At 70.0% G+C, this 56,256-nt stretch carries 48 protein-coding genes and 1 tRNA gene (1 of these 49 only partly in view); 18 read left to right on the top strand and 31 right to left on the bottom strand.

From position 1 onward, the window contains the following. Positions 1-500: the final stretch of a [LysW]-lysine hydrolase gene (locus HNQ05_RS07400; protein ID WP_183677721.1), read on the top strand. It extends 598 nt beyond the left edge of the window; only the last 500 of its 1,098 coding nucleotides appear in the window; its start codon lies off the left edge, out of view; it ends in the stop codon at positions 498-500. Here HNQ05_RS07400 and HNQ05_RS07395 read toward each other — a convergent pair. The 3 genes from HNQ05_RS07395 to HNQ05_RS07385 form a co-directional block, all read right to left on the bottom strand. Further along, positions 497-1,075 (bottom strand): hypothetical protein, encoded by a 579-nt coding sequence (locus HNQ05_RS07395; RefSeq protein ID WP_147144801.1) that lies wholly within the window; start codon positions 1,073-1,075, stop codon positions 497-499. The two genes, HNQ05_RS07400 and HNQ05_RS07395, sit on opposite strands and share 4 nt — an antisense overlap. Positions 1,076-1,095: 20 nt before the next feature. Then, on the bottom strand, positions 1,096-1,611 hold the full coding sequence (locus HNQ05_RS07390) for a hypothetical protein (RefSeq protein ID WP_147144800.1): 516 nt from the start codon (positions 1,609-1,611) through the stop codon (positions 1,096-1,098). 97 nt (positions 1,612-1,708) lie between these two features. After that, complete coding sequence (locus tag HNQ05_RS07385; protein WP_147144799.1) at positions 1,709-2,164, bottom strand: tRNA (cytidine(34)-2'-O)-methyltransferase; 456 nt, start codon at positions 2,162-2,164, stop codon at positions 1,709-1,711. A 49-nt stretch (positions 2,165-2,213) separates the two neighbouring features. Here HNQ05_RS07385 and HNQ05_RS07380 point away from each other — a divergent pair, with 49 nt between their 5' ends. From HNQ05_RS07380 to HNQ05_RS07365, 4 genes are read left to right on the top strand one after another with little or no spacing between them, the layout of a single operon-like run. After that, on the top strand, positions 2,214-3,914 hold the full coding sequence (locus tag HNQ05_RS07380) for an ABC-ATPase domain-containing protein (RefSeq protein ID WP_147144798.1): 1,701 nt from the start codon (positions 2,214-2,216) through the stop codon (positions 3,912-3,914). Positions 3,915-3,950: 36 nt separating this feature from the next. Further along, a complete protein-coding gene (locus tag HNQ05_RS12345) occupies positions 3,951-5,570 on the top strand; it encodes a GGDEF domain-containing protein (RefSeq protein ID WP_147144797.1) in 1,620 nt (539 codons plus the stop codon). Between the two features lie 51 nt (positions 5,571-5,621). After that, a complete protein-coding gene (gene glpK / locus HNQ05_RS07370) occupies positions 5,622-7,112 on the top strand; it encodes a glycerol kinase GlpK (protein ID WP_147144796.1) in 1,491 nt (496 codons plus the stop codon). Continuing rightward, the gene (locus tag HNQ05_RS07365; protein WP_147144795.1) at positions 7,109-8,719 is read left to right on the top strand and encodes an FAD-dependent oxidoreductase; all 1,611 of its coding nucleotides are present in this window, start codon (positions 7,109-7,111) and stop codon (positions 8,717-8,719) included. Before glpK ends, HNQ05_RS07365 begins: the two co-directional genes overlap by 4 nt. A 45-nt stretch (positions 8,720-8,764) precedes the next feature. On the opposite strand, the gene HNQ05_RS07360 is transcribed toward HNQ05_RS07365, so the two are convergent. Beyond that, positions 8,765-8,840 (bottom strand) — tRNA-Ala (locus tag HNQ05_RS07360). Between the two features lie 94 nt (positions 8,841-8,934). On the opposite strand from HNQ05_RS07360, the gene HNQ05_RS07355 reads away from it, so the two are divergent. The 5 genes from HNQ05_RS07355 to metK all read left to right on the top strand — a co-directional run bounded on the left by HNQ05_RS07355 (position 8,935) and on the right by metK (position 12,770). After that, positions 8,935-9,450, top strand: coding sequence for a DNA repair protein Rad52 (locus tag HNQ05_RS07355; RefSeq protein WP_147144794.1), 516 nt, complete (start codon positions 8,935-8,937; stop codon positions 9,448-9,450). Next, on the top strand, positions 9,450-10,220 hold the full coding sequence (locus HNQ05_RS07350) for a metallophosphoesterase (protein WP_147144793.1): 771 nt from the start codon (positions 9,450-9,452) through the stop codon (positions 10,218-10,220). Before HNQ05_RS07355 ends, HNQ05_RS07350 begins: the two co-directional genes overlap by 1 nt. A gap of 10 nt (positions 10,221-10,230) precedes the next feature. Continuing rightward, a complete protein-coding gene (locus HNQ05_RS07345) occupies positions 10,231-10,725 on the top strand; it encodes a CarD family transcriptional regulator (RefSeq protein WP_183677719.1) in 495 nt (164 codons plus the stop codon). After that, positions 10,703-11,524, top strand: coding sequence for a 16S rRNA (adenine(1518)-N(6)/adenine(1519)-N(6))-dimethyltransferase RsmA (gene rsmA / locus HNQ05_RS07340; protein ID WP_147144791.1), 822 nt, complete (start codon positions 10,703-10,705; stop codon positions 11,522-11,524). Before HNQ05_RS07345 ends, rsmA begins: the two co-directional genes overlap by 23 nt. Positions 11,525-11,591: 67 nt before the next feature. Continuing rightward, positions 11,592-12,770 carry a methionine adenosyltransferase gene (gene metK, locus HNQ05_RS07335; RefSeq protein WP_147144790.1) on the top strand — a complete coding sequence of 393 codons (1,179 nt, stop codon included), beginning with the start codon at positions 11,592-11,594 and terminating at the stop codon, positions 12,768-12,770. Here the strand turns inward: metK and HNQ05_RS07330 are convergent. The 5 genes from HNQ05_RS07330 to HNQ05_RS07310 all read right to left on the bottom strand — a co-directional run bounded on the left by HNQ05_RS07330 (position 12,767) and on the right by HNQ05_RS07310 (position 18,044). After that, entirely contained in the window at positions 12,767-13,885 is a 1,119-nt protein-coding gene (locus tag HNQ05_RS07330; RefSeq protein WP_147144789.1) for a GGDEF domain-containing protein, read from the bottom strand. The two genes, metK and HNQ05_RS07330, sit on opposite strands and share 4 nt — an antisense overlap. A 99-nt stretch (positions 13,886-13,984) precedes the next feature. Beyond that, positions 13,985-15,172 carry a glycine C-acetyltransferase gene (locus tag HNQ05_RS07325; RefSeq protein WP_147144788.1) on the bottom strand — a complete coding sequence of 396 codons (1,188 nt, stop codon included), beginning with the start codon at positions 15,170-15,172 and terminating at the stop codon, positions 13,985-13,987. 62 nt (positions 15,173-15,234) lie between these two features. Then, a complete protein-coding gene (locus HNQ05_RS07320; protein ID WP_147144787.1) occupies positions 15,235-16,608 on the bottom strand; it encodes an NAD(P)(+) transhydrogenase (Re/Si-specific) subunit beta in 1,374 nt (457 codons plus the stop codon). A gap of 3 nt (positions 16,609-16,611) precedes the next feature. Then, the gene (locus HNQ05_RS07315; RefSeq protein ID WP_013458436.1) at positions 16,612-16,905 is read right to left on the bottom strand and encodes an NAD(P) transhydrogenase subunit alpha part 2; all 294 of its coding nucleotides are present in this window, start codon (positions 16,903-16,905) and stop codon (positions 16,612-16,614) included. After that, positions 16,902-18,044, bottom strand: coding sequence for a Re/Si-specific NAD(P)(+) transhydrogenase subunit alpha (locus HNQ05_RS07310; protein ID WP_147144786.1), 1,143 nt, complete (start codon positions 18,042-18,044; stop codon positions 16,902-16,904). Before HNQ05_RS07310 ends, HNQ05_RS07315 begins: the two co-directional genes overlap by 4 nt. 97 nt (positions 18,045-18,141) lie before the next feature. Here HNQ05_RS07310 and HNQ05_RS07305 point away from each other — a divergent pair, with 97 nt between their 5' ends. After that, positions 18,142-19,101 carry a nitroreductase family protein gene (locus tag HNQ05_RS07305; RefSeq protein WP_147144785.1) on the top strand — a complete coding sequence of 320 codons (960 nt, stop codon included), beginning with the start codon at positions 18,142-18,144 and terminating at the stop codon, positions 19,099-19,101. Between the two features lie 7 nt (positions 19,102-19,108). On the opposite strand, the gene HNQ05_RS07300 is transcribed toward HNQ05_RS07305, so the two are convergent. The 5 genes from HNQ05_RS07300 to HNQ05_RS07280 all read right to left on the bottom strand — a co-directional run bounded on the left by HNQ05_RS07300 (position 19,109) and on the right by HNQ05_RS07280 (position 27,269). Further along, positions 19,109-21,460: a WD40 repeat domain-containing protein gene (locus HNQ05_RS07300; RefSeq protein ID WP_147144784.1), complete on the bottom strand. Its 2,352-nt coding sequence runs from the start codon at positions 21,458-21,460 to the stop codon at positions 19,109-19,111. Then, positions 21,441-23,738 (bottom strand): KAP family P-loop NTPase fold protein, encoded by a 2,298-nt coding sequence (locus tag HNQ05_RS07295; protein WP_183677717.1) that lies wholly within the window; start codon positions 23,736-23,738, stop codon positions 21,441-21,443. Before HNQ05_RS07295 ends, HNQ05_RS07300 begins: the two co-directional genes overlap by 20 nt. 144 nt (positions 23,739-23,882) lie before the next feature. After that, positions 23,883-24,869, bottom strand: a complete 987-nt coding sequence (locus HNQ05_RS07290; RefSeq protein WP_183677715.1) for a hypothetical protein — start codon at positions 24,867-24,869, stop codon at positions 23,883-23,885. Between the two features lie 148 nt (positions 24,870-25,017). After that, positions 25,018-26,235, bottom strand: coding sequence for a CaiB/BaiF CoA transferase family protein (locus HNQ05_RS07285; RefSeq protein WP_147144783.1), 1,218 nt, complete (start codon positions 26,233-26,235; stop codon positions 25,018-25,020). 11 nt (positions 26,236-26,246) lie between these two features. Further along, a complete protein-coding gene (locus tag HNQ05_RS07280) occupies positions 26,247-27,269 on the bottom strand; it encodes an aminopeptidase (protein WP_147144782.1) in 1,023 nt (340 codons plus the stop codon). Between the two features lie 238 nt (positions 27,270-27,507). On the opposite strand from HNQ05_RS07280, the gene HNQ05_RS07275 reads away from it, so the two are divergent. From HNQ05_RS07275 to HNQ05_RS07265, 3 genes are all read left to right on the top strand, one after another. Then, on the top strand, positions 27,508-28,494 hold the full coding sequence (locus tag HNQ05_RS07275) for a TAXI family TRAP transporter solute-binding subunit (RefSeq protein WP_147144781.1): 987 nt from the start codon (positions 27,508-27,510) through the stop codon (positions 28,492-28,494). Between the two features lie 100 nt (positions 28,495-28,594). Beyond that, on the top strand, positions 28,595-31,045 hold the full coding sequence (locus tag HNQ05_RS07270) for a TRAP transporter permease (protein ID WP_147144780.1): 2,451 nt from the start codon (positions 28,595-28,597) through the stop codon (positions 31,043-31,045). Positions 31,046-31,107: 62 nt separating this feature from the next. Next, complete coding sequence (locus tag HNQ05_RS07265; RefSeq protein ID WP_147144779.1) at positions 31,108-31,716, top strand: VOC family protein; 609 nt, start codon at positions 31,108-31,110, stop codon at positions 31,714-31,716. Here HNQ05_RS07265 and mltG read toward each other — a convergent pair. The 3 genes from mltG to alaS all read right to left on the bottom strand — a co-directional run bounded on the left by mltG (position 31,697) and on the right by alaS (position 36,011). Then, positions 31,697-32,722, bottom strand: a complete 1,026-nt coding sequence (mltG, locus tag HNQ05_RS07260; protein ID WP_147144778.1) for an endolytic transglycosylase MltG — start codon at positions 32,720-32,722, stop codon at positions 31,697-31,699. The genes HNQ05_RS07265 and mltG overlap by 20 nt on opposite strands. Then, complete coding sequence (ruvX, locus tag HNQ05_RS07255) at positions 32,719-33,126, bottom strand: Holliday junction resolvase RuvX (RefSeq protein ID WP_183677713.1); 408 nt, start codon at positions 33,124-33,126, stop codon at positions 32,719-32,721. Before ruvX ends, mltG begins: the two co-directional genes overlap by 4 nt. Before the next feature lie 197 nt (positions 33,127-33,323). Continuing rightward, the gene (gene alaS / locus HNQ05_RS07250) at positions 33,324-36,011 is read right to left on the bottom strand and encodes an alanine--tRNA ligase (RefSeq protein ID WP_147144777.1); all 2,688 of its coding nucleotides are present in this window, start codon (positions 36,009-36,011) and stop codon (positions 33,324-33,326) included. Positions 36,012-36,070: 59 nt separating this feature from the next. Between alaS and HNQ05_RS07245 the strand changes: the two genes are divergently transcribed. Both HNQ05_RS07245 and HNQ05_RS07240 read left to right on the top strand, forming a co-directional pair. Beyond that, entirely contained in the window at positions 36,071-37,210 is a 1,140-nt protein-coding gene (locus HNQ05_RS07245; protein WP_147144776.1) for an ABC transporter permease, read from the top strand. Beyond that, positions 37,210-37,890 (top strand): ABC transporter ATP-binding protein, encoded by a 681-nt coding sequence (locus HNQ05_RS07240; RefSeq protein WP_147144775.1) that lies wholly within the window; start codon positions 37,210-37,212, stop codon positions 37,888-37,890. The genes HNQ05_RS07245 and HNQ05_RS07240 overlap by 1 nt, the downstream gene beginning before the upstream one ends. A gap of 407 nt (positions 37,891-38,297) precedes the next feature. Here HNQ05_RS07240 and HNQ05_RS07235 read toward each other — a convergent pair whose 3' ends face one another. Further along, positions 38,298-40,475 (bottom strand): sensor domain-containing diguanylate cyclase, encoded by a 2,178-nt coding sequence (locus HNQ05_RS07235; RefSeq protein WP_147144774.1) that lies wholly within the window; start codon positions 40,473-40,475, stop codon positions 38,298-38,300. A 34-nt stretch (positions 40,476-40,509) separates the two neighbouring features. After that, on the bottom strand, positions 40,510-42,363 hold the full coding sequence (locus HNQ05_RS07230; RefSeq protein WP_147144773.1) for a polyphosphate kinase: 1,854 nt from the start codon (positions 42,361-42,363) through the stop codon (positions 40,510-40,512). A 26-nt stretch (positions 42,364-42,389) separates the two neighbouring features. Here HNQ05_RS07230 and HNQ05_RS07225 point away from each other — a divergent pair, with 26 nt between their 5' ends. Then, entirely contained in the window at positions 42,390-43,889 is a 1,500-nt protein-coding gene (locus HNQ05_RS07225; protein ID WP_147144772.1) for a Ppx/GppA phosphatase family protein, read from the top strand. Here HNQ05_RS07225 and HNQ05_RS07220 read toward each other — a convergent pair. The 9 genes from HNQ05_RS07220 to HNQ05_RS07180 form a co-directional block, all read right to left on the bottom strand. Next, entirely contained in the window at positions 43,884-44,357 is a 474-nt protein-coding gene (locus tag HNQ05_RS07220) for a SixA phosphatase family protein (RefSeq protein WP_147144771.1), read from the bottom strand. The two genes, HNQ05_RS07225 and HNQ05_RS07220, sit on opposite strands and share 6 nt — an antisense overlap. Then, on the bottom strand, positions 44,357-45,103 hold the full coding sequence (gene pstB, locus HNQ05_RS07215) for a phosphate ABC transporter ATP-binding protein PstB (RefSeq protein ID WP_147144967.1): 747 nt from the start codon (positions 45,101-45,103) through the stop codon (positions 44,357-44,359). Before pstB ends, HNQ05_RS07220 begins: the two co-directional genes overlap by 1 nt. A 26-nt stretch (positions 45,104-45,129) precedes the next feature. Continuing rightward, positions 45,130-45,957: a phosphate ABC transporter permease PstA gene (pstA, locus tag HNQ05_RS07210; protein ID WP_147144770.1), complete on the bottom strand. Its 828-nt coding sequence runs from the start codon at positions 45,955-45,957 to the stop codon at positions 45,130-45,132. Next, positions 45,954-46,898: a phosphate ABC transporter permease subunit PstC gene (pstC, locus tag HNQ05_RS07205; protein WP_147144769.1), complete on the bottom strand. Its 945-nt coding sequence runs from the start codon at positions 46,896-46,898 to the stop codon at positions 45,954-45,956. The genes pstA and pstC overlap by 4 nt, the downstream gene beginning before the upstream one ends. 61 nt (positions 46,899-46,959) lie before the next feature. Further along, positions 46,960-48,015, bottom strand: a complete 1,056-nt coding sequence (pstS, locus tag HNQ05_RS07200; protein ID WP_147144768.1) for a phosphate ABC transporter substrate-binding protein PstS — start codon at positions 48,013-48,015, stop codon at positions 46,960-46,962. Between the two features lie 48 nt (positions 48,016-48,063). Beyond that, a complete protein-coding gene (gene phoU / locus HNQ05_RS07195; protein ID WP_147144767.1) occupies positions 48,064-48,720 on the bottom strand; it encodes a phosphate signaling complex protein PhoU in 657 nt (218 codons plus the stop codon). After that, positions 48,713-49,618 (bottom strand): sensor histidine kinase, encoded by a 906-nt coding sequence (locus HNQ05_RS07190; protein WP_147144766.1) that lies wholly within the window; start codon positions 49,616-49,618, stop codon positions 48,713-48,715. Before HNQ05_RS07190 ends, phoU begins: the two co-directional genes overlap by 8 nt. Next, on the bottom strand, positions 49,615-50,274 hold the full coding sequence (locus tag HNQ05_RS07185) for a response regulator transcription factor (RefSeq protein ID WP_147144765.1): 660 nt from the start codon (positions 50,272-50,274) through the stop codon (positions 49,615-49,617). The genes HNQ05_RS07190 and HNQ05_RS07185 overlap by 4 nt, the downstream gene beginning before the upstream one ends. Positions 50,275-50,308: 34 nt before the next feature. Further along, entirely contained in the window at positions 50,309-51,028 is a 720-nt protein-coding gene (locus tag HNQ05_RS07180) for a phosphate/phosphite/phosphonate ABC transporter substrate-binding protein (protein ID WP_147144764.1), read from the bottom strand. 69 nt (positions 51,029-51,097) lie between these two features. Here HNQ05_RS07180 and HNQ05_RS07175 point away from each other — a divergent pair, with 69 nt between their 5' ends. Further along, on the top strand, positions 51,098-52,441 hold the full coding sequence (locus HNQ05_RS07175) for an MBL fold metallo-hydrolase (RefSeq protein ID WP_147144763.1): 1,344 nt from the start codon (positions 51,098-51,100) through the stop codon (positions 52,439-52,441). A gap of 12 nt (positions 52,442-52,453) precedes the next feature. On the opposite strand, the gene HNQ05_RS07170 is transcribed toward HNQ05_RS07175, so the two are convergent. The 3 genes from HNQ05_RS07170 to HNQ05_RS07160 form a co-directional block, all read right to left on the bottom strand. Continuing rightward, positions 52,454-54,064 (bottom strand): sensor histidine kinase, encoded by a 1,611-nt coding sequence (locus tag HNQ05_RS07170; protein ID WP_147144762.1) that lies wholly within the window; start codon positions 54,062-54,064, stop codon positions 52,454-52,456. Continuing rightward, positions 54,057-54,779, bottom strand: coding sequence for an RNA methyltransferase (locus tag HNQ05_RS07165; RefSeq protein ID WP_147144761.1), 723 nt, complete (start codon positions 54,777-54,779; stop codon positions 54,057-54,059). The genes HNQ05_RS07170 and HNQ05_RS07165 overlap by 8 nt, the downstream gene beginning before the upstream one ends. A gap of 34 nt (positions 54,780-54,813) precedes the next feature. Continuing rightward, a partial coding sequence (locus tag HNQ05_RS07160) for a leucyl aminopeptidase (RefSeq protein ID WP_260147708.1) occupies positions 54,814-56,256 on the bottom strand: 1,443 nt, incomplete at its 5' end.

Genomic DNA, 56,256 nt, shown 5'->3' with positions numbered 1-56,256 from the left:
TCCGCGCCTGGACCCAGGGGTTCAACACCGGCATGCGCGCCTTCGACCAGGTGCAGTACTCGCTGCGCGACTTCAAGGTGCACCCGGTGGACACCCGCCAGCGCGCCGAGCTCTTCTTCGATTTGAGGCTGCCGCCGCGGCTGCCGCCGGAGGAGGCGATCCGCCACCTGCTGGCCTACGCCCCGCCGACGCTCGAGCTCGACTTTTCCGGCCGCGAGGTACCCTACCAGGGCCCCAAGGACACGCCGCTCACCCGGGCCCTGCGCGTGGGCATCCGCAAGGCCGGCGGAAGGCCCGTCTTCAAGCTGAAGACCGGCACCTGCGACATGAACGTGCTCGCCCCCCACTGGCCGGTGCCGATGGTGGCCTACGGCCCCGGCGACAGCACCCTCGACCACACCCCGGTGGAGCACGTGCGGCTCGAGGAGTTCGAAAAGGGCGTCGTCGCGCTGCGGGCGGCGCTGGAACACCTGGCCCGCGTCGCACGCCCCGACGCTTAGTCCGCGAGCGGCGTCACGTAGACGACGAGCTCGTGCCCCTCGCCCCAGCGGCCGGCCAGCAGCTCGTAGCTGCGGCCGGCTTCGAGCTCTTGGAAGAGCTTCAGGCGGGGGCTGAGCGTCGCCGGCCGGGTCACGCCCGCGAAGGGCAGCTCGAGCGCGACGTCCACGAGCGTACGCGGAGCCCGGACCTCGACGATCTCCGTGGTGGTGACCGTGCGTCGGCCCGTCCGCCTTTTCGTGGTGGCGAGCGTGGTCGTGGCGGCCTCATCGAGTTCCGTCACGCGGCGAGCCACGACCATACCCTCGCGTCGTTCCGCCTGCGGCAGGATCCTGAAGACGAAGTCCAGTTCCCCGCTCGCCCGTTTGGCGAAGCGGGCCACCACCCGGCCGTCGACCCGCACCTCGAAGCGCAGGCGCTCGCCTTCGGCGGCGAAGGTGTAGCGCAGCAGCCGCTCGGCGCTGACCGCGTCCTTCTGCGCGAAGGGCGTGTGCCGCCAGCGTCCCTCGACCGAGACCTGCGCCAGCCCCAGCGAGGCCAGCGCCACCAGAAGCCATCCGATAACCCGTTTCGACATGACCTCCACCTCCAACCCGGCTACTCCAGCCGGAGCGTCACCAGCAGGTCGCTCATGCGCTCGAGCGCGTCGGCGTAACGAAACCAGGCGAGCAGGTAGGTCTTCCCGGGCTCGAGCTCGTCGGGCAACGCCCCCTGGATGATCGGGCTGAGCGGCTGCAAGGGCACAATCTCCAGACAACCTAGCCGCTGCGCGCGGTCGTCCTTGCCCCACAGGGTTACGCTCCAGTAGAGCGTGCAGCCGCCCGAGGCCGGAGCGCGGTAGCCGGTGGCGACTACCACGGGGCTGGCGGAAAACGTTTTGTCGTCGTGGTTGATCCGCTCGCCACCCGACCACCACTCCAGCTTCAGCGTGTATGCGCGGTCGAGGTTCAGGGTGTAGGCGACGCGGTCCCAGGGCACCTCGGAAAGGTGGGGGTACGCCTTCTTGACCTCGTCGTCCACGATCAGGCCGGGGTCGAACGCGGGTTTTACGCTCACCTGAGCCACCGCACCCAGCAGCAGTACGAACGCAATCCAATAACCAACCTTCCTCACGACCCACCTCCCTGCGGGGCCAACCGGGCCATAGCCCACGACGATCTGCGCGACGGAGTTTGGTATGATTTTAACCGATAACTTCCTTAATTTCAATTCATGAAACGCTCGCGCGCCGCTGGCGCAACGCCTCGTACACCGCCACCCCCACGCTCACGGCCAGGTTGAGCGAGCGCACCGGGCCGGTCATGGGGATGCGCAGTGCGGGGAAGCGCTCGAGCACGTCCTCCGGCAGCCCCCGGGTCTCGGGGCCGAAGAGCAGGTAGTCGCCGGGGCGGAAGCGGGCCTCGTAAAGGCTCCGCTCCGCGCGGGTGGAAAAGGCCCAGACGCGCGCGTCCGCCGGCAGCGCCGCCAGAAAGGCCGCCCAGGAATCGTGGAGGAGGTAGCGCACGTGCGGCCAGTAGTCCAGGCCGGCGCGCTTCAGCCGCGGATCCCCCCAGCGGAACCCGAAGGGGCGCACCAGGTGCAGCTCGCTTTCGGTGGCCGCGGCGGTGCGGGCGACGTTGCCCACGTTCTGGGGGATCTCGGGCTCGTAGAGGACGATGCGCACCACGGGTCCATTTTCCCATGCGGACGCGCCCGGGGCCCGCTAGACTGGGGAGGTGAATGAGCTGGACGACCTGGCACGACTCCTAAAAAGCCTCGACGGGCACGGCTACCGGGCCTACAAACGCATCGAGGGCGCCTGGTCGGGCCCGGGGTTCACCCTGATGGTGGATCGCGTCCAGCCCGACCCCTTCGCCACGCCCACGCGCCTGCGGGTGCGCCTACCGCACGCGGTGCACGGCATCCCCGCGGAGCTGTGGTCGAACCGTCCGCGTCGCACGGGCCTGCTCGACTACCTGCTGCGGGTCTTCAAGCGCGCGGTCCAGGGGTGTCCGGGCGTGGGGAGCGGCCGCTCCTGCCAGTTCTTCGTGGACGCGGGGGGCGCGGAGGTGCTGGAACGCGCCGCCGCCTGCATGGGCCCCGACTACCTGGAGCTGCGCTTCCGCGTGGGCCTGCCCGCCCGGGGGCGCACGGTGCTGGGCGCGGCGGCGGCGCGGCTGCTCACCGAGGTACTGCCCGAGGGATTGCGGGCGCTCCACGCCGCGCGCCTGGACCTCGCGCAGGCCCGCGCCTGGGCCGAGCTGACCGAGGACCACGCCTACCTGCAGGCCCAGCTGGAACGGCTCGGCCTCGTGACCTTCGTGCGCGACGGCAGCGTACTGCCCCGGGAGAGCGGCGTCTCCAGCCGCCCGCTCGCGGGGGCCGTCGCCTTCGAAAGCCCGCCCGAGCTGCGGGTGACGCTCGAAACCCTGCACCACGGAGCCGTGACCGGCATGGGCCTGCCCGAAGGGGTCACCGTCGTCACCGGCGGCGGCTTCCACGGCAAGACGACGCTGCTGGAAGCGATCGAGCTCGGGGTCTACCCCCACGTCCCCGGCGACGGCCGCGAATGGGTCGTCACCCGCGCCGCGACGGTCAAGCTGCGCAGCGAGGACGGCCGGTCGGTGACCGGGGTGCACCTGACGCCCTTCATCCACGGCCTGCCGCTGGGGGCCTCCACCGACTTCTTCAGCACCGCCGACGCCTCGGGCTCCACCAGCCTGGCGGCGGCAATCCAGGAGGCGCTCGAGGTGGGCGCCCGGGTGCTGCTCCTCGACGAGGACACCTCGGCCACCAACCTGCTGGTGCGCGACGCCCGCATGCAGCGCCTCGTCCGCCGCGAGACGATCACCCCGCTCATCGACCGGGTGCGCGAACTTCACGAACGCCTGGGGGTTTCGACGCTGCTCGTCACCGGCGGCGGCGGCGACTACCTGGACGTCGCAGGCCAAGTGCTGCTGCTGGAGAACTACCGCGTGCGCGACGCCACGGAGGAGGCCCGCGCGCTGGTGCGGGAACTCCCCACCGGGCGGGCGGTGGGCGAGGCCGCCCATCCGCTGCGGGTGCGGCCGCGGCTGCCCGAGGCGGCGTCGTTCGACCCGCGCAAGGGCGGGCGGGTGAAGATCAAGGCCCAGGACGTGGACACGCTGATCTTCGGCAAGGAGCGGGTGGACCTGCGAGGGCTCGAGCAGCTCGTCGATCCCAGCCAGACCCGCGCGATCGGCCACCTGATGGCGCGGCTCCGGGAGCTCGCCGGCGACCGCACCCTGGCCCAGCTGCTCGCCCAGCTCGAGCGCGAGCTGGACGAGCACGGCCTCCACCACCTGGATCCGGCCCCCGAGCTCGCGCGCCCGCGGCGCTACGAGCTGGCCGGGGCGATCAACCGGCTGCGCAGCCTGCGCGTCCGCCCCTGGCGTTCCGAAAAAAGTTCACCTTAGCGGAAACGGACCCGCCGTTCCCTCTATATTGAGGATGTGGCCGCCCTACCCGCGCTGGTGCTGATCGGCGCCGTCGCCGTACTTTGGCTCGTGGTTCGGGCCTTTCGCACGCCCAAGATCGGGCCGCTGGCCGGCACCGCCCTCGCCCTGTGGGGCACCGCCTGGGGGCTCTACTTCGCCACCCTGCTGGGGCTGCTGAGCCGTTTCCCCCACCAGAACGTGCTGCTCTGGCTGCTCCTCTTCGCGGGCTACCTCCCCTTCGTGCTGCTGCTGCGGCGGCTGGCGCGGGGCACCCGCCTTCCGCTGTCGCTCTACGCCTTCGCCCTCTTCCCCATCGGCTTCACCTTCGCGGCGATCCAGCACGTCCACCCCGCCACCCACCTCTACGTGTTGCTGCTCTTGCAGCTCCTGCTCCTCTACTACGGCCTGCCCGCCTGGTACGCGGTGCCGCGTGGGAGGGCGCCCGAGGCGCGGTTGCTCTGGCTGCCCACCCTCGTCTTCGTGCAGATCGGGATCACCAGCTGGGCCACCCTGCCCCCGCTCACCAGCTCCGAGGGGATGCAGTGGGGGTTCCTGATCTGGACCGCGAGCCTCTGGCTGATCGTCGAAGGGCTGCGGCTCGAGGCCGGCGCACGCCGCATCGAGCCCCTCCACCTGATCGTCGCGGTGACCGTCTTCATGGCAATGTGGGCGCTCGTGGTCCTGAACTGGATGGGCGCGGAGGCTCCCCAGCTCACAGCCCGCTACATCGTGGCGCTCAGCAGCCTGGCCGCCTGGGGCGGCATCCTTTCGGTGATCCTGCCCCTGCACCTCGCCAAGACCCGCTCCGAGTCCCAGCTCACCCAGTGGAGCAGCATCCTCGGCGACCTCGCCCTCTTCCCGGTGACCCGGCAACCCCCCACCCCCGAGAGCCTGGCCCACGAACTCCTCGACCTCTTCACACGCGCCTGCGAAAACGTCGTGGGGCTGCGGCTGAGCGTCTTCGACGACCTGATCGTGGGCGAGCGGACCCGTTACGGCCGCACCCTGGAGGACCGGGGCATCCAGCTCGGGCGCGTCTACCTGGGCGGTTCGCGCCGCTGCGGGCCCTTCTTCAAGCTGCTCGTGCCGATGGTGGGCCAGCGCTTGGGCGAGGTGATGCGCTCGCTCGACTGGCAGATCCAGGCGCACACCGATCCGCTCACGGGCCTGTACAACCGCCGCGGCTTCGAGGTGAAGCTGCCCTACGCCCTCGAGCGGGCGCGGCGAGGGCAGCGGGCGATCACCCTGGCCATGCTCGACCTCGACCGCTTCAAGCAGGTCAACGACCGCTACGGCCACGCCGCCGGCGACGTGCTGTTGCAGGCCGTCGCGGAGTTGCTCGAGCGCAACCTGCGCGAGGACGACCTGGCCGTCCGCTGGGGGGGCGAGGAGTTCCTGGTGCTGCTCTCCGACAGCGACCTCAAGCAGGCGGTGCAGATCTTCGAGCGCGTCCGCGCGCGCATCGCCGAGCTGCGGCTGACCGACATCCACGAACAGGTCACCGCCTCCGTGGGCCTCGCGGGAGGGCGGATCCCCAACGACAGCGCCGAGGTCTTCCGCTGGATCCTGGAGGCCGACGACGCCCTGATCCGCGCCAAGAAGGAAGGGCGCGACCGCATCGTGACCGCGACCTAGCCGGGGCGCGCGCCCCGGCCTGCGTTGTACGGTAGGGGTAGGAGGCCACCCGTGGCGTATCTGCTAGCCCTCGATCAGGGGACCACCAGTTCGCGGGCCATCGTCTTCGACCTCAGCGGTCGCATCGTCGCCCTGGCCCAGGAGCCGTTCGAGCAGCACTTTCCCCACCCCGGCTGGGTGGAGCACGATCCGATGGAGATCTGGCACACCCAGCTGGCCACGGCCCGGGCGGCGCTGGAACAGGCGGGCCTGACCGCGGGGGACCTGGCCGCCGTCGGCATCACCAACCAGCGCGAGACCGTGGTGCTCTGGGAGCGCAGCAGCGGCCGCCCCGTCAGCCGCGCCATCGTCTGGCAGGACCGCCGCACCGCCGAGTTGACGGACCGGATGAAACGCGAGGGGCTGGAGGCGCAGCTGCGAGCCAAGACCGGCCTCGTCCTCGACCCCTACTTTTCCGCGAGCAAGCTCGCCTGGCTGCTCGAGGATCCGGGGCTGCGCCGCCGCGCCGAGGCCGGCGAGCTGGCCTTCGGTACCATCGACAGCTGGCTCATCTGGAACCTTACCGGCGGCCGGGTCCACGCCACCGACGTGTCCAACGCGTCGCGGACCCTGCTCTTCGACATTCACACAGGGCAATGGGACGACGCGCTGCTCGGCCTCTTCCGGGTGCCGCGCGCCGTTCTGCCCGAGGTGCACCCCTCGGTGGGCGACTTCGGCAGCACCGACCCCGGGTGGCTGGGCGGGTCGGTACCGATCCGCGGCGTGCTCGGCGACCAGCAGGCGGCCCTCTTCGGTCAGGCCTGCTTTTCGGCGGGGATGGCCAAGAACACCTACGGCACCGGCGCCTTCCTGGTAATGAACACCGGGACCGAGCCGCGCCGGGGCGAAGGCGTCCTCACCACCGTGGCCTGGCGCGTCCGGGACGAGCCCCTGCACTACGCGCTCGAGGGCTCGATCTTCGTCGCTGGCGCGGCGGTGCAGTGGCTGCGCGACGGGCTGGGGCTGATCAAAGAGAGCCACGAGATCGAAGCGCTGGCGGCCAGCGTGGCCAGCAGCGAGGGCGTCTACTTCGTGCCCGCGCTCACCGGGCTGGGCAGCCCCTACTGGGACCCCCACGCCCGCGGCCTGCTGGTGGGGCTGACCCGCGGCAGCGGCCGCGCCCACATCGCCCGGGCCACCCTCGAGGCCATCGCCTTGCAGGTCTACGACGCGGTGCACGCGATGGAGACCGCCGGGGTGCACCTGCAAACGCTGCGCGCCGACGGCGGGGCCGCGGCCAACGACCTGCTCTTGCAGATCCAGGCCGACCTGCTGGGGCGGGCGGTCGAGCGCCCGCGCGTGACCGAGACGACGGCGCTGGGCGCCGCCATGGCCGCCGCCGTGGGGGCGGACCTGGCGGACCTGCCCACGCTGGCGCGCGCCTGGCAGTCCGACCGGCGCTTCGAACCCGCGGGCGACCCCGAAGAGCGCGCCCGCTTGATCGCGGGCTGGCACGAAGCCGTAGCACGCGCCCGAGGCTGGGCGGAAGGAGCTGGAGCATGAACCGGGAAAAGCAGCTCGACGCACTCAAGAACCGGACCTTCGACCTGCTCGTCATCGGCGGCGGGGCCACCGGGGCGGGCATCGCGCTGGACGCCGCCACCCGGGGGCTGAGCGTGGCGCTGGTGGAGCGCGGCGACTTCTCCGAGGGCACCTCGAGCCGAAGCACCAAGCTCGTCCACGGAGGGGTGCGCTACCTCGAGGCCGCGGTCAAGCACCTCGACCGGGTCCAGTACAACCTGGTGCGCGACGCCCTGCGCGAACGCGGCATCATCCTGCGCCTGGCGCCCCACCTGGCCCACCCCATCCCCCTGCTCACGCCGCTCTACCGGGCCTGGGAGGTGCCCTACTACTTCTCGGGCCTCAAGGCCTACGACCTGCTCGCCGGTCACGAGCGCCTCAAGCCCAGCCGCTTCGTCCCCCGCAGCCGGGCGCTCGAGGAGTTCCCCCAGCTCAAGGAGGAGGGGCTGGTCGGCGGGGTGGAGTACTACGACGGCCAGTTCGACGATGCCCGCATGAATGTGGCGGTCATCCTGACCGCGCTGCGCGAGGGGGCGACGGTCGTCAACTACGTCGAGGTGACGGGGCTCGTCAAGCAGGGGAACCGGGTCGCCGGCGCCGAGGTGCACGACCGCCTGGCGAACGAGGACTTCACGGTGCGCGCCCGCACGGTGGTCAACGCCACCGGCCCCTTCACCGACCTGATCCGTCGTATGGACGACCCCGACGCCCCGCCGATGGTGGTCACCAGCTCCGGGGTGCACATCGTGCTGCCGGGGCGGTTCAGCCCCCCGGGCACAGGCCTGCTCATCCCCAAGACCGAGGACGGACGGGTGCTCTTCGTGCTCCCCTGGATGGGGCACACCCTGGCCGGAACCACCGACGAACCCGCCGAGCTCAGCTTCCACCCGCGGCCGCAGGAGGAAGAGATCGACTACATCCTGCGGCACCTGAAGCGCTACTTTGCGCTCGAGCCCGGCCGGGACGACATCCTCGCCGCCTGGAGCGGGCTGCGGCCGCTGGTGCGGGACCCCAAGGCGCACGACACCGCCGAGCTCGCCCGCGACCACGTCATCAGCGAGTCGGACAGCGGCCTGGTCACGATCGCCGGCGGCAAGTGGACGACCTACCGCAAGATGGCCGAGGACCTGGTGGACTACGTGGTGCGCACCCGCGAGCTGCGCCCGGCGCGCGGCTGCATCACCGACCGGGTCTTCATCGAGGGCGCCGCCGGCTTCGACGCGGACGGCTGGCGCGCCCTCGGCGAGCGCTTCGACCTCGACGAGGAGGTGGCCCGGCACCTGAACCAGAGCTACGGCGACCGCGCCCCCGAGGTGGCCCGCCTCGCCGCCGAGGGCTTCGGCGAACGGCTGGCGGCCGAGCACCCCTTCGTCGAGGCCGAGGTCGTCTGGGCCGTGCGGCGGGAGATGGCCGTCACCCCCATCGACGTCCTCGCGCGCCGCACCCGGCTGGCCTTCCTGGACCAGAAGGCGGCGCTGGCGGCGCTGAAGCGCACCGCCGACCTGATGGCCGCCGAGCTGGGCTGGAGCGTGGAGGAGCAGCAGGCGTACGTGGACGAGGCCCGCACCCGGCTGCTCGAGGCCCTCTGAAGAGCGCGCCAACGGAAAAAGGCCGGGCGGCTGGCCCGGCCTTGCTGGTGGAGCCGAGGGGATTCGAACCCCTGACCTCCTGAGTGCGATTCAGGCGCGCTCCCAACTGCGCCACGGCCCCACGCACGAACCATCTTAGCCGCCGGAAGCCGGGCTGTCTAGGGTTTTGGCCGTGCAGCGGCGCGAAAAGCCACGAACGGGGTACAATGACGCCAATGGACGACGCCACCTGGGACGCGATGGCCGCGCTTTTGGAGGCCGGACCCCTGGGGACCGAGCCTTCGGCCGCCGCCTGGCTTTACGAACAGCTCGACGCCCTCTGGGGTCCCGGCGGCTGGAGCTGCCGCTTCCAGGTGGCCTCGGTCCAGCCGCCGGCCGTGGGCTGCAGCCTGGAGCTGGGGGGCGCCGTCAAGAGCGGCGTGGGCAGCGGCGCCACCCTGGAGGCCGCGGCGGAGGCCGCGCTCTGGATGGCCGCCGTCCAGGCGGGCGTGGGGCGGCCGCCGTCCGCGCCTCCCGGGGCCCGCCGCGAGGCGCCGCCCAGGCCCGAAACCGCCAAGCCCAGCGCCCAGGAGCTGATCGACCGCCTGATCGCACGGCTGCGCGAGGCGGGCAAGGGCCGCGAGGCGGCGGCGCTGGTGGTCAAGTACGGCGGCTACGGAAGCGACCCCGAAACGACCAAGAAGCTCTACGGCGAGCTGCGCGCGCTGCTGCTGGAAAAGGAGCCCTCCTGATGCCGCGGATCGTCGCCATCGGCGACGTGCACGCCGAGTACGGCAAGCTCTGGCAGGCGCTGCGGCACGCGGGCGCGGCCGACGCCCACTACCTGCCCACCCCGGCGCTGCGCGCCGGCCACCTGCGGGTGGTGCTGCTCGGCGACCTGGTGCACCCCAAGACCCGCGAGGCCTACACCCGGCTCACCGGGCTCGAGCCCTACGACCCCCGCAACCCCGACCACCTGGCGCGCGCCGCCCGCGAACAGGTGCGGGCGCTGCGCCGCGTCAAGCACTTCGTCGACCAGGCGGGGGGCTTTGTGGTGGTGCTGCGCGGCAACCACGACCAGGCGGCGCTCGACCACAAGTTCCTGCTGGGGAACGCCTCGGGGATCGAGCACGCCGAGTTCGACCCCGAGCGCGGCGGCACCCCGCTGCCCGAAGGCCTCGCCGAGTGGCTGGGCGGACTGCCCAAGGAGTTCGTGATCGACGGCATCCACTTCGCCCACGTGGGCCCCGCTCCCTGGCTCCAGGAGTACGACGACATGTTCTACCAGTCGAAGGAACCCAAGCAGTGGTGGTTCACCCACCCCGACTACCTCGCCCGCGCCGGCTACCGCTTCGGGGTCTACGGCCACACCGTGATGAAGAAGGGGATCCGCGTCTTCGAACGCCACGGCTTCGCGCTCATCGACGCCCTCGACCTGGGCCAGTACCTCGAGCTGATCCCGCTTCCCGACGGGGTCGAGTGGCAGGTGGTGCGGTTTGCCCAATCTCCGGACCCGGGTTAAGATGGCGGCCATGGGGTTTAACGTCGGGGACCCGGTCGTCTACCCCGCCCAGGGCGGCGGGTACATCCGCGAAATCGCCGAACGCGAGGTCATGGGCGAGCGCAACACCTACTACGTCATCGAGCTCCTGCGTAAGCCGGGGACGATCATGGTCCCGGTGGAGAAGGCCGAGCGCCTCGGCCTGCGGCCCCCGCTCGCCGGCGCCGACCGCGACGCGCTGGTGCGCGCCCTGGGCGAGGCCCGCGACCTCGCCAGCGGCTGGCCCGCGCGCCAGCGGGAGATCGGCCGCGCCCTCAGCGAAAGCGACCCCCTCGAGCTCGCCCGCATGCTCGCCTCGCTGCACCGCCGCCACCAGCTGCGCCCGCTCTCGGGCACCGAGCACCAGCAGTACCGCGAGCTGGTGGGCATCCTCAGCGAAGAGCTGGCGCTCGCCGAAAGCGGCGACCTCCAGACCGCCGAGGCCTACCTGATCGAACAGTTGAATGCCCTCGCTGACGAAGCCTAGCACCGTCCGCGCCCTTCTCGAGCGCTACGGCCTCGCCGCCGACCGGCGGCTGGGGCAGAACTTCCTCGTGGACGCGGGGTTGCTCGACGTTATCGTGCGCACCGCGGACGTGCGACCGCAGCAGCCGGTGTGGGAGGTGGGCCCCGGGCTGGGCACCCTCACCCGCGCCCTCGCCGCGGCGGGCGCCCGGGTGCACGCGGTCGAGAAGGATACCCGGCTGGAACCGGTGCTGCGCGAGACCCTGGCGGGGCTGCCGGTGGAGCTCGCCTTCGCCGACGCCCTCGCCTACGACTGGTCGCAGGTGCCGCCGGGCAGCCTCTTCGTCAGTAACCTGCCCTACAACGTGGCCACCCCGCTGCTCAGCGAGCTGCTGCGCCAGGGCCGCTTCCACCGGCTCGTCGTCCTGCTGCAGCGCGAGGTGGCCGAGCGCCTCGCCGCCGCGCCCGGCACCCCCGCCTACGGCCTGCTCAGCCTGCGCGCCGCCCACCACGCGCGGGTGCGCAAGGTCCGCGACTTCCCGCCCGAGGCCTTCTACCCGCGCCCCAAGGTCACCTCGACCCTGGTCGAGCTGGAGCACACCGGCGCGCCCGACGACCCCGGCCTCTTCCGCCTGATCGAGGCGGCCTTCGCGCAGCGGCGCAAGACGCTGCGCAAGAACCTGGAGCAGGCGGGCTGGCCGCGCGCGCGGGTGCTCGCCGCCCTGGAGGCGGCGGGGCTCGAGCCGATGGTGCGCGCCGAACGCCTGGGCATCGAGGATTTCCGCAGGTTGCACGCCGAGCTGGGTGCCCCGGCTTCGTGATGGCGCCCCGCCCGCGGTATATTCATAGCTGAGCGGCCGAGGCCGCACGAGCACCCGGGAGGCGACGTTGCTACGACTGGTGACATCCGAATCGGTAACCGAGGGGCACCCCGACAAGCTGGCCGACCGCATCTCCGACGCGATCCTCGACGCCATCCTGGCCAAGGACACCGCGGCGCGGGTCGCCGCCGAGACGCTGGTCAAGACCGGCATGGTCCTGGTCGCGGGCGAGATCACCACCAAGGCCTACGTGCACCTGCCCGACCTGGTGCGGCGCACCGTCAAGGAGGTGGGCTACACCCGCGCCAAGTTCGGCTTCGACGGGGACACCTGCGCGGTGCTCTCGGCGATCGACGAGCAGTCCCCCGACATCGCCGGCGGGGTCAACACCGCCTACGAGGTGCGGGTGCTCGGCTCCACCGACCCCTACGACCAGGTGGGCGCGGGCGACCAGGGGCTGATGTTCGGCTACGCCACCCGCGAAACCGAGGAGCTGATGCCGCTGCCCATCACGCTGGCGCACCGGCTCACCCGCCGCCTCGCCGAGGTGCGCAAGTCGGGCGAGCTGCCCTACCTGCGCCCCGACGGCAAGGCCCAGGTGACCGTGGCCTACGACGGCGACCGGCCCCTCTACGTGGAGACCGTGGTCCTCTCGGCCCAGCATGCCCCCGACATCGACCCCGACGAGCTGCGCGACGACCTGATCGAGAAGGTGGTGCGCCAGGCGATCCCTGCGGGGCTGCTGCGCGAGGACACCCACTTCTTCATCAACCCCTCGGGCCGCTTCGTCCTCGGCGGCCCCCACGGCGACGCGGGGCTGACGGGGCGCAAGATCATCGTCGACACCTACGGCGGCGCCGTGCCCCACGGCGGCGGCGCCTTCAGCGGCAAGGACCCCACCAAGGTGGACCGCTCCGGGGCCTACTACGCCCGTTACATGGCCAAGAACATCGTGGCCGCCGGCCTGGCCGAGCGCGCCCTGGTGGAGGTGGCCTACGCCATCGGCAAGGCGCGGCCGGTGGGGCTGCGGGTGGAGACCTTCGGCACCGGGACGCTGACCGACAGCCAGATCACCGAGGTGGCGAGCCGGGTCTTCGACCCGCGCCCGCTCGCGATCATCGAGGAGCTCGAGCTGCTGCGCCCCATCTACACCGAGACCTCGGCCTACGGCCACTTCGGACGCGAGGGCTTTCCCTGGGAAGAGACGCGCCGGGTCGCCGATCTGCTGCAGGCGGCCGGGGCCTAGGCCTGGGCGGTCTGCAGCAGCTGGGAGAACGCCACGACGCGGTTGCCGCCGTTCTGTTTGGCGAGGTACATGGCCTGGTCGGCGCGCTGGATCAGGGTGTCGAGGGCGTCGCCCGGGCGGCAGCCGGCGACGCCGAGGCTGGCCAGCACCGGCCCCACGCGTTCGTGGGGTGAGCGCTCGAGCCCCCGCCGCACCTCTTCGGCCACGGCCAGGGCCGCGCCTTCGTCCAGGTCGGGAAGCACGATCAGGAACTCCTCCCCGCCCCAGCGGATCACCCGGGCGCCGCGCGGCAGGTAGCGCTGGATCAGCAGCGCGCAGCGCTTGAGCACGCGGTCGCCCACGTCGTGCCCGTGGCGGTCGTTCACCTTCTTGAAGCCGTCCAGGTCGAGCATGATCACGCTGAAGGTGCCGCCGTGCTCGCGCACCTGGCGGAAGAGGTGCACCAGCACGGCCTCGCCGTAGCGGCGGTTGGGCAGCTGGGTCAGGTGGTCGAGGTAGGCCAGCATGCGGTTCTCGGCGTAGCTCTCCTCGATCCGCGAGAAGGCGTAGAGGAGCATCGCGTAGACGATGCCGGAGATGTAGAACTGCAGCAGCGCGTTGAAGGCCCCGGCGTCCTTGTTGCGCCATAGCTCCCCGAAGGGGGTGAAAACGAGCCCCAGCACCAGCGTCGCCACCCAGATGCCGGCGGCGATGCGGAAGGCCATGGCCCGCCGGTGCAGCAGGTAGGCCACCAGGTAGAGCATGGGGAACCAGAACATCGTTTCGGAGAAGGTGTGCAGCTCGGGGAGCGTGTAGCGCACCTGGAAGACCAGCATCGAAAGCCCGTAGAGCACCAGCATCAGGTAGGCGGCGTTCTCGACCAGGTGCAGCTTGTCGGGGCGGTAGACGAGGGCCACCGTCATGCCCAGGAAGAGGACGAACATCAGGGGCAGAAAGGTGAGGTCGACGGGGTTCGTCGCCTCGATGGCGACCTGCAGGTAGAGCGCCGTCAGGCTGGCCACCGCGCCCAGCAGCAGCACCCCGATGACCAGCACCCGCCGCACCCGCCCGAAGGGCGTGGCGCTGACCCGCTCCAGCAAGGTAATGTGTCCGGACCCCGTCGTGTGTTCCTTCATACCCCCCGTACCCCGGCCTGGCGGCAACCCCAACCTCGTCTAGAAAGTACAGACCATTCTACACCCGGCCGCCGCCCGGGCCGGTCCGCGGCCCAGCCGCTAACCGATCACGCCGAGCTCGCGCCCCACCGCGGCGTAGGCCTCGAGCGCCCGGTCGAGCTGCGGGCGGGTGTGGGCGGCGGTGACGATGTTGCGGATGCGCGCCTTGCCCCGCGGCACCGTGGGGAAACCGATGCCCACGGCGAAGACGCCGCGCTCCAGCAGCTTGCGGCTCGCCTCGAAGGCCGCGGGCGCCTCGCCGAAGAGGACCGGGGTGATGGGGGTCTGGCTGCCCATGGTGTCGTAGCCCAGGCGGGCCAGCTCTTCCTTGAAGTAGCGGGTGTTGGCCCAGAGCCGGTCGATGCGCTCGGGCTCCCGCTGGATCAGCTCGAGCGCCCCCACCAGCGCCCCCACCACCGCCGGCGGGTGCGAGGTGGAGAAAAGGTAGGGCCGCGCCCGGTTGATCAGCAGCTCGCGCAGCTCGCGGGCCCCGGCGGCGTAGCCGCCCACCACCGCCCAGGCCTTGGAGAGGGTGGCCACCTGGATGACGTTCGGGTTTTCGTGAAAACCGAAGTGGTGCACGGTGCCGCGGCCCAGCTCGCCCAGCACCCCCGAGCCGTGGGCGTCGTCCACGTAGACGAGCGCCCCGTACCTTTCCGCCATCGGCACGATGCGGTCGAGCGGCGCCACGTCGCCGTCCATGGAGAAGACCCCGTCGGTCACGATCAGTTTGAGCCCGTCGGTGTCATGGGCCTGGAGCAGCTCCTCCAGGTGCTCGACGTCGGCGTGGCGGAAGACGTGGCGCGTCGCCTTGGTGAGGCGCAGCCCGTCGATGATCGAGGCGTGGTTGAGCTCGTCGGAGAAGACGAGGTCGCCCGGCTGCAACAAGGCCCCCAGCACCCCCTGGTTGGCGGTGAAGCCCGACTGCAGCACGAGCGCGCTCTCGGTGCCCTTGAAGGCCGCCAGCAGGCGCTCGAACTCCTCGTGGTAGGTGAAGGTGCCGGCGATCGTGCGCACCGCGCCGCTGCCCGCGCCCCAGAGCTCCAGGAAGGCGCGCGCCCGCGCCTTCAGGTGGGGATGGTTGGCGAAGCCCAGGTAGTTGTTCGAGGCCAGGTTGACGACCTCGCGGCCGTTCACCCGGGTCACCGGCTCCTGCGGGGCCTCGAGCACCGGCGGGGTGATGTACAACCCCTCCTGCTTCAGCTGGTCCAGCACCGATCGGATGCGTTCGCGCAGACTCAGGCTCATGCCCCCATTCTGCCACCAAAAGGCCCGCCCCGAAGGGCGGGCCGATCGGCCTTGCCGGGCGCCTAGAGGTTCTTGAGCGCCTGGACCATCTTGTTGAGGGTCTCGGAGGCGTCGCCGTAGACCATGTTGGTGTTGTCGGCGTAGAAGAGCTCGTTCTCGATGCCGGCGAAGCCCTTGCCGCGACCGCGCTTGAGCACGAAGACCTGCTTGGCCTTGTCCACGTCGAGGATGGGCATGCCGTAGAGGGGGCTGCCCTCGCGGCGGGCGGCGGGGTTGACCACGTCGTTGGCGCCGATCACCAGGGCCACGTCGGCGGTCTCGAACTCGGGGTTGATCTCGTCGAGGTCGTAGAGCTTCTCGTAGGGGATGCCGGCCTCGGCGAGCAGCACGTTCATGTGGCCGGGCATGCGGCCCGCCACCGGGTGGATGGCGAACTTGACCTCGACCCCGCGCTTCTCGAGCTCCTCCATGAGCTCCTTGACCTTCTGCTGCGCCTGGGCCACGGCCATGCCGTACCCGGGCACGATGATCACCTTGTTGGCGAAGGCCATCAGGCTGGCGGCGTCCTCGGGCTCCATCGGCTTGAGGCTGCCCTTGATCTCGCCGCCCTCCTGCTCCACCGCGCCGAAGGCGCCGAAGAGGACGCTGTAGAGCGAGCGGTTCATCGCCTTGGCCATCAGGATGGTGAGCAGGGTACCGGCCGCGCCCACCACCGTGCCGGCGATGATCATCGCCGGGTTGCCGATGGCGAAGCCCTCGAAGCCGACGGCCAGACCGGTGAAGGCGTTGTAGAGCGAGATCACCACCGGCATGTCGCCGCCGCCGATGGGGATGGTCATCAGCACGCCGAAGAGCAGCGCCAGCACGAAGAACCACAGCACCACCCCGGTGCCCTGGGCGCCGAAGAGGTAGGCGAGGGCGAAGAGGACCGAGACGGCCAGCACCGCCATGTTGATCGGCTGCTGGAAGGGGAAGGTGACGGCGCGCGAGTTGACCAGACCCTGCAGCTTGGCGAAGGCCACCATCGAGCCGCTGAACGAGACCGCGCCGATGAGCCCGCCGAGAAGGGCGAGCACCAGCAGGCCGGTCGTCATCTCACCCTGGCTGGCGCTGTGGCGCAGCAGCTCCACCGCGGCGATCGCGCCCGCGGCGCCGCCGCCCATGCCGTTGTAGATGGCCACCATCTGCGGCATGTCGGTCATGGCCACCTTCTTGGCGATGACCCAGGCGGCGCCGCCGCCGACGAGGATGCCCAGGATGATGAGGAAGAAGTTGCTCAGACCGGGCCAGGCGAAGGTGGCGATGGTGGCCGCCAGCATGGCGTACCCCGCCCAGACGATGCCGCGCTTGGCGGTGGCGGGGTGGCTCATCTGCTTGAGGCCGAGGATGAAGAGGAAGGCCGTGACGAAGTAAACGAGCTGAATGAAGGTCTCCATGGCCTAGCCCTCCTTGGGTTTCCGCTCGAACATCTCGAGCATCCGTTCGGTGACCGCGTAGCCGCCGGCGGCGTTGGCCGCGGCCAGCAGCACGCCGATGAAGCCGATGACCAGCTCCGGGGTGGTCTCGGCGTGGCCGAGGACCACCATCGCCCCCACGAGCACGATGCCGTGGATGAAGTTCGACCCCGACATCAGGGGGGTGTGGAGCACCACGGGGACGCGGCTGATCACCTCGTAGCCGGTGAACGCCGCGAGCATGAAGATGTAGAGCGCCGCCCAGGTTCCGCTGATCATGCCGCGCCTCCTTCCACGAGTTCGCGCGTGGGCGCGTGCTTGATCTCGCCGTCGTGGACGAGCACGCTGCCCGCCAGGATCTCGTCGTCCCAGTCGAGTTCGAGCCCGCCCTCTTCAGTGAGGATGAGCTCGAGGAAGTTGTGCAGGTTCTTGGCGTACATCTCCGAGGCGTGCACCGCCAGCGCGCTCGGCAGATTCAGGGGGCCCACCACCCGCACGTCGCCCACCTGCACCGTCTCGCCCGGCTTCGTGACCTCGCAGTTGCCGCCCGACTCGGCGGCCAGGTCGACGATGACCGAGCCCGGCTTCATGCGCTCGACCATCTCCTTGGTCACCAGGATGGGCGCGCGCCGTCCGGGAATGTTCGCGGTGGTGATGACGATGTCGGCGGCGACGATGGCCTCCTCGACCATCGCCCGCTCCTTGGCCTTCTCCTCTTCGGTGAGCTCGCGCGCGTAGCCGCCCTCGGCCTCGGCGTCGATCTCCAGCTCCAGGAACTTGGCCCCGAGGCTGCGCACCTGCTCGCCGGCGGCGCGGCGCACGTCGTAGGCGCTGACGACCGCGCCCAGGCGCTTGGCCGTGGCGATGGCCTGCAACCCCGCCACCCCCGCGCCCAGCACCAGCACCTGCGCGGGGCGGATCGTCCCGGCGGCGGTGGTGAGCATGGGCAGGAAACGGTCGATGGTGTCGGCGGCGATCAGGGCCGCCTTGTAACCGGCCACCGTGGCCTGGCTGCTGAGCGCGTCCATGGCCTGGGCGCGGGTGATGCGCGGCACCAGCTCCATGGCGAAGACGGTCAGCTTCTTGTCGCGCATCTTCGCCACCCGTTCGGGGTAGCGGTGCGGGTACATGAAGCCGATCAGCACCGCGCCCTCGGGCAGGGCGTCGATCTCGTCCTCGGTCGGCGGCTGCACCTTGAGCACGATCTGCGCTCCGCCGAGGAGCTCGGTTCTCTTTTCTACGAGCTGGGCGCCCGCCTTTTCGTAGGCGTCGTCGAGGTAGTGCGCCCCCACGCCCGCGCCGCTCTCGACGGCGACGGCGTGCCCCTGCCTGACGAGCTTGCCGGCGACCTCGGGCACGAGGGCGACCCGGCGCTCGCCCGGGGCTTCCTCCTTGGGTACTGCGATTTTGATGGCCATGTCTTTCCCCTCCAAGCGGCGTTAACCTAGTGGATTATACCGACCGGCCAAAAACCGCGGAATGGGGCGTGTGTACCCGGTCGGTTAGGCTAAGGGCATGGACCTGCTCACGCCGATGCTCGAGCGCCGCTCGATCCGCCGCTTCAAGCCCGAGCCGCTGCGCGAGGGCGACCTGGAGCGCATCCTGGCGGCGGCGCGGCGCGCCCCCACCGACGCCAGCGCCCAGCTTTACTCGATCCTGCGCGTGACCGATCCAAAGCTGCGGCGCGAACTCGCCCACCTGGCCGGCGACCAGGCGCACGTCGCCGAGGCGGCCGAGTTCTTCGTTCCGCTGGCCGACGTGCACCGCCTGGAGCGGCTGCTGGCCCACCGCGGCCAGGCGATGGCCCGCTGGCCGCGCACCGGCCTGCACTTCGCCCTGGTGGACGCCACCCTGGCCGGCGCGCACCTGGCCGTAGCCGCCGAGGCGCTGGGCTACGGCATCTGCTGGATCGGCGGGCTCCTCAACCGCCCGGCCGAGGTGGCGCGGCTGCTGGGGCTGCCCCGCGGGGTGGTTCCGGTGAGCGGCCTGGTCGTGGGGGTCCCCGACGAAAAGCCGCCGCTGCGGCCGCGGCTGCCCGAGGCGCTGGTGCTGCACGAGAACCGCTACCGCGCCTACAGCCCCACGGACCTCGACGCCGCCTACGAGGCCATGGCCCCCGCGAGCCGGCGGGGTGACTGGCTCTTCGTGCTCGAACGCTACTTCGCCCGCGGCGGCACCATGGAGCAGCGCGACCCCGCCTATGGCTTCTTGGCCGCGCGCCAGGGCTTCGCGGCCGACTGGCCGCCCGAGGCGGCCGAGGCGCTCTTCGTGCGCGGCCACGACGCCGGCGACCTAGGCGAGGCCATCGAGCAGCTGCTGGCCGGCGGCTGGCGCGGGGTGCTCTTTGGCCGCGGCCCCTTCGGCGAGAGCACCGTCTGGCTGGAGAAAGAAACCGCCGCCGAACGCGGCGAGGGCAAGACCCCGGGCGAGGCGCTGGGCCGCGCCGTGGAGGCGGCGCTGCCCTTTAGGGAATGAGCCGACGTTAGCCCTGCTTTTTCGCGCTGTCCGACCAGCCGAGGAAACGACGCCAATCAAATCCCTTAGGCCAAGCGAGACGCATGCGTTCACCTGCATTGTCCAGCCATTCGATCAACTCGGGAAAGCGGTAAGCCGGGAGCACGTAACCGCAGCACGAGAGCTGGCTTAGCTCATGCAATACCGGATCAGCTGGCAAAAGGCGGCCCTCCACTTCACGCCTCCGCCACGATCTTCCCGGCGGCGCGCAAAAAGTTAGACCGCTTTTATCGGCACATACCCCGACCTCCGCATACCACCTTTTTAAGTTTAGAAAAACTCGCTGTAGCTCGCCAGCCTCCGGATCCCAGATACGGATTGTGCCGTCGTCCGACCCGCTCGCGAGTAGACCGGAGGGGAGGGAGGCGAGGGCGAATACGGGACCCCTGTGACCTTCGAGGGCAGCCTCGAGCTCTCCCGTCTCGGCATCCCAAATGCGGATGGTGCCGTCGTCCGAGCCGCTCGCGAGTAGACCGGAGGGGAGGAGGGTGAGGGCGAGGACGGAACCGGTGTGGCCCTCGAGGATGCGGACGGTCCCTCCCGTCTCGGTATCCCAAATGCGGATGGTGCCGTCGTCCGAGCCGCTCGCGAGTAGACCGGAGGGGAGGAGGGTGAGGGCGAATACGGGACCCTTGTGACCTTCGAAAACACCAAGAATGTACTCTAATAATCGTGTTTTTATATTCCATATATAAATTGTTTTGTCACTCATACCACTAGCTATCTGACTGTTGGAAAGTATAGCGATATTGTGAATTCTCCCCTTGTGACCTTCGAGGGCAGCCTCGAGCTCTCCCGTCTCGGCATCCCAAATGCGGATGGTGCCGTCGTCCGAGCCGCTCGCGAGTAGACCGGAGGGGAGGGAGGCGAGGGCGAATACGGGACCCTTGTGACCTTCGAGGGCAGCCTCGAGCTCTCCCGTCTCGGCATCCCAAATGCGGATGGTGCCGTCGTCCGAGCCGCTCGCGAGTAAACCGGAGGGGAGGAGGGTGAGGGCGAATACGGAGACTAGGCTCTTATGGCCACCAATTTGGCGTACGGCTTCACCTGCCTTGCTATCCCAAATTCGAACGGTGTTGTCGTCCGAGACGCTTACCAGCAAGCCAGAGGAAAGAAAATCAATGGCACGGATGGGCCCGGCGTGACCCTTAAGGGTGAGGGCGACTCCACCAGTATCTGGGTTCCAAATGCGGATGGTGCCGTCGTCCGAGCCGCTCGCGAGTAAACCGGAGGGGAGGAGGGTGAGGGCGAATACGGGACCCCTGTGACCTTCGAGGGCAGCCTCGAGCTCTCCCGTCTCGGCATCCCAAATGCGGATGGTGCCGTCGTCCGAGCCGCTCGCGAGTAGACCGGAGGGGAGGGAGGCGAGGGCGGTGATTGCACCAACCGGATACTTATAGCTACGAATAGGTTTGTCTTTTTTTAAGTCCCAGATTCGGATGTAGCCCCCGCTCGAACCGCTCACTAACAAACCCGAGGGAAGTTTAGCAAGTGCAAGAATCGTACCCGTATAGTCTTTATAGGTACGTATTATTTCCCCTGTTATTACATTAATTATACGTATAGTATTACTACTAGTACTACTTGCTATGTAATCTGATGATAGCGATAATAAAGTATTTACCGGGCCCCATCGCCTTCCAACAGTGAGTTTTGCCTCATGGTTTGTATCCCAAATACAGATGGTACCGTCATCCGAACCGCTAGCTAGCAATCTCGAAGGGAGGGTGACAAGCGTGGTGACGGCACCCTTGTGGCCCTCAAGGGTTTGCATAGGCATGCCGCTTCCTAGGTCCCACAGGCGGATGGTGCCGTCATCCGAGCCGCAGGCTAATAGGCCGGAGGGGAGTATGGCAAGGGCGCGGCCAGCAACGAGGTTTTTATGTCCCACATGGACCAAAGTGGGCCCAAAATCAGGCATTTCACCATGATTAGGTAGGTCAAGCAAGTTATGTTTGCTCAGTTTCACCTTTTCTGCTCTAGTAATATCAGCGTAGATCAAGCGTGACCAGCGCAAGCGGTTCAGTCCCTCAACCCCAACAAGACGGGCTTCTTCGAGGTTGACCCGCAACCACGCCCCCTTTTTTTGCACGTCTCCCGCAATGACGTCATCATTGTCAGCCGAGTCGATCAGTTCAGTACCTTCAGGTAATTCAAGCCCCCGTAAATAGGCAAAGGCAAAACCTTGGCCATTCAACTTCTTGCCTTGCATTCCCAACTTGCGCAAGTCTACCCTTTCGGCAACCGGTTCGTAGCTCGGACTGTGCTTGCGCGCAAGCAACTCCAGTAACCGCCTCAGCTCACGGGTTTCCACCTTCACCCTCCCCTTCCTCACCCGGGCCTGCACCCAATGCAACAAAAACCCCCAACCGCCTCACCAGCTCATCGAGCTGGTCGGGGCCAAGAACGGGTTCCAAGGTCTCCAGCCAATCCAGAATCTTCGCTGCGTCACCACCAAAATCTGGCAGGTTCTGCACGATCAACGAAAACACATCGCCTCTTAACCGACCTCGCTTGCCCGCTATGCCCTCGTCTTCCAGGGCATTCCGCCAGTACACGGCGTCGGGCGCCGTCAACTGGCCAACAAACATCTCCACATCGCGCGGGACCAGTTCCGTGTACGCATCACCAGCCCGCCCAACATGCTCGCCCTCGGTCCGTTCCTCCCGTCCACCGGGAACAGCCACCCGCCGCCGCAACAAAAAGAACTCGCCAAAGCGAACGCCGTCGTAGACGCCATCAGGGTTCTTTAGCACGACATTGAAAGGATCGAAGCCCGAGCGTTTCTGGCGCGCCTTGATCAGGTGATCCAGCAAGGGCAGCTCCTTGCTTTCCACCAGCCGGGGAGCAAGGTTGGCCACCGGCCGCTGCGCGCACAGACCGGACCCATCATTTCCCGCCTCCTTCCTCTCGCCCGCGCCGGATGGCTGGTCGCCGCTCGAACGCGCAGCCTTTGCCTCGGTGAGTACCGCCCGGTAACGCCGCTCCAGCTCTTCCAGACAAAAGCTGGTGGGTAGGCTGGGGGCGCCCTGACCGCTGTCGAGCCACTCGACCATCTTCCCCAAGAAATGCGGAAACTCCCGTTGCGCAAAGCGGTAAAGCTCGGGGGCAAAAAGCTGCACCAGCGTGAGCTGTGCCAGCACGTAAAGCTCTTTCTCGCTATCTAAAACGTCCCAACCGTTCTTTTTAGCCGTCCGCAACTTCAAGTCCAGCAGCTCCGCTGCCCGGATCAGCTTGCGCGGCACCGGTGGCACAGCGTCCCTGAAAAGCTCGATCAACTGTTCCCGCGGCTCCGTTTCCTCCCCACCGGCAACCGCTTTTCCCAAGCCTTTGCGGGCCTTTAAACCGTCACCTTCCGCGACCCTTTCGGCCTCAACCTCCAGCCTGCGGGTAAAGAGCCGCGGATAACGCTCGGTCAGGTAAGGCCCCACGTCGTCGGCCTCGACGCGCGGCAAGCGTACTTGCAGGTGCACGATCTTTTCCAGGTATTCGTGCCCGGTAATCGGTTGGCCCATCTGGTTGGTGTACAGGTCTAAAAATTCGCGGTACCTCTCGTTGCTCACGCTGTAGGCAATGCTGTCCCAGGCGGTCGGGTGCTGTAGAGCGGTGTAGTCACGGTAACGGTGGACGATCCCCCGCTCCACCACCTCATCGTCCAGCGCCAGCACGAAGGCCGCACCTTCGACCTCCATAAACAGCTTGATCGCCTCCAGCATTTCGACGGCCTTTTCCGGCAGGCACCGGTCCAGGTCGTCAATCAGGAAAAGGAGGTTGACCTTCGCCTCTTCCCCCTCCTGTCCGGAAACCCCATCCCTGCCGGTAAGCTCGCGCAGGATGCGCTGAAAGTCGTAGTAATCGGAACGCACCCTCTCGGCGAAGCTCAGCAGGTCTTCGTCGCGCCGCTCCTCCCCCAAATCGTCGGCGGCCGGCCCTTTACCGTTCTCGCCTTTTTCCCGGGCGCTCTCCGGCGTTCCCTTGGCCGCCATCAGAAAATCCACGATGTCCTTGCCGGATAGCTCGATGCTCAATCTGCCGTCCACGAAGAGTCCGCTGATCGCTTTGAAGGCATCGCTTTTCGGTGTTTCAATTTCGCCGCGAATTGTAACGCCCGAAGTTAGTCCGGCAAAGCCCATGCCAGCAGCGACAACCGCACGCCGGGCGCTTTGCCACGCGCGCGAAATGCCTTCGATGATCCAGCTGCGCCCGCGCCCCGCACCGCCGTTTGAGGGCGACCCGCTCTCAGGCTCCGACCTGTTCGCTTTTCCTGCTTCAGCAACGAGCGTGCGTAAATTGATTTCGAGCACCTTTACCAGTGGGTAGATGAGGTGTTCTTCTTTTTCGTAACGCCAGGCGTTGAAAAATATGGGAACCGTTATGCTGGGAGTATTCCCTATTTTCAGTTTCATTTCGAGTTTACTTTCGAAGTGTCGTTCGATGTGCCGGAGCCAAAGCGTCTTGCCACTGCCCCACTCCCCAAACAAGCCAACGACGAGTGGATCCTCATGCGCCCCGGCATCGAGCCTCACAAAATGCCGTTCGATGCGTTCGGTAACGGCCTCTACCACGCTCTCTGCCCCAAAGGCGAGCTCGGGAAGCATGGAAAGGGCGCTCGCATTCGAATTTCCGTTTCCAGCGCCAGACATAGTTGAATCAAACTTAACATCCGCTCCGGCGCCGGGGTGTGCAGGTTAACCCGGTACGGGCGCCAAACGTTTGGCGCCCGTACCGGGTGAGTTGAAGCTCTAGAAGCTCTTTTCGATGCTGACGTCGCCGCAACCGTTGTAGGTAATCTTCGTGTAGTTGCCGTTCGTCAGGTTCTCGTGCAGAATCCAGCCGGCGTCGAAACCGCCCATCTTGTGGCCCAGCCGCCCGGCGTCGCGCGCGGCGCGCCAGCAGTCGCGGCTCCAGTGGAGCGGGGTCTCCCCTTCCACGTCGGTCGAGGTGGAGACCTGGAACTCCATGGTGTTACCGTCGCGGGTGAGCGAGGCGTTGCCGCTGATCGAGACCACGCCGCCCGCCGCAGGGGCGTCGGGATCGTCGGGGGTGTAGGTCTTGGTCTTCTGGCTGGTCCAGGCGGCCTCGTGCAACACCTCGCCGTCGACCGCGACCACGAAGTCGATGCTCAGGTCCTTGGTGAGGACGTACCCCTCGGCCGGGCTGCCGCTGACGTCGACGCTGCCGTTGAGGGTGCGGGTGCGCTGGACGGTGTGCTCGCCGCGGACGTTCGTGAGGCTGACGGTGAAGTCGCTAAGGGTCATGGCGAAACCGGTGAACGCGCCGTCCTTGTCCTCGAAGTGGAAGGCCCCGCTCACCGCGAAGCTCTGCCCGTCGCCCATGGTGCCGCTGCAGTCGAAGGTCGCGTCCACCAGGTCGAAGACGCCGTCACCGTCGACGTCGGCGTAGCCGTTGGTGTTCACCTCGATGCTGCACTGCCCGTCGGCGTCGCCGGGCCGCGGCAGGCGCACGCCCCAGGCCTTCAGGAAGCGCACCGCGACCGTGGGCAGCCCCCAGGCCCCCGCCAGGTCGGCGACGTCCTGGTCCTCGACCGACTGCACCGAGGCCGCCGCCGCCCCGCCGAGGTCCTCGAAGATCGCGGCGTCGAGGTTCAGGTCGGTCTCGATCGCCAGCTGCTCGGCGTCCAGGCTCTGACCGTCACCAAGGGTTCCCGTCGTCGAACAGGCCGCCAAAACCAGCACCAACAAAGCCATCATCCCGAAGTACCTTTTCATCGTGCACCTCCCTGTGTGCAGCCTTAGCTTGCGCCCCTCCAGGGGGGAAGCACTTGAAAAACGGCTAAAGGGTTCTTAATTTTGAGCGTTAATTAAGAACGTATTAAGGCCGCCATGGGCGGCCTTTTCTTCAGGTGGACCGGATGAGTCAGGCGGGGTTCTCATCCGCCGCGGCGCTCTTGATCACGCCCTCGGCCTCGAGCCGCTCCAGCTCCTCCGCGGTCAGGCCCAGCGCCCCGGAAAGCACCTCGCGGGTGTGCTGGCCCAGCAGCGGCGGGGCCGCTGTGGGCGCGGCCGGGGTGCGGCTCATGTGCTGCAGGGGGCTGGCGAGGAGCGGCGTCGGACCCAGACGCGGGTGCACCACCTCCCACAAGAGCCCCCGGGCTTCGGCCTGAGGGTCGGCCAGCGCCTCGCCCACGTCGTTCACCGGGGTAACCGGCACCCCGGCATCGCGCAGCAGCTCGAGCCAGTCGCCGCGGTCGCGCGTGCGGAAGATACGCGCCAGCTCGGCCACCAGCGCCTCGCGGTGCTCCACCCGGCCGGCGTTGGTGCGGAAGCGCTCATCGTCCCACAGGTCGGGCCGGCCCAGCGCCTCGGTGAGCCTTTGGTACTGGGCGTCGTTGCCGACCGCGAGGATGAACCATTTGTCGCGGGCCTCGAAGGCTTGGTAGGGCACGATCTGGGGATGGGCGTTGCCCATCCGCGTCGGCGCGAGGCCGGTCATCAGGTAGGCCTGGGCCTGGTTGACCATCGCGGCGACGCCGACGTCGAAGAGGGCGAGGTCGAGGTGCTGCCCCCGGCCGTTCCGGTCGCGCTCCCGCAGCGCCGCGAGGATGCCCACCGCCGCGGTCAGCCCGGTGAGCACGTCGATCCAGGCGACGCCCACCTTCATGGGCGGGCCGTCGGGCTCGCCGGTGACGCTCATGATCCCGGTCATCCCCTGCAGCGCGGCGTCGTAGCCGGGTTCGGCGGCCCGCGGCCCCGTCTGCCCGAAGCCGGTGATCGAGGCGTAGACGAGGCGCGGGTTCACCTCGGCCAGGCTGGAGTAGTCGAGACCGTAGCGGGCGAGGTCGCCGGCCTTGAAGTTCTCCACCAGCACGTCCGCACGCTCGGCCAGACGGCGCACCAGCCGCTGCCCCCGCGGGTCCTTGAGGTTGACGGCCAGGCTCTTCTTGCCGCGGTTGGTCGAGAGGAAGTAGGCGCTCTCCCCTTCGCGGAACGGCGGGCCCCAGCGGCGGGTGTCGTCGCCCCAGGGCGACTCCACCTTCCAGACCTCGGCCCCCAGGTCGGCGAGCATCTGGGTGGCGTAGGGGCCTGCGAGGATGCGCGAGAGGTCGAGCACGACGAGGCCGTCGAGCGCGCCCATGCCCGCCCCCCTCATCGCGTGGTCTCGAGGACTTCCTGAAGCTGCAGCCGGCCCTCCTTGAAGAGGGGGAAGTCGTCGAGCCAGACGGTGGCGTCGTAGAGCACCATGTCCCAGTGGATGTCGCAGCCGTGGGAGCCCCCGTAGAAGATGTCGTCCCCCAGGGCCACGTGCACGTTGCCCTGGGCCTTCTTCTCCTCTTCGAAGTCGCCGTTGTGGAGCGCTTCGGGGTTGAGCCCCAAGCCGATCTCGGCGATGTGCTTGGCGCACGGCAGGCGTTCGAAGACCGAGGCCAGCTGGCGGGTGCGGTTGCCGCCGCCGGCGATGCGCACCACCTCGCCGCCTTCGACCTCCACCTCGAAGGGGTCGAGGCCGCGCATCCCCGCCACCGGGCCGTCGATGACGAGCCGCCCCTCGGCCGTGCCCGCGCGCGGACGCTGCGAGACCTCGCCGTCGGAGAAGGCCGCCTCGCGCCCGGGCTCGCGCGCCAGACCGCACTCGACGATGACGGGCTGCCCCATCACCGGCTCCTTGGTCACCCCGGCGCGGAAGCGGGTGCCGCGCTCCGTTTCGATGCGGATCTCGTCGGCCGCGGCCCACAGCTTCGCCACCCGTTGCCCCAGGTCCTCGAGCTCCTCGTAGTCGGCGGTGGCGGCGCCCTTGAGGTAGTTGTCGAGCTCGCGCATCACCATCGAGAGCGCGCGGATCTTCCTGGCGCTGAGCAGCTGGGCCACCTTGCGCGCGTAGGTGGGCGCGCCCGAGGCCTTGGTCACCCCGATCAACACGTCCGAGGCGTCGAGGGCGTGCTCGATGGGCTGCGTCAGGTAGGTGGCGCGGTCGCGGCCGCGCGTAGGCATGAGCGAGACCGTGAACTCAGCGCCTACCGACTGCACCGCCCCGGCGAGCGCCAGGTAGATCTCCATCTCGGTCTCGGGGTCGGCCACGATCAAAACATTTTCGCCCGGCTGCACGCTCAGATGCTGCCGGACGATCCGATGGGCCAGGTCGATTGCGTCGATGATTCGTTGTCGGTTCATGCCGCCTCCTCGGGAGGGTCGTTCGACTACCCCATAATCTGGCACAACCGACCGCAAAAGAAAAGGGGGTGCGCGCCCCGTCCTGCATAGTTATACCCGGTCTTGCTTTTTTAGCCGCCCCTATATAGAGGAACGCAACCCCGTTGGGCGTGGCGGACCCAAGCGAATTGACCCTCTCATCTCCACACGCTAAAGTAGATACTGGCAATGCCAAGAATATCGCCAAGGAGGTAAGTGCATGAAAAAGAGCAAGCTGATTCTCGCTGCAGTGCTGGGTCTGGCCCTCGCCATGGGCGCATCGGCCAAAACCTTTATCACCATCGGGTCCGGCGGCACCACCGGGACCTACTACCCCACCGCCGTCGGTATCGCCAAGATTATTAACGAGAACCTGCCCGACGTGAAGGCCAACGCCATCTCCACCGGTGGCTCGGTCTACAACGCCGGCGCGATCCAGACCGGCGACCTGCAGATGACGATGATCCAGAACGACATCGCCTACTACGCGTTCAACGGCATCGTCGTCGAGAAGTTCATCGGCAAGCCCGCCGACAAGCTGCGCGGCATGGCCACCATCTACCCGGAGCCGGTGCACGTCTTCGCGCGCAAGGACTCGGGCATCACCTCGATCGCCGACTTCAAGGGCAAGAAGGTGTACGTGGGCGACATCGGCTCGGGCGTGGAGCAGAACGCCAAGCAGGTGCTCGAGGCCTACGGGCTGACCTTCGACGACCTCGGCACCGCCGTGCGCGGTAAGCCCAAGCAGGCCGCTCAGCTGCTGCAGGACGGCCGCATCGACGCGATGTTCTACACCGCGGGCGTGGGCTCGAGCGCCATCGCCCAGGCGGCGCTGACCACCGACATCGTCTTCCTGCCCATCGAGTTCGCCAAGATCGACTTCCTGAAGAAGAAGTACCCCTTCTACGCCGAGATCATCATCCCCGCGGGCTCCTACAAGGGTCAGGACAAGCCCTTCCAGACCGTCGCGGTGAAGGCCACCCTGGCCGCCTCGGCCGACCTGGACGCGGACGTGGTCTACCAGATCGCCAAGCTGATCTTCAAGGACAAGGTGGACCAGTTCAAGGCCATCAAGCCCGTGATCGCTCAGCACTTCTCCGTGGACAAGGCCCTCGACGGGATGCCCATCCCGCTGCATAAGGGTGCGGCCAAGTTCTACGAAGAAGAAGGCATTGCCATCCCCGACGCCGCCAAGCCGATCGACTAAACCCTGCGTCGGTACCTTAGCCCCCGGCCTCCGGCCGGGGGTATTTGTATACTGTGTTAGCGTACAGGCGAGCTCGTCCCCGCCCTTTGCGAGGTGATCTATGAAACCGGAAGAGTCCGATATCCGTTCCAACCCTACGCCCGCAGGCGACACCGGCGACCTGGACAAGGCCGTCGAGCTCATGCAGGAGGTCGAGTACGGCGCTCGCGACCCCCGGGCCGCCTGGCAGAAATGGCTGATCTTCCTGATCGCCGTCGCCTGGAGCACCTTTCAGGTCTGGGCGACCTGGAAGGGCAACCTCGACATCCTGATTCTGGGCTCGATCCACCTGGCCTTCGCCTTCGCGCTGGCGTTCCTGGCCTACCCCTCCAAGAACCCGCCGCGCGACGCGGCGGTCGTCGTGCTCACGGCGGGGGTGGTGCTCAACATCCTCACCGCCGGTAAGTTCTTCATCTGGATCGCGCTGGCCACCCTGCTGGCCGGCGTGGCCATCTGGTACGCCACGCCCAAACGCGCCCCGCGCGACCGCGTTCCCTGGGTCGACTGGGCCGTGCTCGCCATGGGGCTAGCGGGAGCGCTGTACATCGTCTACGACTTCAACGGCATCGTCCTGGAGCGCGGCGGCGTCGCCAACACCACCGACATCATCATGGGCACGATCGCGCTGGCGGCGCTCTTCCTCGCCACCATCCGGGTCGTCGGGGTGGCCCTGCTGGCCATCTCGGGGGTGCTCATCCTCTACGCCGTCACCGGCCCCAAGGGGCTCATCCCCTACGAGCTGCCCGACATCATCTACCTGCACTCGGGCTACCCTTGGCGACGCATCGTCGAGCAGCTCTACCTGACGACCGAAGGCATCTGGGGCACCCCCATCCAGGTCTCCGCCCGCTTCGTCTTCCTCTTCGTCCTCTTCGGGGCGCTGCTCGACAAGGCGGGGGCCGGTAAGTACTTCGTCGACCTCGCCTACTCCGGGCTGGGCACCTACCGCGGCGGCCCCGCCAAGGCCGCAGTGGTGGGCAGCATGCTCACCGGCATCATCTCGGGCTCCTCGATCGCCAACGTGGTGACCACCGGCACCTTCACCATCCCGCTGATGAAGAAGGTGGGCTACCCTCCGGAAAAGGCGGGCGCCACCGAGGTGGGCTCGTCCACCAACGGCCAGCTGATGCCGCCGGTCATGGGGGCGGCGGCCTTCATCATGGCCGAGTTCCTTGACCTCCCCTACTACAAGCTGATCATCTACGCCGCGGTGCCGGCGGTGCTCTCCTACATCGGCCTCTTCTACGTGGTGCACCTGGAGGCGCTCAAGCTGGGGCTGAAGGGGCTATCCAAGAGCGAGCTTCCCCCGTTTTGGTCCACCTTCTTTTCGGGGGCGCAGTACCTGATCCCGGTAGGCTGGCTGATGTACGAGCTGGTGGGGCTGCGCCACACCCCGGAACGCTCCGCGCTCAACGCCATGTTCATGCTGATCGGCATGATCGCGATGCAGCGCATCGCCATCGTGATTCGCGGGCAGAAGGGCAACTTCGCCGACTACGTCATCCCCATGGGGCTGATGCTCGCCTTCAAACAGTACTTCAAGATGGAGTTCGAGTACGCGGTGCCCATCTCGCTGGTCGTCTTCATCGTCCAGGAGGCGATCCTCGCGGCGCGCGCCCGGCACGCCGCCATCGGCGGCGGCATCCTCCGCGGCCTCTGGGAGGGCGTCGTCGACATCGTGCAGGGCTTCGAGGCGGGGGCGCGCAACATGACCTCGATCGCCATCGCCACCGCGTCCGCGGGGATCATCGTCGGCATCGTCACCATGACCGGCCTGGGCTTCGGCCTCGCCGACATCGTCGAGGCGATGTCGGGCGGCAACATCATGCTGGTGCTGCTCATCTCGGCGGTGGCCAGCCTGGTGCTGGGCATGGGGCTGCCCACGACCGCGAACTACATCGTCATGGCCTCGCTGATCGCGCCGGTGATCGCCAACCTCGCCGACAAGGCCGAGTTCGCCGTGCCCATCGTGGCCGTCCACCTCTTCGTCTTCTACTTCGGCATCCTCGCTGACGACACCCCGCCGGTGGGCCTCGCCGCCTACGCGGCCGCGGCCATCGCCCGCAGCGACCCGATCAAGACGGGCATCCAGGGCTTCATCTACGACATGCGCACGGCCATCCTGCCCTTCATCTTCTTCTTCAAGCCGGCGCTGCTGCTCATCCACCCCGAGGGCCACTGGAGCTACGTCGTCTACGTCGTACTGACCGCGCTCGTGGCCATGCTCCTCTTCGTCGCCGGCACCCAGGGCTGGTGGCTGACGCGCGCCACCTGGCCCGAGCGGATCGGGCTGCTGCTCGCCTCCTTCCTGCTCTTCACCACCCAGCGGATGCTGCACGCCATCGGCATCGACTCGTTGGCGAACCTGCCCGACTTCCTGCGCAACACCCTGGGGATGCACGTCCTCGACGCCAACCCCGACCTGGCCTACGCGATCATCGCGGTCATCCTGATCGCCGCCGTCTTCCTGAGCCAGCGGGCGCGGATCCGTCGCGAACCCCAGCCCGCCTGAACCCCGGACCCACCCGGAGCGCCCCCTTGGGGGCGCTCATCTTTTCTGGCTAGGATGGGCCCATGGGGCCGCACACGCTGCACCTCGCCACCCCCGAGCTCGAGGCCGACCTGGGCTTCTTCCAGGTCCTCGGCTACGCCCTGTGCGAACTGGAGGAGCCGCACGCGCGGCTGATCCCCGGCTCGGGTCCGGAGCTGCAGCTCGAAAGCGCGGAGGGCGGCGCCCTCGTGCCCGTCTTCGACGGCCTGGGGCCGCGGGAAGACCTGGAGGGCAATCCCCTGCGCTACGCGCCCCCGCCGCGGGGCGCCGTTTCCCGGGGCCAGGCGCGGGTTTGGGGGCCGGTGCTGCCGGTGGTGGACCTACCCACCAGCCTGGCCTGGTACGAACGGCACCTGGGCCTCGCCGAGGCCTTCTCCGACGCAGATACCGGATGGGCGGAACTGGAGCACCCCGAGGGCGGCCGGGTCGTCCTGGCCTTCGCCCCCGACCTCGACACCCCGGCGATGCTGGCGCTGGGGGTGCGCGACGCGGCCGCCGAGGTGGAGCGCCTGCGGGAGCACGACCTTCTGCCCGTCTGGACGCGCAGCGTCCCCTGGGGACGCCTGGCCGCCTACGCCGCGCCCGGGGGGCTGCCGGTGCTGCTGGTGGAGGCTAGTAGTAGTAGCGGTTGAGCTTGCGCAGGTGCTCGTTGAAGGTGCTGCTCAGGTAAAGGCGGCCGCCGGCGTGAAAGAAGTAGAAGTAGGGCAGGCCGTTGGCGTCGTTGCGCTTGGGGTTGAGGACGGCGAGCAGGGCCTCCAGACCGGGGTTGTCGATCGGCCCCGGAGGGAGGCCGGGGTGCTTGTAGGTGTTGTAGGGCGAGTCGACGTCGAAGTCCCCTGCGTAACGGTCGAGCTCGGGCAGCTTCTTGCCCAGCGCGTAGGCCACCGTGGGGTCCGACTGCAGGGGCATCCCGGCGTCCAGCCGGTTGAGGAAGACCCCGGCGATCGCCGGCATCTCCGCGGCGCTGCCGGCCTCCGCCTGGACGATGGAGGCCAGCGTCACCCAGCCGTGGATGCTGAGCTTCAGGGCCTCCGCGGCGCGCACCCGTTCGGGCGTGACCTCGCGGTCGAAGCGGCGCAGCATCACGGTGACGACCACCGCGGGGTCCGCCCCCTTGGGCAGGTCGTAGGTGTCGGGGAAGAGGTAGCCCTCGAGCGTCGGCCCCTCGACGTAGGTGGGGGTCCACTCGGCGGGCGGGTTGCGGACGATGGCCAGGAAGCCCGCGCCGTCGAAGCCCGCTGCCTCCAGGCGCTCGGCGTAGTCGACGGCGCGCCATCCCTCGGGGAAAACGAGCCGCACCATCACCGGCGCCCGGCCGCCGGTGAGGTCTTCCACCAGCCGGGGCACGCCGCGGCCCTCGAGCTTGTAGTAGCCGCTCTGCAGGCGCGCGGCCGCCCCCTTCCAGCGGGCGTAGAGGGCGAAGGCGCGCCCCGAGCGCACCAGCCCGTTCGTCTCCAGGATGCGGCCCACGGCCTGGGCGCCCGCCCCCTCGGGGATCTCGACGATGGCGCTGGCCCCGGTGGGCCCCAGCAGCCAGTGGATCCAGGCGGCGGCGGCGCCGGCGAGCAGGACCAAAGCGGCGAGCGCCCAGATCCAGATCCGGCGCCTGCGGGGACGCGGCGGGGCTTCGGAGCTCACGCGTTCCTTTCGAGGTAGGTCTCGAGGATGGCCACGGCCGCGGCCTCGTCGAGCCGTCCCTTTTCTTGGCGCTTCTTGCGGGGCAGGTGGGCGGTGCGCCGGGCGGCGACGCGGGTGGTGAAGCGCTCGTCGACGAAGCGCACCTCGAGCCCTGCAGCCTCGAGCGCCGCGGCGAAGGCGCGCACCTTGGCGGCCTGCGCCCCCTCCTCACCCCCGGTGCGGCGGGGCAGCCCCACGACCGCGCGCTGGGCGCCCTCGCGGCGGGCGAGCTCGAGCACCGCCTGCACATCGGCCGCGCGCCCCCTGCGCTCAATCCAGCCGCGTCCGAAGGCCAGGGGCCGTCCTTCCTCGGCCACGGCCACGCCGATGCGCGCATCCCCCACGTCCAGCCCGAGCACCTTCACGCCCCCATGCTAGCAAACGCCGACACCCCCGTTTTGGGGCCCTCATTCGGGGGTACCGCCGCGGGCGTTCGGGGTCTAGCCTGGGGTTACGGAGCGCTGATCCCCCAACGTATTGCTCCTGGCACTGCGCGCGAGCGCACCACCTCCTTTCCCGGAAAACGCCCGGCCGATGCCGGGCGTTTTCCGCTGGAGGCCGGTCAGAGCCCGGCCAGGACCTCGTCCAGCGCCGCCAGCGCCCTGTCCACGTCGAAGCCCCCGCCCTGGGCCAGGTGGGGCTTGCCGCCCCCGCGCCCGCCGGTCCGCTCCGCGAGCGCGCGGATCACCTGCCCGGCGGCGAGGCCGCGTCCGACGGCGTCGGGGCTCACCTTGACGATGAGCGCGCCCCCCGCCCCCACGACGACCAGGTCGACGCCGTAACGCTCGAGGATCTCGTCGGCCACCTGGCGCAGCGAGGGCACGTCGAGTCCGGCGAAGGCCGCGGCCACGTAACGCCAGTTCCCGGCCTCGCGCACCGCCGGCGCGCCCCCGCCGCCCAGCTGAGCGCGCGCCAGGTCCGCGGCCAGCTTCTCGTTCTCGCGGCGCAGCTGCTTGAGCTCCTGCTGCAGTTTCTCGATGCGCTGCGGCAGCCCCTCGAGGCTGGTGCCCAGCGCCCGCGCCAGCGCCGCGTCGCGGTCGAGCAGGTCGCGCGCGTAGCGCACCGCCGCCTCGCCCGTCAGCGCCTCGATGCGGCGCACCCCCGCGGAAACCGACTCCTCGGCGGTGACCACGAAGTAGCCGATCTCGCCGGTGCGGCGCACGTGGCAGCCGCCGCAGAGCTCCATCGAACGCACCTCCGCCTCGAGCAGGCCGCTGGTGTCGGGGCTGCCCTCCACCTTGACGACGCGTACGGTGTCGGCGTACTTCTCGCCGAACAGCGCCATCGCCCCGGCCTTCTTGGCCTCTTCCAGGGGCATGAAGGTCCAGCTCACCGGGAAGTCGGCCTGGACCCAGCGGTTGACCAAGAGCTCGACCTTGCGGACCTCCTCGGCCGTGAGGGCGGCGGCGTGGGTGAAGTCGAAGCGCAACCGGTCGGGGGCGACCAGGCTGCCCGCCTGGCGTACCTGCGGCCCCAGCACCGCCCGCAGCGCCGCGTGCAGCAGGTGGGTGGCCGTGTGGTTCTTCTCGGTGCAGCGGCGCTCGGGATCGACGACGGCCCGCACCGCGGCGCCGACGGCGAGCGCCCCCTCCTCGACCTCGACCTCGTGCAGGTGCAGGCCCTGCTTGCTCTTCTTGGTGGTCACGACCCGCGCCCGCCCCCCGGGCCACTCGAGGTAGCCGGAGTCGCCCACCTGGCCGCCGCCCTCGGCGTAGAAGGGGGTGCGGTCGAGCACCACCTGGCCGCCCTGACCGGCCTCGAGGCGGTCGAGCTCGGCCTCGCCCTGGAGGATGAGGAGCACCTTGCCCTCGTCCTCGAGGCGCTCGTAACCGGTGAACTCGGTGGCGCCGTGGTCTTCGAAGACGCGCTCGAGCGCCGGAGCCGCGGCGGCAAAGACGTCGCCGCTGAAGGCGCTGGCGGCGCGGGCGCGCTCGACCTGCTCGCGCATGGCGCGCTCGAAGCCCTCGCGGTCGACGCGCACGCCGCGCTCGGCGGCGATCTCCTCGGTGAGGTCGAGGGGGAAGCCGTAGGTGTCGTGCAGTTTGAAGGCCTCCTCGCCCGGCAGCACGTCGCCCTCGCCCAGCCGGGCGAGCAGCGCCTCGAGCCGGCGGATGCCCGCCTCCAGGGTTTCGAGGAAGCGCGCCTCCTCGGCGCGGATGGCCGCGCGGGTGCTCGCCAGCTGCTCGCGCATCTCCGGGTAGTAGTCACCCAGCAGCTCGGCGACGAGCGGGGCCAGCTCGTGCAGGAAGGGCTCCTTGATGCCCAGCAGGTAGCCGTGGCGCACCGCGCGCCTCAGCAGCCTGCGGATCACGTAGCCGCGCCCGGTGTTGGAGAAGGTGGCGCCGTCGGAGAGCGCAGCGACCACGGCGCGCACGTGGTCGGCGATGACGCGGTGGCTCACGCTCACCGCGCCCTTGTAGGGCACGCCCGAGCGCTCGGCCACGCGGTCGATGAGCGGCTTGAAGGTGTCGGTGGCGTAAAAGTCCTCCACGTCCTGCAGGATCGCCGCCACCCGGTAGAGGCCCATGCCGGTGTCGATGTTCTTCTGGGGCAGGGGCTCGAGCACCCCCTCGCCGGGGATGGGACCCGAGCGGTTGAACTGGGTGAAGACCAGGTTCCAGATCTCCACGAAGCGGTCGCCGGAGCCGGTGTTGGGCCCGGTCTCGTCAGGGCTGCCGAAGCCGGGGCCGCGGTCGTAGAAGATCTCGCTGCAGGGGCCGCAGGGGCCGTTGGGGCCCTCGCTGATCGCGTTGGCGGGCCAGAAGTTCTCGTCCTCGTCCCAGCGGCTGATCCGCTCCTCGGGCACCCCCACCTCGTCGCGCCAGATGGCGTAGGCCTCGTCGTCGTCCTTGTAGACGGTGACGTAGAGGCGCTCGGGATCGAGCCCCAGCCATTTGGGGTCGGTCACGAACTCCCAGGCCCAGGCGATGGCCTCCTTCTTGAAGTAGTCGCCGAAGGAGAAGTTGCCGAGCATCTCGAAGAAGGTGTTGTGACGGGCGGTGCGCCCGACGTTCTCGATGTCGCCGACGCGCAGGCACTTCTGGCAGGTGACCACCCGGCGGTGCTCGCCCTCGTGCCCGGGAAAGACCGGCCTGGCTCCCATGAAGTAGGGTTTGAGCGGCGCCATGCCGGCGACGATGAAGAGCAGGGTGGGGTCGTCTTCGGGAATGAGGCTGAAGGGCGGCAGCCGCAGGTGCCCCTTCTCCTCGAAGAAACGCAGGTATTTTTCGCGGATCTCGGCGGTCGTCATCAGCGGGATTATACCGCGCTCTACTTTTATTCACGCGCTCCTGGGCTAGACTCGGCCGCGTGGAACTCGTTCTTTTGGTCTGGCGCAACCTGACCGCACGCTTCACCCGCAGCCTCTTCACCTGGCTGGGCATCGCCGTGGCCACGGCCTCGATGGTGCTCTTCCTCTCGTTTGGCGAGGGGCTGCGTCAGGCGCTCGTCAGCGAGATGGGCAACTTCGGCCCCCAGATCCGGGTGGTGGCCGAGGGCACCGACGTCTTCAGCCCGCCCCAGCCCGAGCTGCCTCCAGAGATGCTCGACCAGATCAAGGCCCTGGCCCCCGAGCTGGGCATCCGCAAGATCATCCCCTCGGTGATGCTGGTCCGCGGCGGGTTCGACCCGACGTCGAGCTTCATCTTCCACGGCCTGCCCGAAGGCGCGGACCCGCGCGACTTCTACCCGCCGGCCAAGGCGGCCGCGGGCCGGCTCGACCCCCACCCCGACGGCGCGGTGGTGGGGGCGAAGAAGGCCGAGCTGAGCCGGCTGACGCTGGGCAAGCCGCTGCGGCTGAGCCGCGAGGTCACCGTGCCGGTGGTGGGGATCCTCGAGCCCGCGAGCGGGCTGGTCGACAGCCTCATCTTCGTGCCGCTCAAAACGCTGCAGCAGGTCCTGGGCACCAAGAACTACGGCGTCTTCATGATCCTCCTCGACCCCGACACCAAGGTCGAAGAGGTGGCCCGGAAGCTGGAGGCGGCCATTCCCGGCATCGACGCCCAGAGCACCAACGAGGCCCTCAAATTCGCCGAGCGCTCGCTGCGCATCGGCGACCTGATCCGCTTCGGCATCAGCCTGGTGGCGCTGGTGGTGGGCGGGCTGCTCGTCGCCAACACCGTGATGATGAGCGTCTACGAGCGCACCCGCGAGTTCGGAGTGATGCGCGCCATCGGCGCGCGCCGCCGCTTCATCTTCGGCCTGGTGCTGTCGGAAGCCCTCTTCCTGGCGCTGGCCGGCGGCCTGGCGGGCGTGCTCGCGGGCGTGCTCGGCTCGGCGGCGATCAACGCCTACACCCAAGAGGCGGTGGGGCTCGCCCTCTCGGCGGTCACCCCGCGGCTGGCGCTGTTTTCGATGGCGGTCGCGCTGGTGCTGGGGCTGGTGGCGGGCCTGCTGCCGGCGCGGGGAGCCAGCCGCATTCCCGTGACCGAAGCCCTGGGGAGGGTCTGATGCTGCGCGCGGAGAACCTGACCAAGCGCTACCGCCAGGGCAGCGTCACCGTGACCGCCCTGGAAGGGTTCAGCTACGACTTCCCCCCCGGACCGACGGCCGTGGTGGGGCCCAGCGGCTCCGGCAAGACGACGCTGCTCAACCTGCTCGCCGGCTTCGACCTGCCCACCGAGGGCGAGGTCGAGCTGGGGGGCGCCCGCCTCGACCGCCTGGGCGAGGACGAGCGCGCCGGGGTGCGGCTCGAGCAGGCGGGGTTCGTCTTCCAGAGCTGGAACCTGCTGCCCACCCTGACGGCCCTCGAGAACGTCGCCTTTCCCCTGCTGCTCGCGGGGGTGAAGGCGAACGAGCGGCGCGAGCGGGCGCTGGCGCTGCTCGAGCAGGTGGGGCTGGCGGACCGCGCCCACCACCGCCCCAACCAGCTCTCCGGGGGCGAACAGCAGCGCGTGGCCATCGCCCGCGCCCTGGCGCTCGAGCCCGCGGTGCTCTTCGCCGACGAACCTACGGGCAACCTCGACTCCGCCGCCGGTCACAAGGTGCTCGACCTGCTGCTGGAGCACGCCGCCGGCGAGCGCCGGCTCGTCCTCGTCACCCACGACCTGGAGATTGCCGCCCGCGCCGAGCGGGTGCTGCACCTGCGCGACGGCAGGCTGATCAAGATCGAAGAACCCGCCGCCGTCTAGCCGCAACCTCCCGGGGCGCCGTTCCCGGAGCCGCCGGAGGCGCGGGCTTGATTTTAGAGCTCTTGAGCCGCCGATCCCCTTCCGTCCTCCCCGCGGGGAGGCAGCGGGCAGTACGCGGTGTGCTGTGCGTAGTGCGTGGTCGGTGGTGAATAGGGTTTAGGAGGTGGGAGGTGGGAGGTGGGAACGGCGCCATAACGGGTTCCTGCAGGCCACGGGCCGCTTTCCCTATGCCACGCCGGCCCTCGCCGAGGGGGAGGGCGTGGGCAACCTTCCGCCGCCGGTGCCGCGCCTCCACCCCGACCCCCGGAGGGGTCTTGGACCCCGGCCGGCGCCGGGGCGACGAGGGAAGCGGCCGGTGGCGAGGGGGTGGGGGCGAACAACACGTGCGGACGGTACCGCTGGCGGGGCTAGGAGCGGGGCTCGACCACCAAACCCGAGCGCTTGGCCTGGTACATGCGCGCGTCGGCCAGCTTGATCAGCTCGGCCGGGTCGCGGGTGTCCTCGGGAAAGGCCGCGGCCCCGATGTTCACCCCAACGCAGGTCGTCTCAACGCAGACCTGCTCGATGGCGCGGGCGTAGCGCTCCGCCGCCCGCACCGCGCCCAGCAACACCGTGTGCGGCATCAGCACCGCGAACTCGTCCCCGCCCCAGCGGAAGATCCGGTCGCCGTTGCGGGTGATCTCGCTGAGCACCCGCCCCACCCGCACGAGCACCTGGTCGCCGGCGGCGTGGCCGTAGCGGTCGTTGATCTCCTTGAAGCGGCTCAGGTCCATGACCAGCACCGAGAGGGGGTAGCCGTAGCGCTCGGCGCTCTGCCACATCACCGCGAACTCCTCGTCGAAGGCGCGGCGGTTGGGCAGCCCGGTGAGGGGGTCGGTGTGCGCCGCCCGCTCGAGCAGGTTGCGGTAGTGCTGCTCGTGCAGCAGCAGCGCCGCCTGCTGTGCGAAGACACGCGCCGCCTCGACCGACTCGTCGTCGAAGGCCTCGGGGTCGGAGAAGGACTCGATGTTGAGGACGGCCAGCACCTCCCCCTGGTAGACGATCGGAAGGCAGAGGTTGGCCTTGATCTCGCGCACCCGGCCCGCCTGGTCGATGACCTCGATGGGCGCGGTCTTGTAGCTCACCTCGGCGATGTCCTGCTCCACCGCGGAGAAGACGCGGGGCTCGCCGCGAAGCCAGGCCTCCTCGCCGGCGCCGTACCAGACGTCGCGCACGTCCTCGAGGCTGAAGCGGATCTTCTTCAGCCCTTCCTGCTCGTAGCCCAGGGAGGCGGTGTAGCGGAAGTCGTCTTCGGGGGTGCGCACCAGCAGGCTGCCGGCCTCGCCCCCGGGCACCAGGCGGACCGCATAGGCCAGCAGGCGGTCGTAGGCCAGTTCGATGGGCGAGTCGAAGACCTCGCGCTCGAGCTGCAAAAGGTCGTTCATGCGCTCGCGGGTCAGGAACTGCTCGGCCATCAATCCCAGGCCGCGGGCCACCAGGACCAGGAATTCGCGCTCCTCGTCCTCCCAGCTGCGCACCTTGTCGTCCTGAATGACCAGGACGATGCGGGCGCGCCGTTCGCCGGAAACCGGCAGGAAGGCCAGCGACTGGACCCCGGCCTCGTAGACCGAGTCGACCTTGAGGTCGAAGGCCCCGTAGTCTTCGATGAAGAGCGGGCGGCGCTGGATGTAGCTGCGCCAGACCCCGCCCCAGCCGGCGGGCAGGCCGTTCTCCAGCAGCTCGCGCTCGGCCGCGGGGACCCGGCCCACCATGGCCAGCGGCTCGAAACGCCCCCCGCGGAAGATGACCACCAGGCCGGAGCTGGCCCCCAGCACCGGCAGCAGCAGCTGGATCACCTTCTCCGAGGCCTCGCTCAGGCTGCGGCTGGAGGCCAGCGCGGTCATGAGGCGGCTGAACTGCTCCGCCTCGCGGTTTTCCTGCAGCCGCCGGCGCACCAGGCAGACCAGGTTGGCGAAGGCGGTGATCAGGTCGCGCTCGTCCTCTTCCAGCGGGCCCGCCGGCTCGACGCAGAGCACGTAGCGGTCGCACATGGGCACCAGGAAGCGGTAGGGGCCGCGACCGCCGCCGTCGAGGTAGAGGGGTTCGTCGCCCTGGCTGGCGCGCAGCAGCGGCTCGCGCCACTCCTCGGGACGGCAGTCGCCCGACTCGACGCGGATCTCGTCGCCCTCGACGCGGAGCACGCAGGCCCCGCGCGCCGGACCCTCCTCGAAGAAGCGCGGCGCCCGCCGCAACAGCTCGTCGGGGTCCTCGAAGCGGGCCACCCGCTTGGAAGCGTGCAGGATGGCCCGCAGGCTGCCGCGGATGCGCGCCTGACGCAGGGCCAGGGCGTCGGCGCGGCGCTTGAGCAGGTGGCCGCCCGCGGCCACGAAGGCCAGCCCCAGGGCGTCGAGCAGCATCGTCCGGTCCGACATGCCGTGCCCCAGGTACATCAGCCAGGCGACCGCGGCGGCCCCCAAGCCGGCGAGGCCGCCCCAGAACCAGGCGGCCATGAAGACGGCGAAGGCGCCGAAGGTCATGGACTCGGTCCAGTACCCCAGCAACAGCAGGAGCACGACGATCAGAACAGGCACCCAGGGTCCGCGCATTTTCCGTATTGTATACATGCGATCCCCTTCCCCTCTAGAGAAGCCTTCGCTGGCTGTCGCGGTTCCCGGCCCAGCGGGGCCGCTGGCTGCCGTCGGCCGCGAGAACGAAGGCGTTCACGTCGTCGGCGAACTGGGCGCGCAGCAGCCGCAGCAGCCGCCGGCGGGCCTCGCCGTCGACGACCGGGAAGAAGACCTCGAGCCGGCGGTCGAAGTTGCGCTCCATCCAGTCGGCGCTCGAGGCCCACACCTCCCAGCCCCCCGCGGTCCTGAAGGCGGCGAGGCGGGCGTGCTCGAGGAAGCGGCCCACCAGGCTGACGGCCTCGAAGCGCGGATGCAGCAGGGTGAGCGTGGAGCGCACCAGGAGACGCACCCGCGCCCCGCGGTCGGCGGCCCGCGCCAGCGCGCGCAGCAGCCGCGCGTCGGTGAGGTGGTTCGCCTTGACGATGACCTCACCGCGGTCGCGCGCCACCGCGGCGATCTTGGCGAGCAGCCGTTCGCGGGCGGCGGCCCCGCTGGCCAGGGTTTTGAGCTGCGGCGTCCGCCCCGCGGCCAGGGCGTCGAAGTAGGCGGCGACGTCGGCGGTCAGCTGCGGGCGGGCGGTGAAGTAGGAAAGGTCGGTGTAGAGGCGGCCGTTCTTGGGGTTGTAGTTTCCGGTGCCCAGGTGGGCGTAGACGCCGTGGTCGGCCTCGGCGAGGAAGAGCTTGGCGTGCACCTTGGCCCCGGGCGGGTAGTCGAGGACCCGCACCCCGTGCCCCTCGAAGTGCAGCCGCCAGTAGAGGTTGACCAGCTCGTCGAAACGGGCCCGCCCCTCGAGCAGCACCTCCACCTCCTTGCCGCGGTCGGCGGCCTCGATGAGCGCGTCCAGGATGGGGTTCTCGCGGCCCACCCGGTAGAGCGTGGCGCGGAGGCGGCGCACCCCGGGGTCGCGCGCCGCCGCGCGGGCGAAGCCGACCACCTGGCCGAAGTCGTCCCGGGGGTGGTAGAGGGTGACGTCGCGCCCGCGCAGGCAGGCGAAGGGGTCGCGCGCGAAGCCGCGCCGCCGCCGCGGGCGCAGCGGGGGGAAGCGCAGCCCGGGAAGGTCCAGGTCCGCGAGCTCGAAGAGGGCGCGCAGGTCGAGCGGAGGGGGCTGCTCGAAGACCTCGTCGTCGAGGAGTTCCAGGCTGCGGGCGAGGGCGGTGCGCCAGGGAAAGCCCGCCTCCAGCTCGAGGCGGCTGGGGGCGCCGTCGAGCCGCGTTTCCAAAGCCAGCGGCAGCTCCTCCCAGTCCATGCGCGCGGCCTCGAGCTGGGCGATGCGGGTCAGGCGCAGCTCGTACATCGGCATCGGCTCGGGCAGAAAGAGGTCGCTGCGCGCCCGCACCAGCGCCCCCAGCCGCACGAAGGCGCCGGGGCGCCCGGGCACCGGTAGGAAGCGCCGCTGCTCCGGCTGCCGCAGCAGGTAGCGCAGCCGCCGGTGCCCGGCCGCGAAGTAGAGCGCCCCCGAGGAAAGGTCGTGCACCTGGGCGGCGTCGAGCAGGTCGGTCTTGGGGGCCACCTCCTCGGCCAGGTAGGCCCCGAAGTAGCGGGCCTCGGTGGCGCTGAGCTGCTGCGGCTCGAGCAGCCGCAGCCCCGCGGCCTCGAGCCGGGGCCGCAACTCCCCGAAGAGCTCGCGGGCTTCGCGCACGTAGGCCTGCACCTCGGCCAGGAGGGTGCGGTACTCGCGGGGCACCCGCGGACGCTCGCGCGAGGCCCGGAAGAGGCGGTAGACCCGGGCGGAGAAGAACTCGTCGGTGTTGGCGGCGAAGATGGCCAGGTAGCGCAGCTTCTCGAGCAGCGGCACGTCGTCGCGGCGGGCGGTGAGCAGCACCCGCTGGTTGAAGCGGAACCAGGAGCGTTCGCGGCCGAGCTTCACCGCTCCTCCGCGCGGTAGGGTGGGGCATGGAACGGGTGGGGATCGTGGACCTGGGTTCGGGGACGGCCCGGCTCGTCGTCTACGCCTACGAACCCGGCCACCACTACCGCCTCGTCGACGAGCTGCGCGAGCCGGTACGGCTGGGGCAGGGGCTCGCGACCACGGGCCGGATCGCGCCCGAGGCCGCCTGGCGGGCGCTGGGCTTCCTGGCCGCGGTGCAGGACTACGCCCGCGCCACCGGCCTGGAGCGGATCGACGCCTTCGCCACCAGCGCGGTGCGCAGCGCCGCCAACGCCCAGGAACTGCTGGAGCCGGCGCGGCGGATGGGGATCGGGCTGCGGGTGCTTTCGGGGACCGAAGAGGCCCGCTACGGGGTGCTGGCCGTGGCCGCCGGCTTCGACTTCGAAGACGCCTGGGTCGTGGACCTGGGCGGTGGCAGCGCCCAGCTGAGCCGGATGCGCGGCCGCGGTTTCGCCGGCGGGGCCGCCTACCCCCTGGGGGCGGTGCGGCTCAGCGAGCGCTTCCTCGCCCACGACCCCCCGAAGCCGCGCGAGGTGGAGGCGCTCGCCGCCGAGGTGCGCGGCTGGCTGCAAGACGTCGTAGGCGAGCTGCGCGCGCGCCCCCTGCCGCTGGTGGCCATGGGCGGCACGGTGCGCAACCTGGCGCGGGCGGTGCAGCGCGCCCGCCGCTACCCGCTCGAGCGGCTGCACGGCTACTTCCTGAGCGCCGCCGACCTGGACGAGCTGAGCGAACGCCTGCTGGGCCTGCGCGCCGCGCAGCGGCGGCGGGTGCCCGGCCTCTCGCCCGACCGCGCCGACGTGATCGTCGCCGGGGCCCTGGTCTACCGCACCCTGCTGCAAGAGGCCGCCCTCCCCGGCCTGTGGATCTCGGGGCTGGGCGTGCGCGAGGGCGCCTTCTTCCGGCACTTTCTGCCGCCGCCGCACCGGCCGGCGTGCGTGCGCGAACTCCACCTCGCCAGCCTCGAGGCCCGTTTCCCCCAACCCGCAGCGCATACCCAGAGTGTACGCGACCTGGCGGCGCGGCTCTTCGCGGCGCTGGCGCCGCGGTTCAGGCTGGGCGAAGGCGACGCCCGCCTCCTCGACGCCGCCGCGCGGCTGCACGACGTCGGCCTGGCCATCGACTTCTACGACCACCACAAGCACGGCGCCTACCTGGTGCTGCAGCACACCCTGGCCGGCTGGAGCCACCGCGAGCAGGCGCTCTTGGCCCTGCTGGTGCGCTACCACCGCAAGGGCCGCCCCCGGCCCGGCGCGCTCGCGGCGGTGCTCGAGCCCGGCGACGCCGAGCGGCTCGTGCGGCTGGCGGCGATCCTGCGGCTCGCCGAGCACCTGGAGCGCGGTCGCAGCGGCCGGGTGCGGCGGCTGGAGGTCGAGGTCGGCGCGGACACGGTCACCCTGCGCGTGGGCGGCCCCGAGAATCCCTGGGTCGAGGTCTGGGAGGCCCAGAAGGACGGCGCGCTCTTCGAGCGCGCCTTCGGGCTGCGGCTCGCGGTCCAGAGCCTATAGCAGCCGGCGCAGCACCCCGGGGGTGAGCAGGTAGCGCAGTTCGGCCCCGCCCGTCCGCATCCGCAGCGCCAGCAGCCCCGACTTCTTGAAGGCGAACGTCGCCGCGCGCTCCGGGTCCCCCGCGAGCAGCTCCGCGGCGACCCGGCTCAGCTCGGGCTCGTGGGCCACCACGGCCACGGTCTTCCCGCGCACCAGCAGGCGTTCGAGCAGCTCCGGCCCCCAGCCGCCCGCCAGCGCCGGCTCCTCGGCCACCACCTCGGCCAGCGGGGCCAGGTGGTCGGCGGTCTGGCGGGCGCGCAGGAGCGGGCTGGTCCAGAGCAGGGCGTAGCGGACCTCCAGGCGCTCGAGCGCCGCCCGCAGCCGCTCCGCCTGCGCCTCGCCGGCCGCGGTGAGGGCGCGCTCACCGTCGGGCAGGCCTTCACGCCGCGGCTGCGCGCGGGCGTGGCGGATCAGGTGCACCTCGGTCATCAGCCGAACCGCCCGGTGATGTAGGCCTCGGTGCGCGGGTCCGCGGGGTTGGTGAACAGCTTCTCGGTGGGTCCGTACTCGATCATGTCGCCGTTCAGGAAGAAGGCGGTGTAGTCGGATACGCGCGCGGCCTGCTGCATGTTGTGGGTCACGATCACGATCGTGACCTGCTCCTTGAGGCCCGCGAGCAGGTCCTCGATGGCCTGGGTGGAGATGGGGTCGAGGGCGCTCGTGGGCTCGTCCATGAGCAACACCTCGGGTTCGACGGCGAGCGCCCGCGCGATCGAGATGCGCTGCTGCTGCCCGCCCGAGAGCCCCACCGCGGGCTCGTTCAGCCGGTTCTTGACCTCGTCCCAAAGCGCCGCGGCCCGCAGCGAGCGCTCGGCCACGGCCATCAGGCGCTCCCGGTCCCTCACCCCCACCAGCCTGAGGCCGGCGACGACGTTCTCGAAGATGCTCATCGTAGGAAAGGGGGTGGGCCGCTGGAAGACCATCCCCACGCGCCGGCGGATCGCCACCGGGTCCACCCCGGGGGCGTAGAGGTCCTCGCCGTCAAGCAGCACCCGGCCCTCGATGCGCACGATCGGGTTGAGGTCGTGCATGCGGTTGAGGGCGCGCAGGAAGGTGGTCTTGCCGCAACCCGAAGGACCGATGAGCGCGGTGATCTTGCGGTCGTGCACGGGGAGGCTGACGTTCTTCACGCCGGCGCTCTTGCCGTAGTGGACGGTCAGGTTCTGGGTCTCCATCCGCAAGGGTTCCACGGGCACTCCTCTCAGCTCCGGCGCATCGCCCGGCGCGCCAGGTAGTTGGTCACCATCAGCAAGAGCGCCAGCAGCAGCGCCGCGCCCCAGGCCTGACGGATCCAGTCCTCGTAGGGCGAGATGGCGTAGACGTAGATCTTCAGGGGCAGGCTGTCCATCGGCCCCAGCGGGTCGAAGGAGAGGAAGGGGTTGCCGAAGGCGGTGAAGAGCAGCGGCGCCGCCTCCCCGGCGGCCCGCGCCAGCGCCAGCAGCAGCCCGGTGACGATGCCGCCCTTGGCCGCGGGCAGGATGAGGCTGAGCGTCACCCGCCAGCGGGGCAGCCCCAGGGCCAGGCCCGCCTCGCGCAGCTCCCAGGGCAGGATGCGCAGCACCTCCTCGGTGGCGCGCATGATGATGGGGATCATCAGGATGGCCAGGGCCACCGCGCCCGAAAAGGCCGAGAACCCGCCCATGGGCTCGACGACGAGAACGAAGGCGAACAGCCCCATGAGGATCGCGGGTACGCCGCCGAGCACGTTGGCCACCAGCCGCAGCGGCCGGTTCAGCGGGTGGTCGGGGTACTCGGCCATGAGCACGCCCCCGCCCAACCCCAGCAGGCCGCCCATGGCCAGCGCCATCAGGTCGATGACGAAGGTGCCCACGATCGCCGGTAACATGCCCCCGCCGCCCTCGCCCGGCGGGGCGGGCGGCTGGGTGAAGAAGGCCCAGTCGAGGGCGCCGATCCCCTGGGTGAAGACGTGCAGCAAGATGAACCCGAGCGGCAGCAGCACCAGCAGCGTGCCCAGGTAGACGAGGGCGACCATGACGCGGTCGCGCAGGTAGCGGCGGCGCAGGTTCATTTCCGCCCCTCCCCCACGCTCATCCGCCGCAGGATGAAGTCGGCGATCAGGTTGACGACCAGCGAAAGCAGCAGCAGCAGAAAGCCGACGGCCAGCAGGCTGGCGAGCTGCAGCCCGCCTTCGGCCTCGGCGAACTCGTTGGCGATCAGGCTGGCCATCGTCGCCGCAGGCCCGAAGACGCTGTAGGGCAGCTGCCCGGAGTTACCGATCAGCATGGTCACGGCCATCGTCTCGCCGATGGCGCGTGCCAGCGCCAGGACCACGCCCGCGAAGATGCCCCCGCGCGCGTAGGGCAACACCACCCGCCGCACCACCTCCCAGCGGGTCGCGCCGAGGGCGTACATGGCCTCACGCTGGTCGCGCGGCACCAGGCGGATGGCGTCGCGCGCCAGCGAGGAGGCGTAGGGCACGATCATCAGCGCCAGCACCAGCACCGCCGAGAGCATGCCGATGCCCGTGGGCGGCCCGAGCACCCCCATGAGGGCGGGCGCGTGTTCCGCGCTCCAGAGGAAGAGGGGCTGCTCCACGTGGTCGCGCACCAGGGGCACCAGGACGAAGATGCCCCACAGCCCGTAGACGACGCTCGGCAGCGCCGCCAGCAGGTCGATCAGGTAGGCCACGACCTCGGCGAGCCAGCGCGGGGCGTACTCGGCGACGGCGATCGCCGCGGCCAGCGCCGGCAGGAAGGCCAGCGTCAGGGCGGCGGCGCTGGTGATCACGGTGCCGAGCAGGAAGGGCCAGGCTCCGAACTGCCCCGCCACCGCGTTCCAGGCGCGGCCCGCGGCGAACCCCCAGAAGCCGAAGGTGCGGAAGGCTTCCGCGCCGCCCGAGGCCAGCTCCCAGGCCAGCAAAACGGCGACGAGCATCACCGCGAGCCCCAGCCCCACGAGTAGGGCGGTGAAGGCCCGGTCGCCCAGTTTTCCGTACCAGCGGCTTCGCACGCGTTCCTCCCTGGGAGCCCCGCCGCGGCGTTACCGCAGCGGGGCGCGGTCGGCTACGATTCTACTTCGCCGCCACCGGCTCGCCGCGGTAGCGCAGTGTCTTCAGGTTGGCTTCGGTCGCGCGCACGGCCACCTCGGGCAGCGCCGCGTAGTGCAGCGCCTCGTTGTAGCGCTGGCCGTCGTGAACGATCCAGTCGAGCAGGGCCGCGAGCGCCTTCGCCTCGGCGGCGGACTTGACCGCGCGGTCCTTGTCGAGGTCGCGGTAGACCAGGATCCAGGTGAAGCTGGCAATGGGGTAGCCGTCGGGCGCGGGGGTGTCGGTGATCGAGACCCGGGTGTCGGCCGGGAAGTCCGCCAGCTCGCCGGCGGCGCGGACCGAGGCCAGGTCGGCGAGGACGAACTTACCGGCGCGGTTCTGCACCGCACCATAGGCGATCTTGTTCTGCACCGCGTAGACCAGCTCGTTGTAGCCGATCGCCCCCGGGGTCTGGCGCACCAGCCCGGCCACGCCCTCGTTGCCCTTGCCCCCGAGGCCGGTGGGCCAGGCGACGCTCTTGCCCACGCCCACCTTGGCCTTCCACTCGGGCGAGACCTTAGCCAGGTACTCGGTCCAGATGTAGGTGGTGCCCGAGCCATCGGAGCGGCGGACCACGGTGATGGGCAGCGGCGGCAGCTTGACGCCGGGGTTCAGCTTGGCGAGGGCGGGGTCGTTCCACTTGCGGATTTTGCCGAGGAAGATGTCGGCGAGCACGGGGCCGGAAAAGTTGAGGGGCCGGGTCACGCCCGGAAGGTAGTAGGTGGGCACCACGGCGCCGAGGGCGGTGGGCACGTGGATCACCGGGGTGCCGAACTTCTGCTCGAACTCGGCCAGCTTGGCGTCCGACAGGGGAGCGTCGCTGGCGCCGAAGTGCACCGTCCCAGAGAAGAGCTGGCGGACGCCGCCGCCGGAACCGATGGACTGGTAGTTGACGCGGACGCCGGTGAGCTTGTGGTAGACGCTGAAGTACTTGGCGTAGAGCGGAAAGGGAAAGGTGGCGCCGGCGCCGTTGAGGGTCACGCCCTGGGCCAGGGCCGGGCCGAGGGTGAGCGCGAGAACCGTCAGAGCGAGCTTCTTCATGAGCATCGTCCTCCGCGTCCAGGATGCCGGGGTCCTGTCAGGGGAAGGTCAGGACCCGTCCGCGCCCTCGAGCTTGCCGGTCAGCCAGAAGAAGACGCGCTCGGCAATGTTCTCCAGGTGGTCGCCGAGGCGCTCGTAGCTGCGGGCGACGCGCATCAGGGTGAGCGCCTTGGAGAGGGTGCGGGGGTCCTCCATCATGTAGGTCAGCAGCTCGCGCACGATCTGCTCGTAGAGGTCGTCGACGTCGTCGTCGATCTTGAGCACCCGCTGCGCAGCCTGCAGGTCGCGCTCGGCAATGGCCTTGGCGATCAGGTCGAGCATCGTCTCGATGCGCTCGGCCATCTCGCCGAGGACGATGTACTTCTTCAGCGGCGGCTCCCCCGCGAGCGCCAGCGCGTCCTCGGCCACGTGCGCGGCGTAGTCGCCGGCGCGCTCCAGGTCGGTGAGCGCCTTCAGCACCGTCGCCAAGAAGCGCAGGTCACGGGCGACGGGCTGGTGACGGGCGATCGCCGCCAGCACCTCGTTCTCGATCTCGAGCTCCAGCGCGTCCACCTCGCGGTCGAGCCGCACGGCCGCCTTGGCGCGCTCCACGTCCTGCTCCACCAGGCCGGCGGTGGCCTGCTGCAGCTGCTCGCGCACCAGGCTGACCATGCGCAGGAAGTGCTCGGTAATCCGGTTCAGGTCACGGTCCAACGCTTCACGCATCCTCTTCCCCTTCCCCCTCGGGCACGGTCACCCCGAAGGCGTTGCCCTCTTCCAGCCTACGGCCGTAGGCCTCACCGCCCCAGCCCCGCGCGATGCGGCGCACCAGGGCCAGGCCCAGGCCGCTGCCGCGCACGCCGGCGGCGTGCACGCCCCGCCCGCCGGGTACGAAGAGGCGCTCGTAGTCGGCGAGCGGCTCCCCGGTGTCCACCACCTCGACGGCCACCACCCCCGCAGCGGGGGCCCGGGTGCGCACCTCGACGGGCGGCTTTCCGTAGCGCAGCGCATTCTCGACGAGGTTGAGCAGCACCTGGAAGACCGGGTCGCGGCCCGCGGTGACCGGGTGGGGGGTGGACCAGCGCAGGGTGCGCGCCCCCGGCAGCAGCCGCTCGAGCCGCGGCCGCAACTCGTCGAGGCGCCACGGGGGCGTGCGCGCCTGGCCCTGCCCCTCGACGAGGCGCAGCAGCCGCTCCGCCTCCTCGCGCATCAGCGCCAGCGCCCGCTTCCCCTCCTCGGGCGCGGGCCCGGATTCCAGCACCTCCAACAGCGCCAGCAGCCCCGCTACCGGGGTGCGGAACTCGTGGGCGAGGTAACGCCGTTCCTGCTCCAGGGCCTCGCGCGTACGCGCCGCTTCGGTCTCGTCGCGCAGAAAGAGCGCCTCCCCCAGGGCGCGCGCCGCCACCCGGCGGCCGTGCAGGGTCAGACTGGCGGTCCCGCCGCCGCGCTGCAGCTCGAGCAGCCGGTGGTGCCGCAGCACGAAGGCGGCGGGGCGGCCGGCGGCGCGCTCCGGGTCGGTGTCGAGCAGCCGCGCCGCCGCGGGGTTCAGGTAGCGCACCTGCTCGCCGTCGAAGAGGACCACCCCCTCCTCGCTCGCCTCCCAGGCCGCGCGCCAGGGGTTCACGGCACCTCCGTGAAGCGGTAGCCCCGGCCGCGCACGGTCTCGATCCAACGCCCGCCGAGCTTCTCGCGCAGCTGGGCCACGTGCTGGTCGACCGTACGCAGGGTCCCCAGAAAGTCCTCGCCCCAGACCTGGGCGAGCAGCGTCGGCCGGTCGTAGACCCGGCCCGGCTCCCGCGCCAGGAAGGCGAGCAGGTCGAACTCGCGCCGCGTCAGGCCCACCTCCCGCCCCCCAAGCGTCACCCGGCCGCGCCCGGTGTCCACCACCAGCTCGCCGCGCCGCAGCACCTCGGCGCCGCGGCTGCGGCGCAAGAGCGCCACCAGCCGGGCCGCCAGCTCGGCGGTGGAGAAGGGCTTGGTCAGGTAGTCGTCGGCGCCGCCCAAAAGCCCTTCCACGCGGTCGCGCTCGCTGGCGCGCGCGGTCAGCATGAGCACCGGCAGCCGCTCGTAGCGGGGGGTGCGGCGGAGGCGCGCCAGGAAGTTCAGGCCGTCCTCGTCGGGCAGCATCCGGTCGAGCACGACCACGTCGGCCTCGTCGAGCCGCGCCCAGCCCTCGCGGGCGTCGGCGGCGTCGAGGACGCTGAACCCCGCCTGGCGCAACCCGTGCGCCAGGGCGAAGCGCAGGCTGGGCTCGTCTTCGACCAGCAGCACCCGGGCCATGCCCTCAGTTTACGCAGCCCCGGTCAGGGCGGGGTCAGCACCTGAGCAGCGCCCGGATCGGCTCCGTGGAGTCGAAGGGGGCGAAGCCGCCGATGCGCAGGTCGGCGAGGATGAGCCGCCCCAGCGGATGTTCGGGCAGCCTCAGGAGGCCCTGCAGCAGCTGCGGGCGCAGCCCGGCCCGTTCGGGGGCGAGCATCACCACGTGGGCGAAGCGCCGCGCGTCGGAGACCTGAACCGTGCGCACGCCCTCGAGCGAGAGCTCGCCGAGTTGATCGTAGAAGTCCTTGTAGAGCAGGGCGTGCTCGATCTCGCCGCGCCGCAGCGCCGCGAGCACCTCGCCCCAGGAAGGGTAATAGCGGATCTCGCCGTTGCGGACGCCGGCCTCGTCGAGGAGCAGGCAGCCGAGCAGGGTGGCGAACTGGTTCTCCACCGCGCCCAGGGGCCGGTCCGCGAAGTCCGCGAGTCCGTCCGCGCTCCCCTTGCGGGCGACGAAGACCACCTCGTCGTAGTTGTCGGGCATGGCCACCGGCACGAAGCCCCGTTCGTCCTCGATGCGCAGGGCGTCCAGAGGGTTGGCGTAGACGAGGTCGATCTCGGGGAAGCGCGCGTAGAACTCGGGGAAGTCGGCGGCGTGGGCGTAGCCGATCTCGAGGCCGCTCACCTGCCCCAGCACCAGGAAGAACTCGATCCAGGTGGGCAGGTTCTTGGCGGTGTCGTGGGGGCAGGCGCTTGCGGAAAGCTGATGTGCATCCATTACTACAAGTATATGCCGGGACAATTGGCTTGGGACACCCCCGTTCGGGTGGGCGCGTAAACTGAACCCATGAAACTGACCACCTGGGGCGCCTGCGGCACGGTCACCGGAAGCTGCCACCTGCTGGAACACCAGGGGTTCAGGCTGCTGCTCGACTGCGGCATGTACCAGGGGGAGCCGAAAAACGACAACTACGACCCCTTCGGCTTCGACCCGCGCGAGGTCGACGCCGTGGTGCTGAGCCACGCCCACCTGGACCACGTGGGGCGGATCCCGCGGCTCTACCGCCTGGGCTTCGAGGGCCGGGTCTACGCCACCGCGCCCACGCTGAAGCTGATCCGACCGATCCTCGAAGACGCGCTCAAGCTGATGAAGGAGGACATCAAGCGCGCCCGCCGCAAGGGCCTTCCGGTTCCCGAGCTGCTCTGGGAGGAGGCCGACGTGCGCACGCTGCTCGAGCGCAGCAAGCCGCTGCCCTACTACGGCGCACGCAAGATCGGGCCGTTCCGCGTCACCCTCAGAAACGCCGGCCACCTGCCCGGAAGCGCCTTCGTGGAGGTGCAGGCGGGGGGGCGCACCCTCGTCTTCTCGGGCGACCTGGGCAACCGCCGCAAGGAAACCCTGCCCGACCCCGACTACCCCCGGGTGGCCGACCTGGTCCTCAGCGAGTCCACCTACGGCGACCGCCCCCACCGGCCCTTCCAGGCCACCCTGGTCGAGTTCGCCGAGGTGCTGGCCCAGACCCTCGACGGCGGCGGGAAGGTGGTCATCCCCTCGTTTGCGCTCGAGCGCGCCCAGGAGATCCTCTTCTACATCCGCCGCTTCGAAGCCGAGGGCGCCATCCCCAGCGTGCCGGTCTACGTCGACAGTCCCCTCACCACCCGCATCAGCGAGATCTACGGCGAGATCCAGGAGGCCTTCAGCCCCCTGGTGCAGTCGTTCTACCGCCGCGGCATCGACCCCTTCGCGCCGCAGAAGCTGCGCTACACCCAGAGCGTGGACGAGTCGAAGCGGCTGAACTTCCTCGAAGGACCGGCGATCATCATCGCTGGCAGCGGCATGCTCTCGGGCGGCCGCATCCTGCACCACCTGCGCCACCAGCTGCCCGACGCCCGCAACGCCCTCGTCTTCGTCGGCTACCAGCCGCGCGGCGGTCTGGGGCACCGCATCATCGAGGGCGCGGGCGAGGTGCGGATCCACGGCCACGAGGTGCGGGTGCGGGCCAAGGTCTACTCGCTGGGCGGCTTCTCCGGACACGCCGGCCGCGACGAACTCCTCGACTGGCTCACCGCCGAGCCCCGCATCGTCCTGGTGCACGGCGAGGACCCGGCCCGCGCCAGCCTGGCGCGGGCGCTGCGCGCCCGCGGCGCCAAGGTGACCCGCGCCCGTCTGGGGCAGCGGTTCGAAGTCTGAGCGGCGCGGCCCTCAGTAGGGCAGCTCGGCGTTGATGCAGGTGCCCTCGCCGGGGGTGCTGAGCACCTCGAACCGCCCGCCGCGGGCCTCGACGCGCTCGCGCATCTGCGCCATGCCGAAGCCGCCCAGCCCCGCGCTCAGCGGCTGGTCGGGATCGAAGCCGACGCCGTCGTCGCAGATCTCGAGCCGGGCGCCCTTCTCGCCCAGGGCCTTCAGGCGCACCCGCACGCCGCCGGCGCGGGCGTGCTTGGCCACGTTGTTGAGGGCTTCCTGCAGCACCCGGAAGAGGACGACCTCGGAGGCGGGGGTGAGCTTGACGTCGTCGGCGAGCTCGAGCCCGATCCCCAGCCCCACCTGTTCGGCGAAGGCACGGGCGTAACGCTCGATCGACTGCACCAGCCCGTAGCGCTCCAGGTCGATGGGACGCAGCGCGAAGATGCTGCGGCGTACCTCGCGGATCTGGCCGCGCAGCGTCTCCTTGACCTGGCCGATCTCCTGCTTGGCGCGCGGCGGGTCGCGGTCGAGCAGCCGCGTCGCCAGGTCCAGCTTGAGGGCCATGAAGGCCAGCGCCTGGGCGATGCCGTCGTGGATCTCGCGGGCGATGCGGTTGCGCTCCTCGTTGATGGCCAGCTCCTCGGCGCGCAGGTAGGCCTGGGCGTTGCGCACCGCCAGGGCCACCTGACGGGCGAGCAGCCGCAGGAAGGGCATCTCCTCCTTGAGGTGGCGGGCGTTGCCACGCAGCACCAGCACCCCCACCGGGTCCTTGTCGTAGAGCGGGATGGCGAGCAGGTTGGGCTCGACGAAGGTGGGGGCGCGCTTGGCCTCTTCCCAGCGGCCGCTGGGGGCGAAGGAGTGGCGCGCCTCGGGGAGGTGCACCTCGGCCCAGGGGTGGAGGATGCCGTCGGCGTCGAGCAGGTAGACCACGCCTCCCTTGGCCCCGGCCCAGTCGATGATCTTGGAGAGCAGACCGGCGAGCAGCTTCTCCAGGTTGGCCTCCGCCCCCATCGCCTCGTCCACCTCGAAGAGGGTGAGGAAGTCGCGGGTGCGCGCCTTGGCGGCCTCGAGCAGGCTGTCCACCTCGGCGGCGAGCAGGTCGAGGAACTCGGCGTCGCTCTCGCCGTCGGGCAGGATCAGCTCGAGCCGCCCGCCGCTGCGCACCAGCTCGAGCCGCTGCACCGGTAGGCCGCGGCGGGTGTAGAACGAGGGCGTCGACCAGTGGTAGCCCTCGAGCTCGAGCGAGGCGTCGGCTCCGAGCACGTCGGCGAGGGCGTTGACGACCCCGCGGATCACCTCTTCCAGGTTCTCGGTCGCCAGCGAGCGGCTGAGCACCTCGCGCAGCGCCCGCAGCCGCTGGTTGGCCTCCAGCAGCTTGGCCTCGGCCTCGGCGCGCTCGCGCACCTCCTCGGAGACCCAGTCGAGGGTGAGCCAGATCACCAGCGGCCCCACCACGCCGTAGAAGACGATCTGCAGGTAGAAGAGCCAGGGGTCGGGCGGCAGCAGGTGCAGCCACCACTCGAGCGCGACCACGACGCCGCCCACCAGCGGCGGCAGCACCTTGCGCGCCCAGCGGATGCGGGCGTAGAGCTCGCTGTAGGCCCCGGGGCGGGCCTGCGGCCTAATCAACCCGGTCCCCTCCATGGGCGATCGCCCAACGGCTCTGGCGCAGCAGGCCGCGCAGGCGCTGCACCTCGTTGGGGCTGAGCAGCGCCCGGTGGGCCATCCGCCGGAAGGCGCGCATCGCCCCTTCCAGGCGGTGTTCGTCGGTGTAGCGGATCTGGATCAGGTAGGCCTCCAGGTCGGCGAAGAGGCGCTCGAGCTCCTCGGCGGCGGCGGGCCGCGGGCGCGCCGTCCCCCGGGGCTCGGCTCGGGCCAGGAAGACCTCGTAGGCCACCAGCAGCACCGCCTGGGCCAGGTTGAGGCTGGCGTAGCCGCCGGTGGGGATCCGCCAGACCGCGTGCGCCCGATCCATCTCCTCGTTGGAGAGTCCGAAGTTCTCGCGGCCGAAGAGCAGGGCGACCGGCCCCTCGGCGGCCATCCTTCGCACCCGGGGCGCACCCTCGCGGGGCGTGTAGACCTCGCCGGCGTAGCCCTCGCGGGCGCGGGCGCTGGTGGCCACCACGTAAACCGTGTCCGCCAGGGCCTCGTCCAGCGTGGCCACGGTGCGCGCCCGCTCCAGCACGTCGGCCGCGCCCCGGGTGGCCAGCCGGTAGGCCGCCTCGTCGAGCGGGCGCTCCGGGTTCACGAGCACCAGTTGCTCGAGCCCGAAATTCTTCATCGCCCGCGCCGCCGCCCCGACGTTGCGGGGCTCGCGCGGCTCCACCAGCACGACGCGGATCATCGCTCCGATCCTACCGCGGCCGGGGCGGTTCGACCTAGCCCTGCCGCAGGGTCCACTCGACCAGGGTCCGCACCCCGAAACCGGTGCCCCCGGCGGGGCCGAAGGCGTGGTCCTCGGCCGCGGGCGCGAAGCCGGGGCCGGCGATGTCGAGGTGCACGAAGGGGGCGTCGGCGAACTCGGCCAGGAAGAGGGCCGCCTGGATCGCGCCGCCGGCGCGGTCGCCCACGTTGGCCAGGTCGGCGACCTTGCTCTTCAGCTTGCGCTTGTAGGCCTCCTCCATCGGCATCGGCCAAACCTTCTCGCCGGCGGCCTCGGCGGCCCGCTGCACCTCACGGCCCAGCGCCTCGTCGGCGGCGAAGAGCCCCGCGACCTCGCGGCCCAGCGCCACCACGCACGACCCCGTGAGGGTGGAGAGCTCGACGATCGCGTCGGGCTCCTGCTGCGAAGCGTAGGCGAGCGCGTCGGCCAGAGTGAGCCGGCCTTCGGCGTCGGTGTTGAGCACCTCGATCGTCTTGCCGTTCATCGCCCGGATCACGTCGTCGACGCGGTAGGCGTGACCGCTGATCATGTTCTCGGCGGCGGCCACGTAGGCGCGTACCTCGACGGGCGGCTTCAGCGCGGCGATGGCCTTCATGGCCCCGATCACCGCGGCCGCGCCGGCCATGTCGCCCTTCATCGTCTTCATCGACTCGGGCGGCTTGAGCGAGTAGCCCCCGGTGTCGAAGGTGAGCCCCTTGCCCACCAGGGCCAGCTTGCGCACCGGCGCTTCCTCCGGGCGGTAAACGAGCTCGATGAAGCGCGGCTCGTTGGCCGAGCCCTTGGCCACCGCCCAGTAGGCGCCCATGCCCAGCTCCTGGATCTCCTCGGGGCCGAGCACGCGCACCTCGAGGCCCGCCTCCCGGGCCATCTTCTCGGCGCGCCGGGCCAGCTCGACCGGGTTCAGCACGTTGGGCGGCTCGTTGACCAGGTCGCGGGCGAGCCAGACCCCTTCGGCGACGGCCGCCGCCTCCTCCACCACCGGGCCGTAGCCCTGGGCGATCACGAAGCGGGCCCGCGGCGGCTTGGCCTCGCTTTGGTACTTGGTGAAGCGGTAGCCGCCGAGCAGCAGGCCCTCGGCGAGGACCCGGCTGGTCTCGCGCTTACCGAAGCGCTCGGCCAGGAAGTTCTCGACCGCGGCCTCGCGCACGCCTCGCTCGACCGCAACCTCGGCCACCTTGACGCCGATGCGCCGCACGTCGCCCAGGCGGTGACCCCGGCGCTTCCCCAGACCCACGAGCAGGACCTGAACCCCTGCCAGCGGTACGTACAGGGTGGTTCCAAAATCTCCCTTGAACCGCGTTTCCTTGAGAATGCGCACGAGCGCGCCGTCCAGCTCGGAATCTAGCCAGCGCCCCTCCTCGGTGAGTTCGCCGCCCAGCACGGCTACGACGCGCATGGGGGCTTCGTGTTCGAATACTTTTCTGCGGGTGGTTTTCAC

It is taken from the genome of Oceanithermus desulfurans (assembly GCF_014201675.1).
GTDB classification, from domain to species: domain Bacteria; phylum Deinococcota; class Deinococci; order Deinococcales; family Marinithermaceae; genus Oceanithermus; species Oceanithermus desulfurans.
The sequence above is the reverse complement of the archived record's forward strand: the minus strand, read 5'-3'. Positions and strand labels throughout refer to the sequence as shown.

What these genes read in the sequence shown, in the direction of transcription:
- HNQ05_RS07395 (WP_147144801.1), bottom strand. Translation starts at nt 1,075, where the DNA reads ATGTCGAAACGGGTTATCGGATGGCTTCTGGTGGCGCTGGCCTCGCTG.
- HNQ05_RS07365 (WP_147144795.1), top strand. Translation starts at nt 7,109, where the DNA reads ATGAACCGGGAAAAGCAGCTCGACGCACTCAAGAACCGGACCTTCGAC.
- HNQ05_RS07355 (WP_147144794.1), top strand. Translation starts at nt 8,935, where the DNA reads ATGGACGACGCCACCTGGGACGCGATGGCCGCGCTTTTGGAGGCCGGA.
- HNQ05_RS07350 (WP_147144793.1), top strand. Translation starts at nt 9,450, where the DNA reads ATGCCGCGGATCGTCGCCATCGGCGACGTGCACGCCGAGTACGGCAAG.
- HNQ05_RS07345 (WP_183677719.1), top strand. Translation starts at nt 10,231, where the DNA reads ATGGGGTTTAACGTCGGGGACCCGGTCGTCTACCCCGCCCAGGGCGGC.
- rsmA (WP_147144791.1), top strand. Translation starts at nt 10,703, where the DNA reads ATGCCCTCGCTGACGAAGCCTAGCACCGTCCGCGCCCTTCTCGAGCGC.
- HNQ05_RS07330 (WP_147144789.1), bottom strand. Translation starts at nt 13,885, where the DNA reads ATGAAGGAACACACGACGGGGTCCGGACACATTACCTTGCTGGAGCGG.
- HNQ05_RS07325 (WP_147144788.1), bottom strand. Translation starts at nt 15,172, where the DNA reads ATGAGCCTGAGTCTGCGCGAACGCATCCGATCGGTGCTGGACCAGCTG.
- HNQ05_RS07320 (WP_147144787.1), bottom strand. Translation starts at nt 16,608, where the DNA reads ATGGAGACCTTCATTCAGCTCGTTTACTTCGTCACGGCCTTCCTCTTC.
- HNQ05_RS07315 (WP_013458436.1), bottom strand. Translation starts at nt 16,905, where the DNA reads ATGATCAGCGGAACCTGGGCGGCGCTCTACATCTTCATGCTCGCGGCG.
- HNQ05_RS07310 (WP_147144786.1), bottom strand. Translation starts at nt 18,044, where the DNA reads ATGGCCATCAAAATCGCAGTACCCAAGGAGGAAGCCCCGGGCGAGCGC.
- HNQ05_RS07305 (WP_147144785.1), top strand. Translation starts at nt 18,142, where the DNA reads ATGGACCTGCTCACGCCGATGCTCGAGCGCCGCTCGATCCGCCGCTTC.
- HNQ05_RS07295 (WP_183677717.1), bottom strand. Translation starts at nt 23,738, where the DNA reads ATGCTTCCCGAGCTCGCCTTTGGGGCAGAGAGCGTGGTAGAGGCCGTT.
- HNQ05_RS07290 (WP_183677715.1), bottom strand. Translation starts at nt 24,869, where the DNA reads ATGAAAAGGTACTTCGGGATGATGGCTTTGTTGGTGCTGGTTTTGGCG.
- HNQ05_RS07285 (WP_147144783.1), bottom strand. Translation starts at nt 26,235, where the DNA reads ATGGGCGCGCTCGACGGCCTCGTCGTGCTCGACCTCTCGCGCATCCTC.
- HNQ05_RS07280 (WP_147144782.1), bottom strand. Translation starts at nt 27,269, where the DNA reads ATGAACCGACAACGAATCATCGACGCAATCGACCTGGCCCATCGGATC.
- HNQ05_RS07275 (WP_147144781.1), top strand. Translation starts at nt 27,508, where the DNA reads ATGAAAAAGAGCAAGCTGATTCTCGCTGCAGTGCTGGGTCTGGCCCTC.
- HNQ05_RS07270 (WP_147144780.1), top strand. Translation starts at nt 28,595, where the DNA reads ATGAAACCGGAAGAGTCCGATATCCGTTCCAACCCTACGCCCGCAGGC.
- HNQ05_RS07265 (WP_147144779.1), top strand. Translation starts at nt 31,108, where the DNA reads ATGGGGCCGCACACGCTGCACCTCGCCACCCCCGAGCTCGAGGCCGAC.
- alaS (WP_147144777.1), bottom strand. Translation starts at nt 36,011, where the DNA reads ATGACGACCGCCGAGATCCGCGAAAAATACCTGCGTTTCTTCGAGGAG.
- HNQ05_RS07240 (WP_147144775.1), top strand. Translation starts at nt 37,210, where the DNA reads ATGCTGCGCGCGGAGAACCTGACCAAGCGCTACCGCCAGGGCAGCGTC.
- HNQ05_RS07235 (WP_147144774.1), bottom strand. Translation starts at nt 40,475, where the DNA reads ATGCGCGGACCCTGGGTGCCTGTTCTGATCGTCGTGCTCCTGCTGTTG.
- HNQ05_RS07225 (WP_147144772.1), top strand. Translation starts at nt 42,390, where the DNA reads ATGGAACGGGTGGGGATCGTGGACCTGGGTTCGGGGACGGCCCGGCTC.
- HNQ05_RS07220 (WP_147144771.1), bottom strand. Translation starts at nt 44,357, where the DNA reads ATGACCGAGGTGCACCTGATCCGCCACGCCCGCGCGCAGCCGCGGCGT.
- pstB (WP_147144967.1), bottom strand. Translation starts at nt 45,103, where the DNA reads ATGGAGACCCAGAACCTGACCGTCCACTACGGCAAGAGCGCCGGCGTG.
- pstA (WP_147144770.1), bottom strand. Translation starts at nt 45,957, where the DNA reads ATGAACCTGCGCCGCCGCTACCTGCGCGACCGCGTCATGGTCGCCCTC.
- pstS (WP_147144768.1), bottom strand. Translation starts at nt 48,015, where the DNA reads ATGAAGAAGCTCGCTCTGACGGTTCTCGCGCTCACCCTCGGCCCGGCC.
- phoU (WP_147144767.1), bottom strand. Translation starts at nt 48,720, where the DNA reads ATGCGTGAAGCGTTGGACCGTGACCTGAACCGGATTACCGAGCACTTC.
- HNQ05_RS07185 (WP_147144765.1), bottom strand. Translation starts at nt 50,274, where the DNA reads ATGGCCCGGGTGCTGCTGGTCGAAGACGAGCCCAGCCTGCGCTTCGCC.
- HNQ05_RS07180 (WP_147144764.1), bottom strand. Translation starts at nt 51,028, where the DNA reads ATGGATGCACATCAGCTTTCCGCAAGCGCCTGCCCCCACGACACCGCC.
- HNQ05_RS07175 (WP_147144763.1), top strand. Translation starts at nt 51,098, where the DNA reads ATGAAACTGACCACCTGGGGCGCCTGCGGCACGGTCACCGGAAGCTGC.
- HNQ05_RS07165 (WP_147144761.1), bottom strand. Translation starts at nt 54,779, where the DNA reads ATGATCCGCGTCGTGCTGGTGGAGCCGCGCGAGCCCCGCAACGTCGGG.